Annotated in this window: 45 protein-coding genes (1 of these 45 cut by a window edge); 14 read left to right on the top strand and 31 right to left on the bottom strand. The window is 60.8% G+C overall.

What is annotated here, in order from left to right; genetic code table 11:
• The 5 genes from BLU28_RS11905 to BLU28_RS11885 all read right to left on the bottom strand — a co-directional run.
• The coding region (locus BLU28_RS11905) for a carbohydrate ABC transporter permease (protein WP_092651307.1) at positions 1 to 818 on the bottom strand (818 nt) is incomplete at its 3' end.
• 166 nt (positions 819 to 984) lie between these two features.
• Complete coding sequence (locus BLU28_RS11900) at positions 985 to 2,298, bottom strand: ABC transporter substrate-binding protein (RefSeq protein ID WP_034496827.1); 1,314 nt, start codon at positions 2,296 to 2,298, stop codon at positions 985 to 987.
• Between the two features lie 144 nt (positions 2,299 to 2,442).
• The gene (locus BLU28_RS11895; RefSeq protein ID WP_037092320.1) at positions 2,443 to 3,396 is read right to left on the bottom strand and encodes a sugar-binding transcriptional regulator; all 954 of its coding nucleotides are present in this window, start codon (positions 3,394 to 3,396) and stop codon (positions 2,443 to 2,445) included.
• Positions 3,397 to 3,680: 284 nt separating this feature from the next.
• A complete protein-coding gene (locus BLU28_RS11890) occupies positions 3,681 to 5,531 on the bottom strand; it encodes an ABC transporter ATP-binding protein (protein WP_022562770.1) in 1,851 nt (616 codons plus the stop codon).
• A 49-nt stretch (positions 5,532 to 5,580) separates the two neighbouring features.
• The gene (locus BLU28_RS11885; protein ID WP_004445263.1) at positions 5,581 to 6,744 is read right to left on the bottom strand and encodes a M20 aminoacylase family protein; all 1,164 of its coding nucleotides are present in this window, start codon (positions 6,742 to 6,744) and stop codon (positions 5,581 to 5,583) included.
• A gap of 305 nt (positions 6,745 to 7,049) precedes the next feature.
• Between BLU28_RS11885 and BLU28_RS11880 the strand changes: the two genes are divergently transcribed.
• From BLU28_RS11880 to BLU28_RS11870, 3 genes are all read left to right on the top strand, one after another.
• On the top strand, positions 7,050 to 8,759 hold the full coding sequence (locus BLU28_RS11880; protein ID WP_004445265.1) for a peptide ABC transporter substrate-binding protein: 1,710 nt from the start codon (positions 7,050 to 7,052) through the stop codon (positions 8,757 to 8,759).
• Positions 8,760 to 8,901: 142 nt separating this feature from the next.
• Entirely contained in the window at positions 8,902 to 9,912 is a 1,011-nt protein-coding gene (locus BLU28_RS11875; RefSeq protein WP_004445267.1) for an ABC transporter permease, read from the top strand.
• A complete protein-coding gene (locus BLU28_RS11870; RefSeq protein ID WP_004445269.1) occupies positions 9,905 to 10,825 on the top strand; it encodes an ABC transporter permease in 921 nt (306 codons plus the stop codon). The genes BLU28_RS11875 and BLU28_RS11870 overlap by 8 nt, the downstream gene beginning before the upstream one ends.
• Positions 10,826 to 10,988: 163 nt before the next feature.
• Here BLU28_RS11870 and BLU28_RS11865 read toward each other — a convergent pair whose 3' ends face one another.
• From BLU28_RS11865 to BLU28_RS11800, 14 genes are all read right to left on the bottom strand, one after another.
• Positions 10,989 to 11,339, bottom strand: coding sequence for a ribbon-helix-helix domain-containing protein (locus BLU28_RS11865; RefSeq protein WP_077985621.1), 351 nt, complete (start codon positions 11,337 to 11,339; stop codon positions 10,989 to 10,991).
• Positions 11,340 to 11,408: 69 nt separating this feature from the next.
• The gene (locus BLU28_RS11860) at positions 11,409 to 11,975 is read right to left on the bottom strand and encodes a DJ-1/PfpI family protein (protein WP_175477688.1); all 567 of its coding nucleotides are present in this window, start codon (positions 11,973 to 11,975) and stop codon (positions 11,409 to 11,411) included.
• Positions 11,976 to 12,072: 97 nt separating this feature from the next.
• Positions 12,073 to 13,467 (bottom strand): amidase, encoded by a 1,395-nt coding sequence (locus BLU28_RS11855; protein ID WP_077985622.1) that lies wholly within the window; start codon positions 13,465 to 13,467, stop codon positions 12,073 to 12,075.
• A gap of 53 nt (positions 13,468 to 13,520) precedes the next feature.
• The gene (locus BLU28_RS11850) at positions 13,521 to 14,342 is read right to left on the bottom strand and encodes an ABC transporter permease (RefSeq protein WP_045531568.1); all 822 of its coding nucleotides are present in this window, start codon (positions 14,340 to 14,342) and stop codon (positions 13,521 to 13,523) included.
• Positions 14,339 to 15,289 (bottom strand): ABC transporter permease, encoded by a 951-nt coding sequence (locus BLU28_RS11845; protein ID WP_077985623.1) that lies wholly within the window; start codon positions 15,287 to 15,289, stop codon positions 14,339 to 14,341. Before BLU28_RS11845 ends, BLU28_RS11850 begins: the two co-directional genes overlap by 4 nt.
• 194 nt (positions 15,290 to 15,483) lie before the next feature.
• Positions 15,484 to 17,019, bottom strand: a complete 1,536-nt coding sequence (locus BLU28_RS11840) for an ABC transporter substrate-binding protein (protein WP_004445281.1) — start codon at positions 17,017 to 17,019, stop codon at positions 15,484 to 15,486.
• A gap of 211 nt (positions 17,020 to 17,230) precedes the next feature.
• Complete coding sequence (locus BLU28_RS11835; protein WP_004445283.1) at positions 17,231 to 18,133, bottom strand: LysR family transcriptional regulator; 903 nt, start codon at positions 18,131 to 18,133, stop codon at positions 17,231 to 17,233.
• A gap of 255 nt (positions 18,134 to 18,388) precedes the next feature.
• On the bottom strand, positions 18,389 to 19,138 hold the full coding sequence (locus BLU28_RS11830) for an ABC transporter ATP-binding protein (protein WP_037091442.1): 750 nt from the start codon (positions 19,136 to 19,138) through the stop codon (positions 18,389 to 18,391).
• Positions 19,135 to 19,971 (bottom strand): ABC transporter ATP-binding protein, encoded by an 837-nt coding sequence (locus BLU28_RS11825; protein WP_034496847.1) that lies wholly within the window; start codon positions 19,969 to 19,971, stop codon positions 19,135 to 19,137. The genes BLU28_RS11830 and BLU28_RS11825 overlap by 4 nt, the downstream gene beginning before the upstream one ends.
• On the bottom strand, positions 19,968 to 20,900 hold the full coding sequence (locus BLU28_RS11820) for an ABC transporter permease (RefSeq protein ID WP_004445289.1): 933 nt from the start codon (positions 20,898 to 20,900) through the stop codon (positions 19,968 to 19,970). Before BLU28_RS11820 ends, BLU28_RS11825 begins: the two co-directional genes overlap by 4 nt.
• Positions 20,897 to 21,964: an ABC transporter permease gene (locus BLU28_RS11815; protein WP_077985624.1), complete on the bottom strand. Its 1,068-nt coding sequence runs from the start codon at positions 21,962 to 21,964 to the stop codon at positions 20,897 to 20,899. Before BLU28_RS11815 ends, BLU28_RS11820 begins: the two co-directional genes overlap by 4 nt.
• An 18-nt stretch (positions 21,965 to 21,982) precedes the next feature.
• Positions 21,983 to 23,623: an ABC transporter substrate-binding protein gene (locus BLU28_RS11810; protein WP_004445293.1), complete on the bottom strand. Its 1,641-nt coding sequence runs from the start codon at positions 23,621 to 23,623 to the stop codon at positions 21,983 to 21,985.
• A 50-nt stretch (positions 23,624 to 23,673) separates the two neighbouring features.
• Positions 23,674 to 24,729, bottom strand: coding sequence for a dipeptidase (locus tag BLU28_RS11805; protein ID WP_004445294.1), 1,056 nt, complete (start codon positions 24,727 to 24,729; stop codon positions 23,674 to 23,676).
• 204 nt (positions 24,730 to 24,933) lie between these two features.
• Positions 24,934 to 25,641: a phosphoribosyltransferase gene (locus BLU28_RS11800; RefSeq protein WP_077985625.1), complete on the bottom strand. Its 708-nt coding sequence runs from the start codon at positions 25,639 to 25,641 to the stop codon at positions 24,934 to 24,936.
• Between the two features lie 211 nt (positions 25,642 to 25,852).
• On the opposite strand from BLU28_RS11800, the gene BLU28_RS11795 reads away from it, so the two are divergent.
• Both BLU28_RS11795 and BLU28_RS11790 read left to right on the top strand, forming a co-directional pair.
• Positions 25,853 to 27,025, top strand: a complete 1,173-nt coding sequence (locus BLU28_RS11795) for a M20 aminoacylase family protein (protein ID WP_162699364.1) — start codon at positions 25,853 to 25,855, stop codon at positions 27,023 to 27,025.
• Positions 27,026 to 27,241: 216 nt separating this feature from the next.
• The gene (locus BLU28_RS11790; protein ID WP_077985627.1) at positions 27,242 to 27,943 is read left to right on the top strand and encodes a DNA helicase; all 702 of its coding nucleotides are present in this window, start codon (positions 27,242 to 27,244) and stop codon (positions 27,941 to 27,943) included.
• 45 nt (positions 27,944 to 27,988) lie between these two features.
• On the opposite strand, the gene BLU28_RS11785 is transcribed toward BLU28_RS11790, so the two are convergent.
• The 8 genes from BLU28_RS11785 to BLU28_RS11750 form a co-directional block, all read right to left on the bottom strand.
• A complete protein-coding gene (locus BLU28_RS11785; protein WP_077985628.1) occupies positions 27,989 to 29,785 on the bottom strand; it encodes an adenine deaminase in 1,797 nt (598 codons plus the stop codon).
• Positions 29,782 to 30,714, bottom strand: a complete 933-nt coding sequence (locus tag BLU28_RS11780) for a nucleoside hydrolase (RefSeq protein ID WP_077985629.1) — start codon at positions 30,712 to 30,714, stop codon at positions 29,782 to 29,784. Before BLU28_RS11780 ends, BLU28_RS11785 begins: the two co-directional genes overlap by 4 nt.
• A gap of 2 nt (positions 30,715 to 30,716) precedes the next feature.
• Entirely contained in the window at positions 30,717 to 31,742 is a 1,026-nt protein-coding gene (locus tag BLU28_RS11775) for an ABC transporter ATP-binding protein (protein WP_004445301.1), read from the bottom strand.
• Entirely contained in the window at positions 31,735 to 32,514 is a 780-nt protein-coding gene (locus BLU28_RS11770; RefSeq protein ID WP_004445302.1) for an ABC transporter permease, read from the bottom strand. Before BLU28_RS11770 ends, BLU28_RS11775 begins: the two co-directional genes overlap by 8 nt.
• Entirely contained in the window at positions 32,511 to 33,338 is an 828-nt protein-coding gene (locus tag BLU28_RS11765) for an ABC transporter permease (RefSeq protein WP_004445303.1), read from the bottom strand. Before BLU28_RS11765 ends, BLU28_RS11770 begins: the two co-directional genes overlap by 4 nt.
• Positions 33,339 to 33,510: 172 nt before the next feature.
• The gene (locus BLU28_RS11760; protein ID WP_004445305.1) at positions 33,511 to 34,533 is read right to left on the bottom strand and encodes an ABC transporter substrate-binding protein; all 1,023 of its coding nucleotides are present in this window, start codon (positions 34,531 to 34,533) and stop codon (positions 33,511 to 33,513) included.
• On the bottom strand, positions 34,530 to 35,591 hold the full coding sequence (locus BLU28_RS11755; protein WP_077985630.1) for a LacI family DNA-binding transcriptional regulator: 1,062 nt from the start codon (positions 35,589 to 35,591) through the stop codon (positions 34,530 to 34,532). Before BLU28_RS11755 ends, BLU28_RS11760 begins: the two co-directional genes overlap by 4 nt.
• A gap of 133 nt (positions 35,592 to 35,724) precedes the next feature.
• Complete coding sequence (locus tag BLU28_RS11750; protein ID WP_004445308.1) at positions 35,725 to 36,645, bottom strand: LysR family transcriptional regulator; 921 nt, start codon at positions 36,643 to 36,645, stop codon at positions 35,725 to 35,727.
• Between the two features lie 96 nt (positions 36,646 to 36,741).
• Here BLU28_RS11750 and BLU28_RS11745 point away from each other — a divergent pair, with 96 nt between their 5' ends.
• A complete protein-coding gene (locus tag BLU28_RS11745) occupies positions 36,742 to 37,929 on the top strand; it encodes an acyl-CoA dehydrogenase (protein WP_077985631.1) in 1,188 nt (395 codons plus the stop codon).
• 87 nt (positions 37,930 to 38,016) lie between these two features.
• Here BLU28_RS11745 and BLU28_RS11740 read toward each other — a convergent pair whose 3' ends face one another.
• Positions 38,017 to 40,083, bottom strand: coding sequence for a TonB-dependent receptor (locus tag BLU28_RS11740; RefSeq protein WP_077985632.1), 2,067 nt, complete (start codon positions 40,081 to 40,083; stop codon positions 38,017 to 38,019).
• Positions 40,084 to 40,377: 294 nt separating this feature from the next.
• On the opposite strand from BLU28_RS11740, the gene BLU28_RS11735 reads away from it, so the two are divergent.
• The gene (locus tag BLU28_RS11735; protein ID WP_034496869.1) at positions 40,378 to 41,154 is read left to right on the top strand and encodes an IclR family transcriptional regulator; all 777 of its coding nucleotides are present in this window, start codon (positions 40,378 to 40,380) and stop codon (positions 41,152 to 41,154) included.
• On the opposite strand, the gene BLU28_RS11730 is transcribed toward BLU28_RS11735, so the two are convergent.
• Entirely contained in the window at positions 41,151 to 42,458 is a 1,308-nt protein-coding gene (locus tag BLU28_RS11730; RefSeq protein ID WP_077985633.1) for an NtaA/DmoA family FMN-dependent monooxygenase, read from the bottom strand. The two genes, BLU28_RS11735 and BLU28_RS11730, sit on opposite strands and share 4 nt — an antisense overlap.
• Positions 42,459 to 42,672: 214 nt before the next feature.
• Here BLU28_RS11730 and BLU28_RS11725 point away from each other — a divergent pair, with 214 nt between their 5' ends.
• The 7 genes from BLU28_RS11725 (at position 42,673) to BLU28_RS11695 (ending at position 50,760) form a co-directional block, all read left to right on the top strand.
• Complete coding sequence (locus BLU28_RS11725; RefSeq protein ID WP_077985634.1) at positions 42,673 to 43,473, top strand: ABC transporter ATP-binding protein; 801 nt, start codon at positions 42,673 to 42,675, stop codon at positions 43,471 to 43,473.
• Positions 43,470 to 44,483: a FecCD family ABC transporter permease gene (locus BLU28_RS11720; protein ID WP_077985635.1), complete on the top strand. Its 1,014-nt coding sequence runs from the start codon at positions 43,470 to 43,472 to the stop codon at positions 44,481 to 44,483. Before BLU28_RS11725 ends, BLU28_RS11720 begins: the two co-directional genes overlap by 4 nt.
• Positions 44,480 to 45,544 carry a FecCD family ABC transporter permease gene (locus tag BLU28_RS11715; protein ID WP_077985636.1) on the top strand — a complete coding sequence of 355 codons (1,065 nt, stop codon included), beginning with the start codon at positions 44,480 to 44,482 and terminating at the stop codon, positions 45,542 to 45,544. The genes BLU28_RS11720 and BLU28_RS11715 overlap by 4 nt, the downstream gene beginning before the upstream one ends.
• A gap of 22 nt (positions 45,545 to 45,566) precedes the next feature.
• Positions 45,567 to 46,520, top strand: coding sequence for an ABC transporter substrate-binding protein (locus BLU28_RS11710; protein ID WP_072493075.1), 954 nt, complete (start codon positions 45,567 to 45,569; stop codon positions 46,518 to 46,520).
• A gap of 233 nt (positions 46,521 to 46,753) precedes the next feature.
• Positions 46,754 to 47,593, top strand: coding sequence for a siderophore-interacting protein (locus BLU28_RS11705; protein WP_077985637.1), 840 nt, complete (start codon positions 46,754 to 46,756; stop codon positions 47,591 to 47,593).
• Positions 47,586 to 47,864 (top strand): phosphopantetheine-binding protein, encoded by a 279-nt coding sequence (locus BLU28_RS11700; RefSeq protein ID WP_034496885.1) that lies wholly within the window; start codon positions 47,586 to 47,588, stop codon positions 47,862 to 47,864. Before BLU28_RS11705 ends, BLU28_RS11700 begins: the two co-directional genes overlap by 8 nt.
• A 61-nt stretch (positions 47,865 to 47,925) precedes the next feature.
• Positions 47,926 to 50,760: a condensation domain-containing protein gene (locus BLU28_RS11695; RefSeq protein WP_077985638.1), complete on the top strand. Its 2,835-nt coding sequence runs from the start codon at positions 47,926 to 47,928 to the stop codon at positions 50,758 to 50,760.
• Positions 50,761 to 50,871: 111 nt separating this feature from the next.
• On the opposite strand, the gene BLU28_RS11690 is transcribed toward BLU28_RS11695, so the two are convergent.
• Together BLU28_RS11690 and BLU28_RS11685 are read right to left on the bottom strand one after the other, a co-directional pair.
• Complete coding sequence (locus BLU28_RS11690; protein ID WP_077985639.1) at positions 50,872 to 52,218, bottom strand: condensation domain-containing protein; 1,347 nt, start codon at positions 52,216 to 52,218, stop codon at positions 50,872 to 50,874.
• A 60-nt stretch (positions 52,219 to 52,278) separates the two neighbouring features.
• A protein-coding gene (locus BLU28_RS11685; protein WP_077985640.1) for an amino acid adenylation domain-containing protein crosses the window boundary here: on the bottom strand, positions 52,279 to 54,758 show its 3' portion. The gene runs 1,972 nt beyond the window's last position; the window shows 2,480 of its 4,452 coding nt (coding positions 1,973–4,452); its start codon lies off the right edge, out of view — the gene reads right to left on this strand; it ends in the stop codon at positions 52,279 to 52,281.

Raw genomic sequence — 54,758 nt, 5'->3', positions numbered from 1 at the left:
GCGAGGATAACGGCGATGATACCGCCGGCCGAAGCGCCACCGACGTCGTAACCCAGAAGTGCGGTGCGATAGATCAGGAAGGCAAGGTTGGTGGAAGCGTAACCTGGGCCCCCATTGGTGGTGACGAGGATTTCCGCGTAGACGCCGAGCAGGAAGATTGTCTGGATCAGAATAACGACGGTGATGGCGCGGGAAAGATGCGGCAGCGTCAGATAGATGAAGCGGTTGACGAAGTTTGCGCCATCCATCTCGGCCGCCTCCTTTTGCTCACCATCGAGCGATTGCAGCGCGGTGAGCAGGATCAGCGTCGCAAAGGGCAACCATTGCCAGGCGACGATGATGATGATGGACAGCAGCGGAAACTGTGCAAACCAGTCCACCGGCTGGAAACCGAAAAAGCGCGAGAGATCGGCAAGCACGCCGTAGCCGGGATGCATGATCATGTTCTTCCAGACCAGCGCGGCAACCGGCGGCATGACGAAGAAGGGCGAGATGATCATGATGCGCACGATGCCCTGGCCGAAAATGTCGTTGTCAAGCAACAGCGCAATGGCAATGCCGCCGATGACGGTGATCAAAAGCACCCCGCCGACGATCAGAAGCGTGTTCCAGATCGACTGGAAGAAGGCCGGATCGGTGTAGAAATACTGATAATTAAAGAGACCCGCAAAGCTGACATTTGCCGGGTTGAGCAGATTGTAGTTCTGGAACGAGAACCACAGGGTCATTGCCAGAGGCACGATCATCCAGACCAGAAGCAGCAGAACCGAAGGCGCAAGCATCACCCGCGCAAGACCGCTTGTGTTTCGTGTTGCCATTTGCACTCACCTCCCCTTGGGCTCGGGCATCAAGAGATGCGCCCGGCATATCCGGAAGAACCGGCTCATTCTTGTTTTGATTTGAAAGCTATCGAAGCCGCATGGCGGTCTTCAGCCCGCAGTCTCGCTGCCCGGCATTGGCGCCGGACAGCGATCTTCGGGAGGATTACTTGATGTAACCGGCGCGGGTCATTTCACGCGTCGCCGTCGACTGGGCGCTGGCAAGCGCATCATCGACGCTGGACTGGCCGGCAACGACCGCCGAGAACAGCTGACCAACCGTGGTGCCGAGCGCCTGGAATTCAGGGATCGCCACGAACTGGCCACCGGTGTAAGGCACGGGCTTTACAGTCGGCTTGGTGATGTCGGCGGCATCCATGGCGGCAAGCGTCGGCTTGGCGAAGGCGGCAGCCTTTTCATAGTCGGCGTTCTTGTAAAGCGAGGTGCGGGTGCCCGGAGGCACGTTTGCCCAGCCTTCCTTGGAAGCGACGAGTGCGGTGTAGTCCTTGCTGGTTGCCCAGGAGATGAACTTCTCAGCGGCTTCGGCCTTCTGCGAGCTCTTCGGGATAGCAAGGTTCCAGGACCACAGCCAGTTGCCGTGGTTCTTCAGCTCGCCATGGGTCGGGAAGAGCGCGTAACCCACCTTGTCGGCAACGGTGGAATCCTTCGGATTGGAAACGAAGGAGGCAGCCACAGTGGCGTCAATCCACATGCCGCATTTGCCCTGCTGGAACAGCGTCAGGTTTTCATTAAAACCGTTGGAGGAGGCACCGGACGGGCCGGCATCCTTCATCAGATCAACGTAGAACTGCAGCGAGCTCTTCCATTCCGGCTGATCGAACTGCGGCTTCCAGTTTTCATCGAACCAGCGGCCACCGAAGGAGTTGGTGAGCGCGCTGATGAAGGCCATGTTCTCGCCCCAGCCGGCCTTGCCGCGCAGGCAGATGCCGTTGATATCGGCCTTGCGGTCGGTGATCTTGCGGGCCGCATCGCCGATGAATTCCCATGTGGGGTTATCAGGCATCTTCAGGCCGGCTTTTTCAAACAGGTCCTTGCGATACATGATCATGGCGGATTCGCCGTAGAAGGGGGCTGCGTAAAGCTTGCCGTCGGCGGAAAGGCCGCCACGGATCGCCGGCAGAATGTCGTCGACGTCATATTTGTCGCCGAGCTTTTCGAGCGGCAGCAACCAGCCCTGCTTGGCCCAGATCGGCACTTCGTAGTTGCCGATGGTCATGATGTCATATTGACCGCCATTGGTGGCGATATCGGTCGTCACGCGCTCGCGCAGGACGTTTTCTTCAAGCGTGACCCATTCGACCTTGATATCCGGGTTCTTGGCGGTGAAGTCCGAGGTGAGACCCTGCATGCGGATCATGTCGCCGTTGTTCACGGTGGCAATGGTCAGCGTCTCGGCGGAAGCAAGGGTCGAAAAGGCGAGTGCCGAGCATGCGCCCAGCAAAATGGTCTTCAATGTCATATCTTCCTCCCAGAAGAAAAATGATGAGCATTCGCTTTGCTCTGGGGCATTTACTCACCCGGAGACCAAAAATGTCAAGCGACATCCTGTGCTGCGACGCACATGAAAGAATTAATTAATTGATTTTATTGGAATAATTTTTGCTCAGTGTCTGAGCAAATATTCGCCTGTCGCTTCGTCCGTAATCAGCCCATTCAAAAGCCCGCCTCTCAAGGCAGCCAGAATCGAGGCGTTCTTGCGAATGCCCTGCGCCATACCGATGACCCGGCAGGTTTCTCGCGAAGGAATGGGAACGGAGGCGACGCGCTCGTTGACAGCGTGATCGAGGATGTGGCCGTTGGCATCATAAATCCACCCACAAATCTCTCCCACCGCCCCGCTCGCCATCAGTGCCTTCATCTCGTCGACATCAAGAAACCCATCGACGCAGAGCGGTGCATTTTCGCCGAGCTCACCGATACCGACGAAGGTAACATTGGCAGCGGCCCCCAGCGCCAGCGTGGAGCGCACCATGGATTGATCGTGCAGCAACTCGCGTTCTTCCGCCGATGAGCAGAGCACCGGCAGCGGCATCGGGAAATGCCTGGCCTTGATCGCGTCGGCCATGCTGAAGATGACGTTGTAATAGGCGGCCGATCCGTCTGGGCCGATATTGCCGGTCAGCGACACGATGCGGTGCTGCGGGCACTCCATCGGCGGCAGCTGATCCACGGCGGCCTTCAATGTACGGCCGGTGCCGATGGCGAGCACGATGGGATCGACATTTCTCAGCCAGCGCTCGATTTCCGCCGCTCCGGCCTCGGCGATACCCACCGTGGAAGAAATCCCGGCAGGATCGCTCGGCACGACTTCGATATATCCAAGGCCGAATTTTTCCTTGAGACGTTCGGCTTTTTCGAGACAGGCGGCGATGGGGTGGTCGAGCCGAACCTTGATCAGCCGCTCGGCAACGGCCAGCGACACCAGCCGCTGCGCCGACTGCCGGGAAATGCCCATGGCGGCGGCAATCTCGTCCTGCGTGCGACCGGCGACATAATAAAGCCAGCCGGCACGGGCCGCATCATCCAGCCGTCCATGTGCGTCGTTTCGTCTGGCCATGCCGCTGCCCTCTGAGAATTTCGTCTGCGCATTTGCTGGCATTTTTTTGCAGCGGCTGTCAAACGGGGGATGCGGAAGAGAACGCTGGGCGGTGCGGCGTAATTCTTCTCCCCGCCGGGGAGAAGGTGGCCCGAAGGGTCGGATGAGGAGGCAACGCCAGCCATATGCGGGGAGCTTGCCCACTCATCCCGCTGCCGCGGACTTCTCCCCCCCCCGGGGAGAAGAAACAAGTGGCCGCCGCCCGATTCCCTACCGGCGCTCAGCCCGAATCCAGCACTACTCAATCAAGCCGCTTCCTGCACCAGATGCCCCGCCGAAACCTCACGATAAAGCCGCTGCGGCGGCACATAGTCCACCGGCCGGATCGGGCTTCTGATCTCGTCGGTCGCCATGTTGCGCTTGATCTGCCGTCGCGCGGGATCAGGCACCGGAACGGCGGACATCAGCTTCTTCGTATAGGGGTGCTGGGGATTATCGAAAACGGCCGCGCGCGGGCCGATCTCGACGATCTCGCCAAGATACATCACCGCCACCCTGTGACTGACGCGTTCCACCACCGCCATGTCGTGGCTGATGAACAGAAAGGCGAGGTTGAGGTTCTGCTGCAGGTCGAGCAGCAGGTTGCAGACCTGCGCCTTGATCGAGACATCGAGCGCCGATACCGCCTCATCGGCGACGATGACCTTGGGATCGAGCATCAGCGAGCGGGCAATGGCGATGCGCTGGCGCTGGCCGCCGGAAAATTCATGCGGGAAGCGCCGCATCATATCCGGGCTCAGGCCCACTTTTTCCAGAAGATCGGCAGCCTTTTCCCGGGCCTGCTGTTTGGTTCCGAGGCGATGTTCGATAAAGGGCTCCATGATCGCCGTGCCGACGCTCATGCGCGGGTCGAGCGAGGCGAAGGGGTCCTGGAAGATCATCTGCACGCTGCGGCGCATGGTTCGCAGCGTCGTCTTGTCGAGCTTCAGCACCTCGTAGCCATCGAGCATGACATCGCCTGACGTCGGCTCGATCAGCCGGGTGATGGAGCGGCCCGTGGTGGACTTGCCGCAGCCCGATTCACCCACCAGCGAGAGGGTTTCGCCCTCGGCGAGATCGAAGGAAACCTTTTCCACCGCATGCACGGCGCCGGATTTGCGGCCGAATAGGCCGGAGCGGATGTCGAAACGGGTGGTCAGATCTTTGACCGAAAGGATGGGCGTGCGGCCGCCGGAGACAGTATCCTTCACGTCCGCCACAGGCTGACTTTCGCCGGTCTTGATATCGATGATCGGGAAACGGGCCGGCAGCAGCCTTTCCTTCATCGAACCCAGCTTCGGCACCGCGGAAAGCAGGGCACGCGTATATGGGTGGCGGCCACGATGGAAAATGTCGTCGGTGGTGCCGGTTTCCACCACATCGCCACGGAACATGACGATGGTGCGGTCAGAGACTTCCGCCACCACGCCCATATCGTGGGTGATGAAGAGAACCGACATGCCCTCCTCTTCCTGCAATGTCTTGATGAGGTCGAGAATCTGGCCCTGGATGGTCACGTCGAGCGCTGTCGTCGGCTCGTCGGCGATCAGCAGCTTCGGTTTGGAGGCAAGCGCCATGGCGATCATCACGCGCTGGCGCATGCCGCCGGAAAACTGGTGTGGATAATCGTCGAAACGGTTCTTCGCATTGGGAATGCGGACTTTTTCCAGAAGCCGGATGACCTCGGCCTTTGCGGCAGAGGAGGAAATATCCTGATGTACGGTCAGCGCTTCGGCGATCTGCTTGCCGATCGGAAAGATCGGGTTGAGGCTGGTCATCGGCTCCTGGAAGATCATCGAAATGTCCTTGCCGCGGACCTTGCGCATCTCTTCTTCCGGCAGTGCCAGCAGATCGCGCCCGCCGAGCATGACCTTGCCTTCGATGCGGCTCGTCTTTTTATCGAGCAGCCGCATGATGGAGAGCGAGGTGACGCTCTTGCCCGAGCCGCTCTCGCCGACGATCGCCACCGTCTCACGCGGCGCGATCTCGAAACTCATATTGCGCACCACGGATTTCCAGCCGCCATCGACGCGGAAGGAGGTGGTGAGATTTTGAACCGATAAAACCGGGCTGACCGAACCGCCGGTCTGTTCCATTGATGTCGCTGCCAAAAGCATGCCGATCTCCTGAAAAGCAGAAGGCGGCCACGAGGGGCCGCCGGATGTCTCATGCAGCAAGTGCGGTTTCGGCCATCGAAACCCAGTAGCTGATGCCGTAAGGCAGCGCGTCGTCGTTGAAATCATAGGCGGCATTGTGCAGCCCGGCGGTGTCGCCATTGCCGATGAAGATGAAGGCGCCGGGGCGCGCTTCCAGCATGTAGGAGAAATCCTCGGCGCCCATATGCGGATTGGGATTGGTGTTGACGGCGTTGGCGCCGGCCACACCCATCGCCACGCCGGTCGCGAATTCTGTCTCGTCACTGTGGTTGAACGTGACGGGATAACCGCGATCGTACTTCACCTCCACCGTCGCGCCATGAGCCATGGCGGTGGCGGCGGCCACTTCCTTGAGGCGCTTTTCGGCGAAATCGCGGGTCTCCGGCAGCAGCGTGCGCACGGTGCCGGTCAGCGTCACCGCACCGGGAATGACGTTGGACGCCGTGCCGCCATGGGTGGTGGCCACGGTGACGACGAGTGATTTCAACGGATCCGTCTCGCGCGAGACAATGGATTGCAGGGCGATGATGATATGCGCCGAAGTCAGCACCGGATCGATGGAAAGATGCGGTGCCGCCGCATGGCTGCCCTTGCCGGTGATGGTGATTTCGAAACTGTCCGCAGCCGCCATGGTGGAACCCTTGCGGATGGCGAACTGCCCGACGGGGATGCCCGGCTCGTTATGCATGCCATAGACCTGCGAGATGCCGAATTTCTCCATCATGCCATCATTCAACATGGCAAGCGCTCCCGCGCCACCTTCTTCCGCCGGCTGGAAGATCACCGCCACCGACCCCTTGAAATTGCGCGTCTCGGCCAGATATTGCGCCGCACCCAAAAGCATGGCGGTATGCCCGTCATGACCGCAGGAATGGGCCTTGCCCGGCGTCTTCGAGGCCCATGGCTTGCCGCTCGTCTCAAGGATCGGCAGCGCATCCATGTCGGATCGGAAACCGATGGTCGGACCATCCCCGTGCCGGCCCTTGATGATGCCGACCACGCCTGTTTTGCCAATGCCCGTTTCGACCACGTCGCAGCCGAAGGATTTCAGTTTTTCGGCAACGAATTTCGATGTTTCGTAGACATCGTAGAGCAGTTCCGGGTGTTCATGCAGATGGCGCCTCCAGCCGGCAACTTCTTCCTGCATTTCAGCCACACGGTTCAATATCGGCATTCTCTTTTTCCCTTTTTTTGTTCCCCGCCGGGTTGTCGGACGCCATATTGAGTTTGGAATTTCCTCTTTTGCAAGCATGAAATTTGCTGCATGAGCGAAAAATAGGCCCAAAACTAAATGGCTCAAAATTTGTTCATCAATGAAACATTGGGACTTGCTTTTCAAAAAAACTGACAATAGCATCATCTGGAATGGAGGAATATTCATTAGCAAAGTCAAATAGTTAGAACAACAGACCTTGCACATGACGACGGGAAAAGCGTCAAACATTCAAACAGATAAAATCCAAAAAGGGGAAAACCACAATGAAGAAGCGCAGCGTTCTCTTTGCCGGCACGGTGGCGGCCATGGCTCTCGCGGGCTCTGCCGCCCACGCCGAGCGCGGCAGTGACGGCGAACTGAAAATCCTGTTCTGGCAGGCCGTATCGACGCTTAATCCCTATCTTTCGGGTGGCACGAAGGAAGTCTACAGCTCGTCCATGGTTATCGAGCCGCTGGCGCGGTATGACGAAAAGGGCGAGCTGGTGCCGATGCTGGTGACCGAAATTCCGACGATCGACAATGGCGGCGTCGCGAAGGATCTGCTCAGCATGACGTGGAAGCTGAAGACCGACGTGAAGTGGTCTGACGGCACGCCCTTCACCGCAGAGGATGTGATCTTCACCTGGAAATATTGCACCGCACCCGATGGCGGCTGCGCGCAGGCGGCACAATATGAGGGCGTGAAGAACGTCGAGGCCATCGACGCCCACACCGTCAAGGTCAGCTTCACGGAGCCGAAACCCTACCCCTATTCGGCATTCGTGGGCGCACAGTCGCCGGTCATCCAGAAGAAGCAGTTTGAAAAATGCGTCGGCGCGGCAGCTCCCGGCTGCACCTCCGCCAATTTCGGCCCCATCGGCACCGGCCCCTTCGTGGTCAAGGATTTCAAGCCGAACGACGTCATCAGCTTCGTTGCCAACCCCAATTACCGTGACCCCGCCAAGCCCGCCTTCGCCACGGCGACCCTGAAGGGCGGCGGCGATGCCGCTTCCGCCGCGCGCGCCGTGCTGGAAACCGGGGAATTCGACTATGCCTGGAACATGCAGGTGGAGCCGGAAATCCTCGCCACCATGGTGGCGGCCGGCAAGGGCAAGCTGGAAACCGCCTTCGGCACGCAGGTCGAGCGTATCAATCTCAACTGGTACAATGCCGATCCTTCGCTGGGCGACAAGCGCTCCACCAAACAGGCCGGTCCCCATCCGGCCATTTCCGATCCCGCCGTGCGTCGCGCGCTTTCGCTCGCCATCGACCGTGAGGTCATCGATGAAGCAGGTTACGGAGAAGCGGGCAAGCCGACCTGCAACATCGTACCGGCTCCGGAAGCCGTTGCTTCCACCAAGAATGACAGCTGGTGCCTGAAGCAGGATGTGGAAGGCGCAAACAAGCTATTGGACGATGCCGGCTGGGTGAAGGGTGCCGATGGCATTCGCGCCAAGAATGGCGTGAAACTTTCCTTCCTTTACCAGACGTCCACAAACTCGGTTCGCCAAGCCACGCAGGAACTGGTGAAGGACATGTGGTCGCAGATCGGCGTCGCTTCCGAACTGCGCAATGTCAGCGCCTCGGTCTTCTTCGGCGGTGACCCGGCGAGCCCGGATACCTTCCAGAAATTTTATGCCGACGTCGAAATGTACACCAACAATTTCGACGGTACGGACCCGGAAAAATATCTGGCGGAATGGCTGTGCGACAAGATTCCGGCCCCTGAAAACGGCTGGCAGGGGCAGAATATTCCGCGTTACTGCAACCCGGAATTCGACAAGCTTGTGGGTGAACTCTCCAAGACCGCCGACCTTGCCAAGCGTGCGGAGATTTCCAAGCAGCTCAACGACATGCTGACGGAGGAAGGCGCGCATATTCCGCTCATCCACCGCGGCAGCGTTTCCTCGCATTCGCTGACGCTGGAAGGCGTGCGCATGAATGCCTGGGACTCGGAACTCTGGAACGTCGCGGACTGGTCCCGCAAGAAGTAACACGCAGATGCGCCGGCTTCTCCCCCGGAGAGGCCGGCCTTCTGCATGCCCCTGGACCATGTTCTGAAGACACATTTGCCGCGTTAAGGCGAAATAGCTCCCAATTTTCGCTCTGCCGCGCTCTGGGTCTGGAGAGTTTCAGATGTTTACCTTTACGCTCCGGCGGCTAGCCTTTGCCGTTCCGACGTTGCTCGTCATCAGCTTCGTCATCTTCGCGCTGCTTGATCTCGCGCCCAACGATCCGACCGGCGACCTTCCCCTCACCATCCCGCCTGAAGTGCGTGAGCAAATCCGTGCCTCGCTTGGCCTCGACCAGCCCTTCTTCATCCGTTACCTGATGTGGCTGCAGCAATTCTTCATCAACGAGCCGCTGAACCTCTTCGAAAAGCTGACCGGCTGGCAGATCGGCGATGGCAGCCGTATGCGGGTGCTTTCCTGGGCGACACGCAGCCCGGTGGTCGATCTCGTCATCCAGCGCATGCCGCAGACACTGTGGGTGGTGGGCCTTGCCTATCTCTTCGGTGCGCTGCTGGCGATCCCGATCGGGGTGATCTCCGCCTACAAGCAATATTCGATCTTCGACCAGATCGGCACTTTCGTCTCCATGGTCGGTTATTCGGTGCCGACCTTCTTCACCGGCGTGTTGCTGGTCGTCATCTTCAGCTCTTACCTGCAATGGTTCCCTTCAGTCTACGACACCAATCTGAGGGTCACGGACTGGGCGAGCTTCGTGGCGCAGGTGAAGCAGATGTTCCTGCCGGTGCTGGTCCTGACGCTCTATAACGTCTCGCAGATCAGCCGCTTCGTGCGCGCCTCCATGCTCGACAATCTGCATCAGGATTACGTGCGCACCGCACGCGCCAAGGGCGTGAAGGAAAAATCCGTGCTGCTCATCCACGTGCTGCGCAACAGCCTCATCCCGGTCGTAACGGTTATTGCGCTTGGGGTGCCGACCATCTTCTCCGGCGCCATCATCACCGAGCAGATTTTCCGCGTGAACGGGCTTGGCCAATTGCTGATAACAGCCGTTCAGGGGGCGGATATTCCGCTGGTTCAGACGCTGACCTTCATCTTTGCGGTGCTGATCGTGCTCTTCAACCTGATTGCCGACGTGCTTTACGGCATTCTCGACCCGAGGATCCGCTATGACTGACGCCACCATTACAGCGCCGACGGTTGCGGCCACCCCCACGCAATCCGCCCTTGCCGATATCTGGAAACAGTTTCGCGTTCACAAGGGCGGCGTGGCGGGGCTCTTCGTCTTCATCTTCATCCTGCTCGCGGTCTATGTCGGGCCTTATATTCACACCGTTGCTCCGAACGCCATCAATGTGAAGGCGCGCAATCAGTGGCCGTCGCTGGCGCATCCCTTCGGCACCGATAATCTTGGCAAGGACATGCTGGCGCAGGTCCTGGCCGGCGGGCGCATTTCACTTGCCGTCGGCATCACCGCGATGCTGCTGGCTCTGTTCCTCGGCACGCTGGTGGGTGTTCTATCAGGTTATTTCCGCAGGCTGGACGGACCCTTGATGCGCCTCACCGACCTGTTCCTGGCGCTACCGCTTTTGCCGCTGCTGCTCGTCATCCTTATGCTGTTTCGCGACACGCTGCGTGCGGCCTTTGGACCGGAGACTGGCATCTTCATCCTGATCGTCTTCGTGATCGGGATAACCAGCTGGATGCATACAGCCCGCATCGTGCGCGGTGATGTGCTGACGATCAAAAGCCAGGAATTCATCATGGCTGCGAAATCGAGCGGCATGCGCGAATACCGCATCATCCTCAGGCATATTCTGCCGAATGTGCTGAGCTCGATCATGGTCTCCGCCACGCTCGGCATCGCTGCCGCCATCATCACGGAATCCGCCCTCTCCTTCCTCGGTCTCGGCTTCCCCTCCGACTTTCCGACCTGGGGACGGCTGCTGTTCGACGGCGCGAACTTCCTGCAACTGACGCCCTCGCGCGTGTTGTGGCCGGGGCTGGCGATTTCGCTGACGGTTCTGAGCGTGAATTACATCGGCGATGCCGTGCGCGATGCGCTTGATCCGCGGGCGCTGAAGAGCTGAACGCTTCCCTTCCCTTATCCCTGTGCTTGTCACAGGGATTCAGCCAGCCCAAGTGCTTGGGCTGAAAGGATTCTACCCGTCGCGCAGGCGCGCGTCGGCTGGATTCCTGTGACAAGCACAGGAACGAGGTTGAGGGTATCGCGGCACAGAAGCGGGACGCGTCCTAGTGATAATTCACCTTTTCTGCATCCAGAATGCTGTCCGCATCCAGCGCGGCAATCGGGATATCGTTCCGCGCCGGAATATCGCCAGAAAGCTGAAGCGCGAGATAACGCCCGCAGCAGACCCGCAGGAACGAGGTGAAATTGCCGAGATCGTGCCCGGCATCGATCGATTCATTATAAAGCTTGGCGATGAGCTGCACGCTGTTCATGCCGTCGCGCCGCGCGATCTCGTCCAGCGTCGTCCAGAAAAAGTTCTCAAGCCGGACACTGGTGACCATGCCATCGATGCGGAGCGACCGCGTATGGCTTTCCCAGAGCGCTGGGGCTGCCTTGATGAAGAGCTTGCACATGGTTTCCTCCCTCACCACGCCTGAGATATAGGCGGAAAAAGGGGCCGGAAAAAGCCCCGTTCGCCGGTCTTATTTACCGAGCACCGCCATGAACTGCGAAAGCCAGGCGGGATGGGCGGGCCATGCGGGCGCCGTCACCAGCTTGCCGTCGGTCACCGCCGCATCGATGGCGATATCGGCATAGGTGCCACCTGCCAGCTCCACCTCCGGGCCGCAGGCGGGATAGGCCGAGCAGGTGCGGCCCTTGAGCACACCCGCAGCCGCCAGCAATTGCGCGCCATGGCAGACGGCCGCGACAGGCTTGTCTGCCTCGAAGAAATGTTTCACCGCCGCCAGCACGTCCGCATTGAGCCGCAGATATTCCGGCGCACGGCCACCCGGAATGACCAGCGCATCGTAATCCGCCGGTTTGATATCGGCGAAGGTGGCGTTGAGCGCGAAATTATGGCCGCGTTTTTCCGAGTAGGTCTGGTCGCCCTCGAAATCGTGGATGGCCGTGGCGATGGTCTGGCCCGCCTTCTTGCCGGGGCAGACGGCGTGCACCGTGTGGCCGACAGCGAGCAGCGTCTGGAACGGCACCATGGTCTCGTAATCCTCGGCGAAATCACCGGTGATCATCAAAATCTTCTTCGGCATGTCTGCTCCTCCCGTTTTCGAATGCATTTGGGCACCCTAACAGGAGGGATCGAGATGCGGGTATTATGGCAATACTACATGCCCTATAAAGGTGATATCAGCCGGCCGGCGGCTCCGGCCAGCGCCGGACGCCACCACCCCAATCCTCGAAAGACTTGGACAATTTGAGCACGAATAGATCCTGGTAACGCGGACCGACGATCTGCAGGCCGATGGGCATGCCGGATGTGGAGAAGCCGCAATTGATCGAGGATGCGGGCTGCTCCGACATGTTCCACGGCACGGTAAAGGCGATATGCTCGAAGGGCCGTGCAGGATCGTTGGTGGGAGAAGCCCAGTCGGCAGGATAGGAGACGATGGGGTTAACGGGTGAAATCACCACATCAACGGACTGCATCAACCTCCCGCAAACTTTACGCATTTCCATGGTCTGATTAAAACCGAAAACGGCACGCGCGCCGGAAACATCAGCGCCCTTTTCCGCCCATTCGTGAATATAGGGAAGGATCGCGGCACGACGATCCGCGCTCAACGCCACCATGTCGCCCCAGAACTTCGCCCGCCAGAAATCATCCAGCCCGTCGAGCATCTCACGCGTCAGCACAGGCTCGACCGGGATGACAATGGCGCCGGCCGCCTCGAACAGTTTTGCAGCCCCGGCAACGGCGTCGCGCACCTCTTCGTCCAGCGGCAGGCCGCAGCCCGCATCCAGCATCAGTCCGATTTTCAGGCCTTTCACATCAATATCGAGGTCCATCCAGTCGATGCTGTTCGGCGGCAGCGATGTGCCGTCTCGCCAGTCCGGCCGCGAAAGCGTTGCCATGGCATAAGCCGCATCAACGACCGTGCGCGTCATCGGCCCGGCACAGCGGCCGGTATAATAGGGATCAACCGGGATACGACCCTGGCTCGGCTTGAAGCCGAAGAGGCCCGTCCATCCCGCCGGCAATCTTACCGAGCCGCCAATATCCGTGCCGATATGCAAGGTGCCGTAACCCGCAGCACCGGCCGAAGCAGCACCGGCGCTGGAGCCGCCGGGATTCTGGGTGGGGTCCCACGGGTTGCGGCTGAGCTTATGGAAGCTGGAAAGGCCGGAAGAGAGCATGCCGTAATCCGGGCACGTCGTCTTGGCATAGATAATCGCACCATCCTCACGGCAACGGGCGGCCACCGGCGCGTCTTCAACCGCGGGCACAAGCTCCACCGCCCTGGTGCCGAGCGGCACAGGATGGCCTTTCGTGGCGATGAGTTCCTTCAGCGAGACCGGAATTCCATCGAGGGCTCCCAGCGTTTCACCCTTTTGCCAGCGCTCCGTCGAGGCCAGCGCCTGCCTGCGCGCATCCTCCGGATCATAAGCGTAAAGGGCGTTCACAACCGGCTCGAATGCCTCGATACGCGCCTCCACCGCCTGCCAATATTCCGATGGCGAGAGTTTCTTTTCCCGGTAAAGCGCCAGAATTTCGAGCGTGTTGAGGTGTATGAGATCGGTCATGGCATCGTCTCGTCAGAAAAACAGGAAATAGGGGCGATATCGGCTTGAAGCGGTCAGCTTGTATCGCGCGGGTCCAGCAGGTCGCGCAGGCCGTCGCCGAGAAGATTGAGGCCGAAGACGGCGAGCGCAATGGCAAGGCCGGGCATGATGGCAAGCCAGGGCGCCGCACCGAGATAGGTCTGGGCGTCAGCCAGCATCCGCCCCCAGGTGGCGGCGGGCGGCGGCATGCCGAGACCGAGGAAGGAAAGGCCTGCCTCCGTCAGTATTGCAAGACCCAGCTGGATCGTCACCTGCACGATGATCTGGTTGGAGATATTCGGCACGACGTGCAACATCGTGATCTTGGCGCGGTTCTGGCCGATGCTGGTGGCGGCGGTGATGTATTCCCGCGCCCAGATTTGTAAGGCCGCCCCCAGCGTCAGCCGCGCAAAGACCGGCACCATGAAGGTGGCGATGGCGATGATGGCAGTAAAGCGTCCCGTGCCGATGAAAGCACCGAGCATCATGGCCGACAGGATGGGCGGCACGGCGAAGATGATATCGCAGATGCGCATGACGACGGTTTCTGTGAAACCGCGCAGCGCCGCGACCGTGACGCCGATCGCCGTGCCGATAAAGGCGCCGATGGCGACGGCGGCAATGGCGGTGGAAAGTGAGTTCCACGCACCGGCCATCAGCATGGAGAGCACATCGCGGCCAAAATGATCCGTACCCAGACCGCCATAAACGAAAGGCGATTTCAGCTTTTGCACGATCTGCATCTTGGTCGGCGAAACCGGCGTCCAGACCAGCGACAAAAGGGCGACGGCCACGAGAAAGGCCGTGACGACAATGCCGATAACGAAGGCCGGGCGACGGCGGATAAATCGCATCATCGCGCACCTGCCCGCAGTCTCGGGTCGATGAAGAGATAGGCTATATCGACCACGAAATTCATGATGATGACCAGCGCCGAGAAGAACAGCACGACGGACTGCATGACGACGATATCCCGCTGGGTCAGCGCCTGATACGCGAGGCGTCCAAGGCCCGGCAGGTTGAAGACGTTTTCCACCAGCACCGCACCCGCAATGAGGAAGGTGAACTGCAGGCCGATCATGGTGACGACGGGGATCATCGCGTTCGGCACCGCATGCCGCCACAGCGCCACCCGCTCGCTCAGGCCCTTGGCCCGGGCGGTGCGGACGAAATCCTCGTTCATCACTTCAAGCACGGCGGAACGGCAGACGCGGGTGAGAACGCCGGCCTGCGACAGCGCAAGAGCGACCGCCGGCAGGATAAGCGCCGTGAGACCCGCTGCAAAGCTTGGCGACCAGCCGGGAAAACCGCCAGCCGGCATCCAGCCGAGCGTGGTGGAAAAGACGATGATGAGCAGCAACCCGACCCAGAAGCCCGGCACGGCAATACCCACATGGGAAAACAGCCCGGCCGCGAAATCCAGCGCCCCGTTGCGGTTCCTCGCCGCCGCTACGCCGAGCGGAATGGCGATAGTGACGGACAGGCAAACGGCCAGCAGCGCAAGCGGCAGCGTCACGGCCAACCGCTCGACGATCAGGCCCGCCACCGGCACTCCATAGGTATAGGATTGTCCGAGATCGCCGTGGAAGACGCCAGCAAGCCAGTGGATGTAGCGCAGCAGCAGCGGCTGATCGAGACCCATCTGCTTTTGCAGTGCGGCCAGCGTATCCGGACTGGCCGAGGTTCCCAGCATGATGGCGGCCGGATCACCCGGCAGCAGGCCCATGACAAGATAGATGATGAGCGAGACGGCAAACAGCGTGATGACGAGGCTTACGAGACGCCGGATGAGGACGGCTAACATCTGGCATCTGCTCCTTGCGATACTTTACGCGCGACGGCTGGAAAGCTCCACACTCTCCCGTCATGCCGGACTTGATCCGGCATCCAGCCGACGCGCGTCTGCGCGGCGGAGGGCGCCTTTTCAGCCCAAGCACTTGGGCTGGCTGGATGCCGGATCAAGTCCGGCGTGACGGAAGACATGAGTATCGTCAAACGTCACTCTTCCCAATGCACATCCGTCAGCACATTCGAGGGAATGGGCTCGTTTTCCCACAGCCCTTTCACCTTCTTGTCCCAGACCCCGAGCTTCGGCATCACGAACAGGAACAGCGCCGGCACATCTTCGGCGAGGATTTTCTGGGCGTCGCCATAAAGCTTTTCCTGCTCAACCGCATCCGCCGTCTTTTCGACGCTGGCGATGACCTCGTTGAAGGCCGGGTTCTTGTAGTTGAAATAATAGGGATCACGGGAGTAGATATCGATATCCATCGGCTCGGCATGGGCGACAATGGTCATGTCGTAATCCGCACCCTTCAGGACGTCCGCCACCCATTTGGCCGGAAATTCCGTGGTCTCGATGGTCATGGTCACGCCGATTTCAGCCAGCATCGCCTGCAGGATTTGCGAGGTGCGCTGGGCATAGGCCATCTGCGGGGCCTTGATGGTGAAGCTGAAACCGTCCGCATACCCCGCTTCGGCAAGCAGCGCCTTGGCCTTATCGATATCATAGGGATGAACGCCCGTTGTATCGATGTATCCGCGATCATTCGGCGTATAGTGACTGCCGATGGCCGTTCCGAAACCGGACCATGCACCCTCGATGACGGTGCCACGATCCACCGCCATCATCAGCGCCTGGCGCACGCGCTTGTCGCTGAAGGGCTTGCGGGCACTGTTCATGCCCGCCACGACCTTCAACTCGGTATTGCCGACGAAGGTGCCGAGGCGCGCATCGCCGTCAAACGAGCTCATCAATTCCGGCGCACCGAATTCCGGGAAGGCGTCGATATCGCCGGATTTCAGCGCCGCCGCCTGCGCCTGCGGATCGGAAACGAAACGGAACGTCGCCTTGTCGAGCTTTACCGACACGGCCTTGTCCCAATAGGCGGCGTTCTTCTGCAACTCCACCTTGTCGCCCTTGGCCCAGTTCACGAATTTGAACGGGCCGGTGCCTACGGGCGTGGTGCGGTTGGTCTCCGCGCTCTTGGGCGCGACCATGACGGAGGCCGGCCAGCCGAGCCAGTAGATGAGACTGCCGGCGGGCTGCTTCAGCTTCAGCACCAGCGTCTCGGCATCCGGGGTCTCGATGCTGTCGATCGCCGCAAAGAAGCGTTTCTGCGGATTGACGGAAGCTTCACCACGCGCCCGGTCCAGCGAGAACTTCGCGACGGAGGAATCGAACGCCTCGCCGTCATGGAAGGTGACACCCTTGCGCAGCTTGAAGGTATAGGTCTTGCCATCAGGGGAAATCTCCCAGCTTTCGGCGAGCTGCGGCTTCACCTTGCCCTTGCTGTCGATGGTGACGAGACCTTCGAAAATATTCTGCCAGGTGACCTGACCGATGGCGACGGGAGCGGCAATGGTCGGATCGAGACCGGTCGGCTCCACCGTCATGCCAAGCGTCAAAGCGGTTTTCGCCGCAGCTTCGGCCTCAGCAATCGAGAGCGGCAGAAAGAGCGCCGTGCCGAGAGCAAGCGCCAGCGCGGTACGGCGCGAGAGCTTCGCCGCCTGCGAAAGATAGGTACGTGGCATCCTTTAGTCCCCTGTCTGGCGGCCGGGGCATTTTTGCCCTTCAAAAGACCACCCGTTGCAAAAAGAGTGTCATGTTGCAGGCGCACACACAATCATGATTTTTGTGTGCTCCGTGTAGCTGAAATGGCTACACGGGAATGCGGGTGAAAATCAACCTTGGTGGGCAATTCCGGGAACGTCTCCGGTTCCTCGCCCCGCCGAGGAGAAGAAACTACCCTGCCGTCGCCTCACGCATGAAACGCTCGATGAAATCGGCAAGCTTGGAAGCTGCGAAGGACAATTGCCTGTCGGGCGCTACACAGAGGTCAATCTGGGTGTGGATACCCTTCTTGCCCGAGAGCGGAACGGCGACCATCTGGCCGCTACGGATTTCGCGCGCCACCGAAAGCGCCGGCAGCAGCGTGGCCGCGGCGTGGCCCAGCACCAGCTCTTTCAGCATTTCCAGCGAACTGGTGATGAAAACGGGGTCAAGTTCGATATCCGCCTCGGCAAAAAGCATATCGAAGGCCTGACGCGCGGCAAAACTCTTGTCCGGCAAGGCAAGTGGCAACCCGGCCAGTTCCTTCAGCGACACCTCCGGCTGACCGGCAAGGGCATGACCGGCGGGAAAGATCGCATCGTAATTGATGCGCGTGCGCGAGCGCACCTTGACCCCGGAAACCTTTGGCGCAAACAGGCTGACAACGAGGTCTGCTTCCGCAGCCCCCAGCGCTTCCATGGCTTGGCGCGCACTGGTGATATGGACCTCGAAACGCAGCTTCGGATACTTGAGGCTGAACTGCGCCAGCACCGGCGCCAGAAGGTTGGCCACTGTCGCGCCATTGGCGTAAATCGTCACCCGGCCGCGCTGCAGACCTTTGAGATCGTCGATCAACTGGTGCACATGGTCGAGTTCGCGCAGCGTCTTGCCGGCGCGGGCGGCCAGCAGCTCGCCCGCCGCCGTCAGCTTCACGCCACGGCTGGAACGCTCCACCAGGGGCGAGCCGAAATAATATTCGAGATTTTCGATCTGTCGGCTCACCGCCGTCGGCGCCACATTCAGGTTTTCCGCTGCGGCGCGCATGGAATTGGTGCGGACGAGTTCATCGAAATACATCAAGGCGCGCAATTGCATGGGTGGTACCTTGTTCGGATATGCGGGTTTGGCGGGCCAGCATATCACCGTGGCGCGATGAGAGAATACGTCACCGGAGAAGATCGCGTGTGTAACGAAAGATCGCCGCTTGTTTCTCCCGCCGGGGAGAAGGTGGCGCGCAGCGCCGGATGAGGGGGCCACGTCGGAGATTTACGGAGAGCTTGCCCCCTCATCTGCCCCGTTCGGGGCATCTTCTCCCCCTCGGGGAGAAGAAAAGGAGGCACCCCTACCCCATTACGTCCGCTTGAAACCCTCGCTCGCCACCAGCAGCTGCCTCGTGTAATCCGCGCTGAACTCGCGGCTTTCCAGCGCCTCGGCCTCCAGCATTTCCACCACCTTGCCGCTTTTCATCACCGCCAGACGGTCGCACATGTGGCTGATGACGCCGAGATCGTGGCTGACCATGACGAAGGTGAGGTTACGGTCCTTGCGGGCCTGTTCCAGGAGGTTCAGGATTTCAGCCTGAATAGACGCATCAAGCGCCGAGGTCGGCTCATCGAGCAGCAGGATTTTCGGCTCGACGATCAGTGCGCGGGCAATGGCGATGCGCTGGCGCTGGCCGCCGGACAGCTGGTGTGAATAACGGAAGCGGAAACCGGAACCGAGACCCACCTCGTCCAAAGCGCGGGCAATGCGCTGTTCGCGATTGTCGAGACCATGGATGACCAGCGGCTCGAGCAGCAGCGCATCCACCGTCTGGCGCGGGTGCAGTGAACCGTACGGGTCCTGAAACACCATCTGCACATCGCGATAAAAGCTCTTGTCGCGGTGCTTGCCCGAATAGGAGCGCCCGGCCACCATCAACGAACCTTCATCGAAATGGTTGAGGCCGGCGATGGCGCGCAGCAGGGTCGATTTACCGGAACCGGATTCACCGACGATACCGAAGGATTCACCCTCGGCCACATCCACGCTGACGCTGTCGAGCGCGATGTAACCGTCGAAATCCACCACCATGTCTCTGATGGAAAGAACTGTGCTCATGCGCGCCACTCCGGCTTGCGTTCCAGAACGGGCAGCGGATGCCGGTGGCCGCCAATTTGCGGCAGACAGTTCAACAGGCCCTGCGTGTAGGGATGTTTCGCTTCCTTGAGGTTAGCGGAAGCAAGCTCTTCCACCACCTTGCCGGCATACATGACGAGAACCCGGTCGCAGAAGGAGGAAACGAGCCTGAGATCATGGCTGACGAAGATCAGCCCCATGCCGCGATCGCGCACCAGCTTGTCGAGAATGTCGAGCACTTCCAGCTGCACGGTCACATCGAGCGCCGAGGTCGGCTCGTCGGCGATCAGCAATTCCGGACCGCAGACGAGCATCATGGCGATCATGACGCGCTGGCCCATGCCGCCGGAAACTTCGTGTGGAAAGAGATCGAAGACGCGCTCGGGATCACGGATCTGCACTGCCTCCAGCATGGCAAGCGTGCGCTGGCGCGCTTCGCTGGAGCCAATCTTTTCGTGGGTACGCAGCGTTTCCATGATCTGGCGGCCAATGGTCATGACCGGGTTCAGCGAATATTTCGGATCCTGCAGGATCATGGCCATACGCTTGCCGCGCATGAGCCGCCGCTCTTTTGCCGATGCCTTGAGCAGGTCAATATCGCCAAAACGCAGCGTATCGGCCTCGATCCGGGCATTTTTCGGCGTCAGACCCATGATGGCGCGGCCAGTCTGCGACTTTCCGGAGCCGGATTCGCCGACAATGCCGAGGCGCTCGCGCCCCAGCGTGAAGGACACGCCGCGCACCGCCTCCACCAGCCCGGTGCGGGTCGGGAAGGAAACGCGCAGGTTCTCAACCGTCAGAAGAGACGCACTCATTGGCCCGCCTCCTTGGGATCAAGCGCATCGCGCAGACCGTCGCCCAAAAGGTTGAAACCGAGGCTGACGATCAGGATCGCAATACCCGGCATGGCGGCGACCCACCATTGATCGAGAATGAAACGGCGGCCCGACGCGATCATCGCACCCCACTCCGGCAGCGGCGGCTGCGCGCCGAGACCGAGGAAACCGAGGCCTGCGGCGGTGAGGATGATGCCCGCCATATCGAGCGTGACACGCACGATCAGCGACGACATGCAAAGCGGCATGACGTGTTTCAAGACGATGCGGAAGGGCGACGCGCCCATGAGCTTCACTGCGGCGATAAAATCGGAATTGCGGAAGGTCATGGTTTCAGCGCGAGCGATGCGCGCATAGGGCGGCCACGAGGTGACCGCGATGGCGAGCACCGCATTTTCAATGCCAGGCCCCAGGGCCGCTACCAGCGCCAGCGCCAGAACGAGCTTCGGAAAAGCGAGGAAAATATCGGTGATGCGCATCAGAACCGCATCCACCCAGCCGCCGGCATAACCCGAGACTGTGCCGACGATGAGCCCGATGGGTGCGGCGATGATGGCCACCAAAAGCACGACGAACAGGGTCAGGCGCGAACCGTGGATGAGGCGCGAGAGAATATCACGTCCCTGATCATCGGTGCCGAGCAGATAACCGGCAGTGCCGGGCGGCAGAAGCCGGGCATTGCGCAGATCGCCCTGCACCGGATTATGTGGCGCCAGCACATTGGCAAAAATCGCCACGAACAGCAGCGCGATGATGATGCCAAGGCCGAGCAGCGCCAGCCGGTTTTCCGAAAAGCGCCGCCAGATCACATAGGCGCGGCCAAGCCGCGCCTGCCTGCGCGAGGCCGGCCGGTCGGAGAGCAGCCATTCGCGGCTATAGGGTTTGAGTGTATCGGTCGAAATCGTCATCGGCTGCGCGTCCTTGGATCGAGCGTCCGGTAAAGCAGATCGGAGAAGAGATTGATGCCGACGAAGATGGCGCCGATCACGATCGTGCCGCCGAGAACGGCGTTCATATCCGCATTCTGCAGGGAATTGGTGATGTAGAGGCCAAGCCCCGGCCAGGCGAAGATGGTTTCGGTCAGCACCGAACCTTCCAGCAGACCGGCATAGGAGAGCGCAATCACGGTTACCAGCGGCACGGCGGCGTTTCGCAGCGCGTGGAACCAGATGATGCGCGTTTCCGAAAGCCCCTTGGCGCGGGCCGCGACGACATATTCCTGGGCGAGCTCATTCAGCATGAAGGAGCGCGTCATGCGACTGATATAGGCCAGCGAGAAATAACCGAGCAGCGAGGCCGGCAGGATGATGTGGCGGAAAAGATCCCACAACACGTCCCATTGCCGCTGCCAAATGGCGTCGATCAGGAAGAAGCCAGTGACCGGCGTGAAGGTGAATTCATAGACGATGTCCATGCGCCCGGGATAAGCCACCCATTGCAGCCGGGCGTAAAACACCAGCAGCGCCAGCAGGCCGAGCCAGAAGATCGGCACGGAATAGCCGATAAGGCCGATGACACGCACCACCTGATCGGCAAAGCTGCCGCGCTTGACGGCGGCCAGAACGCCGAGCGGAATGCCGAAGACGGCGCCGATGATCGTGCCGATCGTGGCAAGTTCGATCGTCGCCGGGAACACCCGCTTGATGTCCTCCATCACAGGATTGGTGGTGAGGACGGAGGTGCCGAAATCGCCCGAAAGCGCCTGCTTCAGATAGATAAAGAACTGCTGCCAGAGCGGCAGGTTGAGGCCGAGCTGCTCACGGACGCGCTCGACCACATGCGCAGGCGCGCGGTCGCCAACGATCGCCAGTGCGGGATCGATCGGCACCACACGGCCAATGAAAAATGTGACCGCCATCAGCCCCAGAAAGGTGGTGATGACGGTGACGGCGAAGCCGAGAATGGCCTTCGCGCGGGCGTTGGCACGGCGTTTGCCCCGCCTCGCCCGGCTGTTTGCTTCAACGATGCTCAAGAGACCGATCCTTCCGGATCATTCCTTGGAGATCGGATAGACATAGTTGGTGTCAAAGCTCGGTCCGAGCTTCAGGCCCTTGAGCTTGGCGGAATAACCGGCCACTTCCGTCTGCTGGAAGATGATGACGAAGGGACCCTTCGCCAGAACTTCCTTCTGCAGGTTTTCATAGATGGCGGCGCGCTTGGCGCTGTCCTTTTCCAAGAGAGCAGACTGGGTTTCCTTGGTCAGATCAGGAACATCCCAAGCATTGCGCCAGGCCAGCGTCTTGTTCTTGCCTTCATCCGAATTGTCGTAGTTGATGGTAAAGGTTTCCGCATTCGAGTTCGGGTCGAAATAGTCCGAACCCCACTGGCCGATGTAGATATCATGCGTGCGGGCGCGATATTTGGTCAGCGTCTGCTTACCGTCGCCGGGGATGATTTCTAGCTTGATGCCGGCCTGTGCCAGCGTCTGCTGCACGCTTTCGGCAATGCCCGTCACCGGCTGGGTGTTGCGCACATCCATGGTGACGGTGAAGCCGTCCTTCAGACCGGCCTTGGCGAGAAGTTCCTTGGCCTTGGCGACGTCAAGCTTGTAGGGGTTCTCATCAAGCGCACCAAGCTGGCCCTTCGGCAGGAAGGTCTGATGGACTTCGCCAATGCCCTTGATGATCGTCGCGCCGATCGCGTCATAATCGACGAGATATTTGAACGCTTCGATGACCTCAGGCTTCTTCAGGTTCTCGTTCTTCTGGTTGAGGCTGAAATAATAAACGGTGCCCTTGGGCGCGGAGGTAACGGCAAGGCCTTCCTTCTTGGAAACGGCTTCCATATCACCGGGCTCAAGGTTACGGGCAACATCGATATCGCCGTTTTCAAGCGCCAGACGCTGGCCGGAGCTTTCCTTCATGTGACGATAGACGACCCGCTTCAGCTTCGGCTTCTCACCGTAATAGTTCGGGTTGGCCTCCAGAATGACGGCTTCGTTGGCCTTCCAGCCAAGGATCTTGTAAGGGCCGGAACCGGCATAACCGGTCTTCAGGAACTCGTTGCCGAAATCCGTGTCGTATTTGTAATCGGCGCTCGGCGTGACCGACTTCGCCTTTTCGGTGATGAGCTTCTTGTCCACCACCGAAGCGACGGTTGCGGTGAGCACGTTCAGCACGAAGCTCGGCGCATAGGGCTTGTCGACGGTCAGAACGAAGGTGTTCGCGTCCGTTGCCTTCGCCTTTTCGGTAACGTTGTCGCCCTTCAGGCCGAACTGCGTCAGCAGGAATGCCGGCGACTTGTCGAGCTTGACGGCGCGTTCGAAGGAGAAGGCAACGTCATCAGCGGTGACCGGATTGCCGGAGGCGAATTTCAGGCCGGATTTCAGCTTGAACGTATAGGTCAAGCCATCCTCGGAGGTCGTCCAGCTTTCGGCGAGATCACCGACAACCTTGGACGTGTCGTTGAGATCGATGGAAACGAGCTTGCTATAGGTGTTGCCGGTGACTTCGGCGGCAGACAGTTCGAAAGCCTCACCCGGATCGAGCGTGATGATGTCGTCGATGGCGAAACCTTCCACCAACGTATCGGCCGGCGTGGCGGCAAAAGCATGCGGGGCAGACAGCATCATCAGCGACAGGGCAGCGCTGGTGCTGAGGATACGCATGGATTTGTTGAGCGATTTGATCATAGGATCTCCCCTTTTGTTATGAGATTGATTTGGTTCGCTTAAACTGTTTATTAGGCCGCTTCGTGCCAAGCCTGGGACAAGACGCGCAGCCAGTTTTCCCGGCATATTTTAGCAAGTTCTCCATCACCGTAGCCCGCCGATTTCAGCGCCGCAACCAGATTGTGGTTGCCGCTGGCATCAGCAATTCCGACAGGTACCGTCGCGCCGTCGAAATCCGATCCGAGCGCCACACAGTCGATGCCCATACGCTCGACCATATAGTCGATATGGCGCACCATATCGGAGAGCGGCGTATCCGCGATATCACGCGCATCGGCACGCAGCATGGTCACGGCGTAGTTGAGGCCAACCAGCCCGCCGCTTTCCTTGATGGCATCCATCTGCCTGTCAGTGAGATTGCGGGCGACCGGAGTGAGCGCATGCGCATTGGAATGGCTGGCGATCAGCGGCTGGTTGGTGGTCTTCGCCACATCCCAGAAGCCTTTTTCGGTGATATGCGCGAGATCGATGAGAATGCCGAGGCGGTTGCATTCCTTCACCAGCGCAAAACCGGCATCGGTGAGACCGGGCGCGGTATCGGGCGACATGGGATAGGAGAAAGGAACGCCATGGCCGAAAATATTGTGCCGGCTCCACACCGGGCCGAGCGAACGCAGACCCGCGGCATAAAATACTTCCAGCGCATCGAGATCGGCGCCGATCGCCTCGCAGCCTTCCATATGCAGCACGGCGGCGAAGATATCCTCGGCAAAGGCCTTGCGGATATCCGCCGTGGAGCGGCAGAGCCGCCACGCTCCAGCGCGATCGAGCCTCAGCGCAATCGCCGCCTTTTCCATCGCGATATCGAGCGAAGGCAGTCGCTCGAGCGGCGTGGCGAGCGGCGTATCGTAATGGCCGTTCTCGTCCGGTTCCTGCAGAATCAGATCGCCGGACGGGATATAGATGGCGCAGATACCGCCGCCGAGCCCGCCTGCCCGTGCGCGCGGACCATCGATATGACCTTCCCGAGTGCCGTTCTTGAATTCGGCCACGGGATCAGCACCGGCCTTGCTGTTGCGCCACAACCGAAGCAGCACATCATTATGACCGTCAAACACTGCATGCATGGGAAGAAATTCCAGTCATCGAAACAATAAACGGGGCAGGCAGACGCCGGGATGACACCGCGCGAAAGCAAGCCGGCGCGTTATCAGCCGACCGCTATTGTCTGTCAGCCGCGATCTTAGGACGATCTATTCGAGCTTCGCAAGATACAAATTAGGCAGCGGTGAATTTATCACCACTTGCCTTTTGACGGAATTTGCGCTTCGTCAGGCGCGCCAGCCATCTTCCGCTTTGGTCAGCAGCGGCGTCGCAAAAACACCCCTCACCCGCTCCGGCCATTCCGGCCCGAAAGCGGCGATTTTTTCCCGCCAGCGATCCGATTGCAGCATGGCTGCGCCGATCACCACCGGCCGGATGCCAGAGGCGGCGAGAAGCGAAAGGCCTGATATGATGGAACTACCGCTGGAGATGACATCATCCACCAGCGCCACCCGCCGGCCCTCGATCAAGGGCAGCATACGCGGATCGATATAAAGCCGTTTTTCCTGCCTTGTGGTGATGGAGGACATCGGCACCGACAGCTCATCCAGATACCAGAACTTGCGCGAAGTACCGAGCGGCACGTAACGGGAGTGACCGAGATGGCGGGCAACGGCGGCGGCGAGCGTCAGGCCCAGCGTCGGCAGGCCGATCACGACATCCGGGCTGAAGGGCGCGAGCCGGGCGGCGAGATCAGCCGCCAGCGCCTCCAGCACCTCGAAGGAAGCCTGATTGACGATAAGCGATGCCAGCGCATGCTCACCATCCGCAAGCGGCCGGATGGGCAGGCAGATCTGCCTTCCATCATCCAGTTCCGCCGGAAAGAAGGTAGAATGTGGACCTGCCGTGCCAAAGGTGCCGGGCGGAAGCATGTCCTGCCAGAACTCGTGCGGCGCGGCGGGGGACTGGGTGGCGGGCGATGCGGATGACGGCATCGGTTCTCCTTTCAGGACCGGGATGGCGCAGCAAGGCGAACATTGTTTCCGCCACGCCAATCCCGTTCGGCAGATTTATCATTTTAGCAACCACAGAGACGCTGCGGGTTCATTTCATTGGCTTTTTCCGTTAGAAGAGAAAAAAGCAACAGGCATTTGGACAAACCCACCTATGACGCGGGTTTTTCCCACATTCAAGGACAAGCTTCCCATGAGACTGCTGGACCGGATCGGCGAGGACCTGCCATTCCTGACGGAACTCCGTCATGATCTGCACGCGCATCCGGAACTGGGTTTCGAAGAGGAAAGAACGAGCGCCATCGTCGCCGATCTGCTTGAGCGCGCCGGGCTGAAGGTGCACCGCGGTCTCGGCGGCACCGGCGTCGTCGGCACGCTGCAGGTGGGCAACGGCACGCGCAGCATTGGTCTTCGCGCAGACATGGATGCCCTTGCCATGCCTGAGGTCCCAGACCGCCCCTACAAATCGAAATTCCCCGGCAAGATGCATGCCTGCGGCCATGACGGCCACACCGCCATGCTGCTGGGTGCGGCGCGTTACCTCGCAAAGACCCGCGATTTTTCCGGCACCGTGCATTTCATCTTCCAGCCGGCCGAAGAAGGCCGTGGCGGCGCAAAAAAAATGGTCGAGGACGGGCTTTTCGAGCTGTTCCCCTGCGATGCGGTCTATGGCCTGCACAATATGCCGGGGCTGGGCATCGACGAAATGGCGGTGGTGGAAGGACCGCAGCTTGCCTCGTCGGACAGCTGGCGCGTTACCTTCAAGGGCGTCGGCACCCACGGCGCGAAGCCGCATCTTGGTCGCGATCCGGTAACGGCGGCCGGCACCTTCCTCGCCTCGCTGCAAACTATCGTCGGCCGCGTGGTCGACCCATTGCAGCCGGCCGTGGTCAGTGCCTGTTCGGTGCAGGCAGGCGACCCCAAGGCACTCAATGTGATCCCAGATCTCGTCGAAATCGGCGGTACCGCGCGCGCCTATGCGCCTCAAGTGCGAGACCAGCTGGAGGCGGAAATCGGCAGGCTGGCCAAGGGAACGGCGGCAATGTTCGGCATCGAGGCAAATTACGAATTCATCCGCCGCATTCCGCCCGTCATCAACGACACGGACGCGACGAAACGGGCGCTCCGGGCAGCCAAAACCGTCTTCGGCAACAAAGCGCGCACCGCCTTTTCGCCCTCGACCGCCGGCGACGATTTCGCCTTTTTCGCGGGCGAAGCCCCAGGCTGCTATGTCTGGCTTGGCAACGGCCCGGCGGTGGACGGCGCACTGCACCACAACACCTCCTACGACTTCAACGATGCGGCCATCGTGCCGGGCGTAGCTTTCTGGGCGACGCTGGTGGAGCAGGAACTGGCGGCGGAGTAAATCCATCTTGTTCCCTGCTGTTTTTCGACCGGCAACATCTCAGACACTTGTGGCGAATCATCGGGCGCGGTAGCTTTCAGACATAGGCTGGACCCACGCCTCCCCCCTCCTTTCGGGGAAGCATTCGACATGCTGGGTAATCTTATCATCGAACCATCTGTTCGGGCATTCGCATAAGGAGGGATTGCGTTTTGAACCCGCAATAGAGGTTTTGTGATGAAGCTTTCCACTCCGATTTTCCAATTGAAGCGACGGGCCAAACTTATGGTCCGGAATAATGCCATCCCCCTTCACGAAGCGCTGGACCAGATCGCGTGCGAGGAAGGATTTGCAGCCTGGAGCCTGCTTTCCGCTCACGTTGCGGCTGGCTCTTTGTCCAAAGACCTGTTCTCGCGCATCGTGAATGGCGACATGCTCCTGCTCGCCGGCCGGCCGGGCCAGGGCAAGACAGCGCTTGCTTTTGAGCTTCTGCGGGCGGCAGCCGGAGACGGACGGCAGTCCATTTTATTCACGCTCGAAATGACCGAGCAACAGGTAGGAAAACGCACCGGGCAACACGCAGGCGCTCAGAGAGAAATCGAGATCGTGACATCGGACGAGATATGCGCGGACTACATGATCCGTTACCTCTCGCCAGCCAAATCCGGCACCTTCGCCGTAATCGATTATCTGCAGTTACTCGACCAGCAGCGCCATAAGCCGGACCTGTCGCAACAAGTCACCGTTCTTGCAGAATTCGCAAAAAAGACTGGCGTTATTTTCGCTTTCATCTCGCAGATTGACCGCTCATTTGATCCACAAATCAAACGATTTCCCGATATGCGCGATATCCGCCTTCCCAACCTGCTTGATCTGGGCCTGTTCACCAAAGCCTGCTTTCTGCATAACGGCGAAGCGCAACTTCACAATGTGAACTGAGACGCACGGGCTGCTGCGACGGTGCCGTCGCGGCAGCCCGTGGCGTTAGTACTTTAAAACCGCCACCACCGGGCTCTCCATCACCTGTCCCGTCAGCACGTCGGCAATGCCCATATCCGTCTGGTGCGGGCCGATATTGCAGGCGAGCGTGGCCCCGAAGCAGGCCTTGAAGACGAGATAGGGCGGCTGCCATTCCACCACCCTGCCAACGGCTTCGCGCAGTTCCTCGAAAGCCTTTGCAACATCTTCAAGTGCCGCATCGGAAACGAGGCCGGAGAGCGGCAGCGGCAGAAGTGCAGTTACCTTACCTTCGGAGGCGACGGCCATACCACCGCCTGCCGCTATCACCGCATTGGCGGCGAGCGCCATGTCTTCTTCATTGCCGCCGAAAACGGTGAGGTTATGGCTGTCATGCGAGACCGTTGTGGCGAAGGCGCCGTTCCAGTCTCCCCAGCCGGTGAGGAAGCCAGTGCGGGTGACCGGTTCGGACTTGCCGTGGCGGTGGGTGACGGAGATCATCGTCGCACCTTCGGGCGGAACGACGAAACCATCTCTCACCTCGGCCTCCACCTCGCCCCATTGCGTGAAGCGCGGGCGGTCGATGGTGGCAAGGCGCACCCTCGCGCCTTCGGCAGCAACCCGAAAATCTTCGGTCACGCGCAGCGGGAGCTTCATCGAGCCTTCGAGCGCCGAAGTATCACAGGCGGGCACATCCACAAGCATATGTCCGCCTTCCGCAACCGTCCTGCCCCCGGCAAGGACGTAACGAGCGGCAAAACCGCTCAGGTCCTCGAAGATAACGATATCGGCGCGACGGCCGGAGGCGATGAGCCCGAGGTCAGGACGCCCAAGCCTTTGGGCGGCATTGAGCGTTGCGGCGCGCAGTGCCCATTCGGCTTTCAGGCCATAACGGACAAGGCGGCGCACCACATCATCCAGCCCGCCGCCATTTAACAGGTCGTCCGGGAAGACATCGTCCGTGCACAGCGTCACGGTCTGCGGCAGGTGGCCCAGCGCGTTGAGCGCTTCCACGAATTCCGGCAGCAGGTGGTCATGCGAGCCGCGCAGCTCGATGGTCATGCCGGCCCGCAGTTTCGCCATGAGGTCTTTGCCCGAGACCAGCTCGTGATCGGACGAGACGCCCGCCGCCATGAAGGCGTGGAGATCGGCGTCCTTGAGGCCGCGCGCATGGCCGCAGACCAGTTTCTCCGAGGCAAGCCCGGCCTGCACGATGCCGCTCATGCGCGGATCGCGCTCGATGACGCCGCGCATGTTCATGATTTCCGCGACACCGCCGACCTGGGGCCATGACAGGATATCGGCGAGATTGGCGGCGTCGAAATCAGCTCCGCCGCGTTCCAGCCCAGGCGCGGAAGGCACGCATGAGGGCGCCAGGAGAACGGCACGCAGCGGCAGGTTTTCGATGGCCTTCGCCGCCCAGCGCACCCCTTCGACGCCATGCACATTGCCGAACTCATGCGGATCCCAGACGATGGTGGTAACGCCGCGGGCGACAACCGCTGCCGCATAGGCGGCCGGTGTGACCATCGAGCTCTCGATATGCATATGCGTGTCGATCAGACCCGGCGAGACATACCCGCCGGCCGCATCGATGACCTGCGCGGCGTCGCTCCGGCTCGCCCGTTCGTGTACGCTGGCGATCAACGCACCGACAATTCCGATATCGGCAGGGCGCAGCTCACCCGTTACCACATCCACCAATGTTCCACCGGTGATGAGGATGTCGAAAGGCGCATCGCCGCGCGCGGCGGCAACGGCGCGGGCGCGGAGCGCATCATCGCCGAGATCGGCAGGTTCGCATGTGGTGAGGTTCGCGTTCATCGGGCGGCCTCCCGGCGCAGCGCCTCAAGAATAACCGTCCTCGCACCGTCGGCATCCAGCGTCTCAGCAAAATGCGCGTTGAATGTTTGCGCTTTCTCCGCACGCGGCTCGACCACCGTTCTGCCCCGCGTCAGCGTCGCCTGAAGCTCGACATCTATCCGTGCGTGACGCCAGCCGATTAGGCCAGAGGCGGAGCCCGAGGCGAAGGCAACGGCAGCGACGGGATCGTAAAGTGCCATGCCTGGTCTGCCGCGACGGGTGGCGATGCCGATGAAACCATCAAGCAGATCGGCGATCAGCCCGGCATTCCTGCCGCCCGCATTGCGGATCGGCAGCACGTCGGCGGGCGAAGCGGTAACCTTGCGGCAGGCGTCCAGATCGACCATACGCAACGGCAGGCCATGGGAGAGCACGATGGCCAGCGCTTCCGGATCGGCAAAGGCGTTGAATTCGGCCGAGGCCGTGTGATTGCCGCTCGTCACGCCGCCACCCATCCAGGTGAGGTCGGAAATTCTCGCGGCAAGATCAGGCCGGGCGAGGCACAGGGCGGCAATATTGGTGAGCGGACCAAGCGCGAGAATGCGCCTCTCGCCCTCCCCCTCCAGCCAGGCGCAGAGAGCGGCGAAGGCATCGCTTTTCGGCAAGGCCGCGGCATCCGGCAGGCTTTGGCCGACGGTCGGGATGCCGTTTTCGCCCAGAATGCACTGCGCCGTTTCAAGTGCACCCAACACCGGCATGGCGCGGCCCTGATGGATCGGCATCGACCAGCCAAAAGCGGCAACCGCACCCGCGGCATTGCCGCAGACGGCCTGAAGCGTCGCATTGCCGAAGACCAGCGAGATGCCGTCTATGGCGAGACCCGACGATTGCACCACCAAGATGGCGGCGATATCGTCAAAGCCCATATCGGTATCGATCCAAACACCCATGATCAGTTGAATACCTTGAGGCTCGCCGCCTTTTCGACCGGCAGGTCGAAGGCAAGCGTATCGCCGATTGCGTGGGAGGTCAGGGCCGCGTCGGTTTCAGCCTTGATGGGCCCGAGTGGTGTGTCGAGCAGATATTCGCGGCTGTTGCCGGCGAAGGATGTGCCGCGCACGGTTCCCTGGAAAGGACCTGAACCGAGGGTGACCATGCGCGGCCGCCAGGCCAGTCCGGATGCTGAAAGGACTGGTCCGGGAAGCGGTGTTGTGCCGTTGGCGGTTTTCAAAGCCCCGCCTTGAAGGGCGAAGATGTTTTCGAAGCCGACGAAGTCGGCCACGAAGGCGGAAACCGGCGCGTTGTAAATCTCTTCCGGCGTGCCGATCTGCTCAATCTTGCCGCCCTTCATGACGACAATGCGGTCGGCAAGCGCGAGCGCCTCGATCTGGTCATGGGTGACGAAGATCATCGTGACACCGGTTTCCTTCTGCACGCGCTGCAGTTCGGTCCGCATTTCAAGACGCAGGCGGGCGTCGAGATTGGAGAGCGGCTCATCGAGAAGCAGCACTTTCGGCTCCATGACCATGGAGCGTGCCAATGCTACGCGTTGCTGCTGGCCGCCCGATAGTTCCGCCGGCTTGCGTGAGGCGAAATTGGACAGGCCGACCGACTTCAGGCCGGAGGCGACCTTGTCCTCCAGCGCCTTGCCGCTCATTCCCTTGAGTTTCAGGCCGAAGGCGACGTTTTCATAGACCGTCAGATGCGGGAAGAGCGCGTAGGACTGGAACACCAGCCCGACGGCGCGTTTGTTGGCCGCCACGCGGGTAATATCGGCGCCATCGAGATTGATCCGCCCGGCAGCTACCGGCATCAGCCCGGCGATGGCGCGCATCGTCGTGGTCTTGCCGCAGCCGGAGGGCCCGAGAAGCGCGAGCAATTCGCCCTTGCGGATATCGAGATCGAGATCCTTGACGGCGACATTGCCGCCATAGGCGAGCGAGATTTTTTGCAGCGAAAGATAATTTGCGTCAGACATAACGGGAGAACCCCAGGAAACGTTCGGCCATGAAAACGATGCCGATGGAAAGGAAGGCGAGCAGCGAGGAAAGGGCGGCCACGGAAGGATCAAAGACGATTTCCATGTAGCCCAGCATGTCGATAGGCAGCGTGCGCACGCCGGGACCGGACAGGAACAGCGACACAGGCACCTGGTTGAAACTCGTCACGAAACCGAGAATGAAGGCCGACAGGATTCCGCCGCGGATATTCGGCAGCACAACGCGGAAAAATGCGCCAAGCCGCGACGAGCCGAGCAGCACCGCCGCCTCCTCGATATCGGAGCGCAGATTGTTGAGGCTGGCCGAAACCACGCGCACCGCATAGGGCAGAATGAGCGCGGTGTGGGCGAGAAACAACGCAAGCGTGATGCCGATGCCGAAGGGCACGACGAAATAACGCAGCAGCGCAAGACCCACGATAATGCCCGGCACGATGATCGGCGCGGACACGATGGTGCGCACCGTCTCGCTAAAGGGCAGCTTGTAGCGCGACATGGCGTAGGAAGCGGGAATGCCGAGGATCAGCGCCGTGAACGTGCCGCCGATGGCAAGGAACATCGACATCGCAAAGCTCTCACGGAAGCTTTCGACCGTGAAGACCTTCGCGATCCACTTCAGCGAAAAGCCCTGCGGCGGAAAGGCGAGCGTATCGCCGGCCGAAAACGAGGCCGCAACGATGATGAGGAACGGCCCGATGAGGAAGCCGACGACAAGCAGAAGCGTGAGCGGAATGAAGAGCTGCCGGGTCATTTCTTGTTCCTCGCAGTGGCGATGCGCTTCAAGAGGATATTGGCGGCAAAGCTCATGACAATCAGGATGAAGGCGATGACGCTGGCGGCGACGAAATTATTGGAAACCGTGACCTGCTGGTAAAGCAGGGTTTCCAGCATCAGCACCTTGGACCCGCCGAGAATGGCGGGCGTGATATAGGCGGTCAGCGAACCGGTGAAGACCAGCGTGCCGCCGACGACGAGCCCTTCCCGGGTGAGCGGCAGTATGACCTTCCAGAATACCTGAAACCAGTTGGCGCCGAGAACGCGGGCAGCAGCGATCGTATCCTTCGGCATGTTCTCCAGCGCGCTGATGAGCGAGATGATCATCAATGGCAGGAACAGTTGCAGAAGGCCGATGAAGACGGCCGTTTCGGAAAACAGGATGCGGATTGGCCCGTCGCTGAGGCCCACCGCCTGCAGCGCCTGATTGACGATGCCGGTTCTGCCGAGAATGACGATCCAGGCATAGGTGCGGGCGACCGGCGAAATCATCAGCGGCAGCACGACGAGGTTGACCACATGGCCCTTCCTGGCCGGCGACAGGTTGACGATGGCGAAAGCCGCCGCGTAGCCCACCACCGCCGAAACGACGGTGACGAGCGCGCCGAGCTTCAGCGTGCGCAGGAAAACCGTCTGGTTCAGCGGATCGGAAAAGAAAGCGCCATAGGCCGACAATGTCCAGCCGTCAGCGGTGCGAAAGCCTTCCGATAAAAGCATGAAGACCGGCACGAGAAAGACCGCCGCCGCGAAAATTGCGGCGGGCAAGGCAAGCGCCAGCGCTTCGGCCCGGTTCTGAAACATATGGCATTCTCCGGACTTGAATTTCCGCCGGCTACGTTTGGCGGAGGACTTGTTCATTTGGCGTCAGTGGGTGCCGGCATATCGATCTCCCCCTTTGTGGGGGAGATGTCCGGCAGGACAGAGGGGGGTGACGTGCGCCAGCACGTAACCCATTCCCGCCCCTTCGAGCTTGTTACTGCCCCACCTTGGCGTTCCACTCCGACAGCCACTTGTCGCGGTTATCGAGCGTTACGTCGGAAGGAATGAGCTGCAGGCTGCGGGCGGTTTCATCGCCATAGGTGATGTTGTTCGCCACCTCGTCGGAAACCTTGACTTCCCTGTTGGTCGGGCTGTCCACCAGCTTTTCCGCCAGCGCCTTCTGGACGTCGGTCGAGAGCCAGAAATCCATGAATTGCAGCGCAAGATCCTCGTTCTTCGTGCCCTTCGGTACGACGAGCACGTTCATGCCGCCGGTTTGGCCTTCCTTGGGCGTTGCCCAGGCGAGCGGCAGGTCGAGCTTGGTGAAAGGCGCCCAGGAGAAGCGGCCGATCGGCGCTGCCCAGATTTCCTCCTGCTGCATGAGCTGCACCAGCTGCGAGGACTTGACGTAGAAGGTGACGATATCGTCCTTCTTTTCGCCCACGGCCTCGATGGCGCCGGCAAGATCGGGCGTGTCCTTGCCGATGGCCTTGCCCAGCATGTAAAGCGCCGGCGGCCCCTGGTTGGTGGTGACATTCGGGAAGGCGACGTGGTCGACGATACCGTCCTTCAAAAGATCGGCCCAGCTGTCGATCTTCATCTTGTCGGTGCGGTAGACAATCGACGTGGCGTAGAAATTAACGCCGACGCTCATGCCATCGCCATTCGGGTCCTTGGCGATGTCATAGAGCTTTTCAATATTCGGAACCTTGGAAGCATCGATCTTCTGGATCAGGTCCTTGCGGGTGGCCGACAGCGCATCGGCCATGGAGACGATGGCGAGATCGACGACCGGGCTGGCCTTGTTGGCCTCCATCTTGGCCAGACGCTCGACGCTGTTGCCGGTCTCGACGACGAGCTTGCAGCCGCATTTCTGCTCGAAGGGCGTATAGACCAGTTCCTTGAATTCATCCTGCGCGAAGGCGTAGACCGAGATCGTCAACGTCTTGTCCTGGGCCTCAGCGGCTCCCATCGTCAGCATCAGGGCGGCGCCCGATGCGAGAATGATCTTTTTCATGGTGTGAGTTCTCCTGCTGTCGTGTTCTTGGCTTCAATCGCATCATGCTTTGTCTTGCCGGTGGAGCCGCGCATGATCAGCGCCATCGGTACTTTCGAAACATCCGCCGTGACGTCGACGGCGGCCCCGTTTTCTCCGGCGCCATCGATCGCGCGCAAAAGCGCGCCAACGGCGAGATCGGCGATGCGGCCCATATCCATGCGCATGGTCGTCAAGGGCGGGGTGACCACGGCAGAAAAGATAAGATCGTCGAAGCCGGTGACACTCGCCTCTTCCGGCACCTCGATTCCCGCGCGCTGCAATTCGGTCAGCACGCGCAGCGCGTGCAGATCGGATACGGCAGCAAAGGCCGTAAAACCTTCGGCAACTTTCTCCGCAAGGCCCAGCCGGCAGCCCGCGCCACCGGCCTTTTCAATGCCATCGATCCAGAGCGTCTGGGCCAGGCATGTTTTGCCGAGACCATCGCGAATGCCGCCGAGACGGTCATTCTGAACATTGGAATCCCTGTTCTTGCCGACCAGCACCACCTTGCGATGGCCGAGGCCCGCAAGATATTCACCCACCTGCCGGCCGCCATCCCAATGGTCGGCAGCAACGGTATTTCCCGGTGTCGACGGGCTGTCGATGACGGCCACCGGACAATCAACGCCGGAAATGCGTGTGCCACGTCGGGGAACGACCACCATGCCGTCCACCCCGCGCTCGATCAGCCGGTCGATCGCATCCGTCTGCATGGCGATCTCACCGCGCGCATCGGCGATCAGCACGCCATAACCCGCGTTGACAGCCGCCTTCTCGATGGCCTGCGCAATCTGTGGAAAGAGAGGATTGGCAATATCGGGCAGGACGAGCCCGAGAACGCCCGATCTGCCGGTGCGAAGCGCCCTGCCTGCCGAACTCGGCACATAGCCCAGCTCGCTCGCCGTCTTGCGGATACGTTCCACCAGTTCGGGCGAAACGCGGCCCTTGCCGGACAGCGCATTGGACACGGTTGCCACCGACACGCCGAGTGCCGCTGCTATCGCGCTCAGATTGGTGGCAGGCCGTGACGACGCCATAATGGTCCGGAAGGGCTGATTAAACGTTTAATCACGATAATCGAGGCGCGAACCGCTGTCGAGTCCTGCGCTGGCAAAATAGGGCGAAAAGCTGGGCACAAAGGTTAAATGCCCGAAAAAAGAGCGATTATTTTTACGCGCTCTGGGTACTGGCTGCGCGATAAGCCTCCACCTGACGCACCAGCCAATCCCGAAACAGGACGACCGGGACGTGGTTGGCGCGTGAAAGCGGGGCCACCGCGTAATACGAGCTCGGGCTTCTGGCCTGATGATCGAAGGCTTTGACCAGCTGCTTCGATTTCAACTCGTTATCGATGAGAAAGAGCGGCATCAGCGCGACGCCGAGGCCGGCGATGCAGGCCTGCGCAACGCTGGAAAACTGTTCGAAGCGCATGCCCTGCGGCAAGACGAGTGACAGGCCGAGGCTTTCGAACCAGTGGCCCCATGCGCCCGGCCGCGAGGCCATGTGCAGCAATGGCAGGGCAGCGATGTCTTCTCCCTTTTCCACCGGATGGGCGCTGAGGAACTGCGGGCTGCACACCGGCGCCACCATTTCATGCATCAGAAAGGTGCTTTCCGCGCCTGGCCAATCGGCCTGGCCGATATGGATTGCCATATCCAGCTGCTCACGCTCGAAATCGAACTGGCCGATGCGGGTCGCAAAATTGATGGTGATCTCCGGGTGGTTCGCCACGAAATCCGGTATACGCGGCAGAAGCCAGCGGGTGCCGAAGGTGGGCAGCATGGCGAGGTTCAGCGTATTGCCATGCGTTTTGGTCATGATCTGCAGCGAAGCTGAGCGTATCTCGCCGAGCGCTGCCGCGATCGATTTTGCGTAGATCTGCCCCTCCGCCGTCAGCGCCACGCCGCGTGCGCCGCGGTCGAAGAGCCGCACGCCAAGCTGTTCTTCCAGTGACATAACCTGCCGGCTGATTGCCCCCTGCGTCAGCGCCAGCTCATCTGCGGCGGCGGAAAAGCTGCCGAGACGGGCAACGGAATCGAAAGCGGCAAGCGCACTTGTGGATGGCAGGAGTTTGCGGCTGAGAGATGTCATGAGCCATTACTATATGTAATGCAAAAATGAGTAAACATGGCTTGTGCCATCCGGGCTGAATACGAATAATCCGGCCAGCAAATCCGGAGGCATAAAGTGAGCGAACGCGTAGCATTCAATTGGCAGGATCCTTTCCTGCTCGAAGACCAACTGACTGACGACGAGCGGATGATACGCGACGCCGCGGCCGCCTTCGGCAAATCGGAGCTTCTGCCGCGTATCTCCGAAGCCTATCTTTCTGAAACCACCGAGCCGGAACTGTTCCGCCTGATGGGCCGGCAAGGCCTTCTCGGCGTTACCCTGCCGGAAGAATATGGCGCGGCGAATGCGAGCTATGTGGCCTATGGTCTCGTCGCCCGCGAGGTGGAGCGGATCGACAGCGGTTACCGCTCGATGATGAGCGTGCAGTCCTCGCTCGTCATCCACCCGATCTTCGCTTACGGTTCGGATGAGCAGAAGAAGAAATACCTGCCCGGCCTCGTCTCGGGCGAACTGATCGGCTGTTTCGGCCTCACCGAGCCGGATGCCGGCTCCGATCCGGGCGGCATGAAGACCCGTGCTGAAAAGATTGAGGGCGGTTATCGTCTGCGCGGTTCGAAAATGTGGATTTCCAACGCACCGATCGCCGATGTCTTCGTGGTCTGGGCCAAATCCGAAGCCCATGACAACCAGATCCGCGGTTTCGTGCTCGAAAAGGGCATGAAAGGCCTCTCAGCACCGAAAATCGGCGGCAAGCTTTCGCTGCGCGCTTCCATTACAGGCGAAATCGTCATGGATGGCGTCGAAGTCGGCGAAAACGCACTGCTGCCCAACGTGTCCGGCCTGAAGGGCCCCTTCGGCTGCCTCAACCGCGCCCGCTACGGCATTTCCTGGGGCGTCATGGGCGCTGCCGAAGATTGCTGGTTCCGTGCCCTGCAATATGGTCTCGACCGCAAGCAGTTCGGCAAGCCGCTTGCCGGCATGCAGCTTTACCAGAAGAAGCTCGCCGACATGCAGACCGAGATCGCGCTCGGCCTTCAGGCATCGCTGCGCGTCGGCCAGCTGATGGACGAGCACAGGATGGCGCCGGAAATGATTTCCATCGTCAAGCGCAACAATTGCGGCAAGGCGCTGGATATCGCCCGCCAGGCCCGCGACATGCATGGCGGCAACGGCATCCAGATCGAATATCACGTCATGCGCCACGCGCAGAACCTCGAAACGGTCAACACGTATGAAGGTACGCATGACGTGCACGCGCTGATCCTCGGCCGGGCCCAGACGGGCATTCAGGCGTTTTTCTGAGGGTTATGGACCGTAGCGGTTCCGTCAAGAAAGAGGCCTCCGAAGATCGCTTCGAAGGCCTTTTTCTTTTCGAGCTCAGGTGACGGCTCAGAATGTGCCGCGCACCCCGATGCCGAACATGCGCGGTTCGGTCATGCTCGCCTCGATGCCGCCGATGCCGCGGTTTTCCTTCATAAGGGTCGGCGCGCGCTCGTCGAAGACGTTCTTGACGTAAGCGTAGAACTCGAGTTCGTCCTGGAACTTGTAGCTCGCCCGCACATCCGCGATCGTGTAGGGATCGATCGCATAGACGGCCTTGTTGTCCGTATCGGAATAATAGCCGTCGAGATGGCGGACCTGCCCGGACACGGTGAACTTGTCCGTCACGTCCCAGCTTGCGCCGACGGTGAAGCTGTATCCCGGCGACTTGGCGAACTCCTTGCCGACATAGGCGGCATTGCTGGAAATCTCGTCGATCTTCGTCTTCAGCAGACCGGCGCTGGCTTTCAGCGTGAGATTGTCGAGCACCCGATAATCCGCGCCAATTTCAAGACCATAGGCATGGGCTTCTTCTGCGTTAACGGTGTAGGATTCGCTGATGCCGGTGGAGACGACGACCGGTACGTTAAACTGGGCGTTCTTCATGTCCATGTAGAACAGATTGCCGTTTACCGTCAGTGTGTCATCGAGCAGGCTGGCGCGGGTGAACACTTCGTAGTTCCAGATGGTTTCCTTGTCGAAGCTCCGCCATTTGCTGGTGGTCAGGTCAAATGCGACGCCGCCGGGATTGTACCCGCGGCTGACAAGACCGCCGACAGTCCAATCATCATTGATGGCATAGGCGAGAGACGCCTTGGGAAGGATTTCAGAGAAGGTTTCGTCATAATTGACCGAACTTCTGCTGGTGGCGCTGAGCGTCCGGTAACCGGCGCGCTGAATCTGGTCCTGCTGGTAGCGCAGGCCACCCGTCAGGGTCCACTGGTCGGTCAGCCGATAGCTCAGCTCGCTGAAGAGGCCGAGATTGTCCTTGGTGTCGCTGAAGCGAGAGGTGCCGCGCAGATAAAGCACCTCGTCGGCTTTCGTGTGCGCATAAAAAATGCCGGCGACACCGCTCAGAACATCCTCCTGATCGCCGAAGGTGACGCGCGTTTCATGCGACGTGTTCCTGAGATCGACATCGGCGTCTCCGTTGTTGGCGATGCCGACCCGGCGTTTGGCGGTGGAGTCGGAAAACTGGGTCTGGTTGAACAGTTTCACGCCGTTCTCGAAATCGTAATTGATGTCGAGAATGCCCGTATTGGTATACTGGCTGAAATTCGGCATCGTCGTGGTGATGTGGTTGAGATCTTCGAAGGGACGCGACGCCGCTTCCTGGCTTGGCCGGTTGGAGGCGTTGTAGGAATAGGTCAGCTTTGTGGAAAGACCGGGAATTTCAGACGGTTCCCAAAGAAGCTTGAAGCGACCGTTGAATTCCTTGAAGTTTTGGTCCGTTCCCTCATGCGCAAAGGCGGAATTGATGTAATCGATGAAGGTATCGCGGCCGGAATAATCGATCGCCATGCGCGCCGCCAGCTCGTCTTCGATCAGCGGGCCGGAAAAGGCGAAGGAACCACGCTTCTGGTGATAGTTGCCGATTTCCGCCTGATAGCTGGCTTCCGGCGTAAAGGTCGGGTCCTTGGTGTTGACAAGGATGGCGCCGGCAATGGCGTTGGCGCCCTGCGAGGTCGTCTGGGGCCCGCGGAACACCTCGATGGTGTCGACATCCCATATGGACGTCGCCCCGTAGATGAACTCGTTATACCCGAGATAGTGACCGTCCACATTGATCGTCGCGCGCGGCACCGTACCGGTGAAGAAGGCGATGGAGCCGGTATTCGGGCCCTGCGTGTCCTGTCCGCGAATGATGGGGGCACTGACATTGTCGGTGTAGACGACGTTCGGAATATCCTTGATCGCTTCGGATACGGTCGGATCGCCGGTCTTTTCCTTTTTGATCTCCTCGGCGGTTTTGACTGACACGGACGAGGCCGTGTTCTTCATGTCGCGCGCCACTTTTTCACCGGTCACGACAATCGGCTTCAACACGGTCGTCCCTGCTGTATCAGCCTGCTGATCCTGACCGACAACCGGCGTCACGAACAATGTCGCCAACGTCAGAACACTGACCCCGCTCATCAAACGGCCGTTAGAGCTAAACCCCATCATACACCCCAAATAAACATGAGTATTAAAGTCATATTCAAGTAACGGAAGCGTTATCCGTTTCGCAATAGACAATGCGTTCCGTATTGCGGACAAGCAGGCTTCCGTAACGGGATGTGCCATATTTACAACAAAGTTTAAGGGACCGCCTTTTCCGCCATGGCAGCCCGGCCAGAGAAGCCATTGAAAAGGCTGAAGACAGCCATTCCGATTTTCGTCGCAATGCGTTAGGCATTCTCGAAAGAGTGGGGCACGACCTTGAACGCCATGGATGACGAAACCGAAGAACGGCCGGAAAACGAAGGTGAAAAGCGCTCGGCGCTTATTCAATCCGTATCGATTGCGGCGCGGTTTCTTAATCTTCTCTCCAGATCCGATACGGGGCTGGCGCTTGGCGAACTTGCTAAACGCGCCGGCACCGGTCGCTCCACCGCGCATCGTTACATGCAAAGCCTCGTGCGGGAGGGACTGGTGATACAGGACCCCGCAAGCGGCAGTTACGATCTCGGCCCCGCAGCGCTGGGCATCGGCATCAGCGCCCTCCGACGAATCAACCCGGTCGAAACCGCCGGACGTGAGATGAAGGCGCTTGCCGCGCAAATCGGCGCCAGCTGCGGCGTGGCGATCTGGACCGAGCGCGGCCCGACCGTGGTGCGGTGGGCGCGAAGCGCCAGCTTTTCCATCAGCACCGTCGCTCTTGGCGATGTTCTGCCGCTGGACAACAGCGCCTGCGGTCTGGTTTTTCAGGCTTATCTGCCACCGGACAGGGTGGCTGCCGTGCGCAGGCTGCAACCACCCGCCTTTCGCGGCTCTCCTCCTGCTGCCGGCATTCTCGAAACCATCCGCGAGACGGGCGGCGCCGAACTCAATGAACATCTGTTCTCCGCCCTGACGGGCAAGGCGGCGCCGGTTTTCGATGCCCAGGGCGAACTCTGTTGTGTCGTCACCACCGTCTCTTTCGTGGCTACCGCCGAAGCGGAACGGCATTTTTCGCGACTGATCGAGGCCGCCCGGCAGGCAACCGCCGAATCCGGTGGCGGCTAGACACCTTCGGCCAGATGCTCCGCAAAGGTGCGACCGGAATAGGCGGTGCGGAAGAGCCCGGCATCGGCGAGTTTCGGCAGCAGCCGCTCCAGCACCAGCCGCATGGATGCCACCGAGCCGCCGGGCACCGCGACAAAACCGTCGATTGCCCCTGCGGCCGCCCATTCACGGATGCCCTTAAAGGCATCTTCAACGGTGCCGACGATCTGCCAATGGCCGGATCCCATCACCTCCGGCCGCCGCAGTAATTCCGCGACACTTAGCGTCTCCCGCTCAATCAGCCTGCGCAGCAGTCCGGCATGGGTGCGGCTTCGCGGTTTTTTGGGCGGCGGCGGCAGGTCGGAAGCGGTGACCACCCGCGTGAGCGGCCAGTCGGTGAGGTCGAGGCCCGTCATGTCGAGAACCGACGCCAGGGTGCGGGCGCGGTTGGCGCGGGCATGGGTCTCAGAAAAGAGTTCAAGCGCCTCCTTGCCGCTATCCGCCAGATATAGGCTGAGGCCCGGCATCAGCTTCACCCCGTCAGGCTCACGGCCATGTCCTTCGGCGCGCCGCCGCAAGTCCGCCCTCAGTTCGATGGCTGCCCGCATGTCCGGCGTGGAAGCAAAGACTGCATCCGCCACCGAAGAGGCGAAATCGCGCCCCTCGGGAGAAGCACCGGCCTGCACCAGCGGAATGCGGCTGGCGTGGGCTGGCAGGTTGAGCGGCCCTTTCACACTGAAATGCCTGCCCTCATGCGCCACTGGGCGCACCAGCGAGGAATCGGCAAATCGCCCGCTTTCCCTGTCGAGTTTAAGGGCTTCATTTGGAAAACTCGCCCAGAGCTGCTGCACGACCTGCGTGAATTCGGCGGCGCGTCCATAACGCTCCTGCGGTGAAGGCATTTCTCTCAGGCCGAAATTTTCGTGCCCCTCCAGTGCCGTGACGATGTTCCACCCGGCCCTGCCATTGCTGAGCCAGTTCAACGACTGAAGCTGGCGGGCCACCACATAGGGCGGCAGAAATGTGGTCGATACGGTGGATAACAGGCCGACATGGCTCGTTTCCCGCGCAATGGCCGAAAGAAGCATGGTCGGGTCCATGCTGGCAAATCCGCCGCCGGTTTCCAGCCCCTCGGTGCGGAGGAAAAGCGTATCCGGCCGGAACACGAAATCCACATGCGCAGCTTCCGCGCGCTGTGCCAGATCGACGAAATAATCGCTGGAAAATACCCGATTTATATCGCTGTCGGCTCGACGCCATGCTTCACCGCTGAGCCAGGTTGGGGCCAGCGACATGCCCACATGAAGTTTGGCTGCGACTGACATGATGCACCTCGACTGAAATATCCGGCAAGAAAACCGCGCGTTGAATCGGCAAATTTCGATTTGTGGAGAGTTTTACTATAGTTTAGTGTCGCTTCAAGACCAGAGTGTCGCGCCCGTCGGGAAGGAGCCCGTTTCCCGCAGGTTCGATGTTAAGATTCAAAGACTTATAATCCTCATGTGGCGTCTCGACGCATGAGCGCATGACTAACAGGAGTTGTATCCGGTGCTTGACGCCACGGACCTTCACGCCAGCTATGGCCACGTTCCCGTCCTGCGAGGGCTTTCTTGCCGCTTCCACAACGGTCGCGTCACGGCGCTGGTCGGCCCCAACGGCTGTGGCAAGTCGACGCTGTTGAAAACCATCATGGGTTTCGTGCCTTTGTCATCGGGCGCGATAAGGCTTGGCGAGCGTTCGCTGGGCGACATCAGACGCAGGGATCTCGCGCGCCGCATCGCCTATCTGCCGCAGGAATGCCATTGCCCCGACTATATGACGCTCGGCGAGTTGATCGAGCTTGCCGGTTATGCACGCTACGGCCTTGCCGGCGGCCCGAGCGAGCGTGACCGGGCGCTTTTCGCCGGGGCGCTGAAGACAGTCGGGCTGGAGGACAAGGCGAGAGCGCAGGTCAACACGCTTTCCGGCGGGCAGCGCCAGCGCGCCTTCATCGCCATGGTGCTGGCGCAGGATACGGACGTGATCCTGATGGACGAGCCGGTCAACCATCTCGACATGAAATATCAATATGCCGTTCTTGGCCTTGTGCGCGAGCTGACCGACAGGCACGGCAAGACCGTTATCGTCGTGCTGCACGATCTCAACCTCGCCGCCGCTTTCGCCGACGACGTCATCATGCTGAAAGCCGGGCAGGTTCTGGCATCAGGGCCGGTAGCAGACACGGTCACACCCGAAAATGTCGCCGAAATCTTCGACCTCGAAGCCGATATATTTTCCAGACAGGGGCGTCTCATCTGCGTGCCCCGGCTGGAACGACAGGAACAGGCCATTCCGGCATGATCGCGAAAATAACGCTGATCCTTGCCGCGGCGCTGTTGCTGGCCGCCATCCTCGCCGTCAATCTGTTCGTCATGTCCGGCGACATGCCGCCTGCCGAAGTCATGGCGACACTGTGGCGCGGGGAGGCCGACAGCTATGAACAATCGGTGCTCCTCTATCAGCAAATTCCACGGTCGCTGATCGCCATCTATGTGGGCGCCACAACCGCCGTCAGCGGCTGCGTGCTGCAGGGGCTTGCCCGCAATCCCCTCGCCTCGCCCTCGACCTTTGGGCTGAATGCCGGAGCGACGCTTTTCGTGATCGCCGGCGCGCTGCTGTTCGATCTCTCTGCTGAGGCACAGGGCCTTGCCGCGCTTGCGGGCGCCGGCTTCGGTTTTGCCGCCTGCTTCGTTGTCGCGCGTCTTGCCGGGCGGGCGAACGATCCGCGTGGTCTGTCGCTCATCCTTTCCGGAGCGCTGGTTTCCATGCTGCTGATCGGCGTGACAAACGCCCTGCTTCTTTCCAACCCCACGCGTCGGGCCGAATTCCTGAGCTGGGTTGGCGGCAATATCAACCATGTCTATATCGAACGGCTCACCGATTTCTGGTGGATCGGCGCCATTGCAATGGTGATTTTGCTCTCGGTCGCGCGGCCGCTGACGCTCGTTCTGCTGGGGGCGGAAAAAGCCGCTTCCGCCGGCGTGAATGTCACGCGTATTTCCCGGCTCGCACTGTTTGCCACCATGCTGGCGTCAGGCTCGGCGGTAGCGATCTGCGGCCCGATCGGGTTCGTCGGCCTTATCGTGCCACATATGATCCGGCCGCTGGTCGGCGTGAATTTCACGCTTGCTTTGCCGGCCTCCGCGCTTGTCGGCGCGAGCATCTGTGTGCTCGCCGATCTTGGCGCGCAAACCCTGTTTGCGCCCTACGTGGTCAATACCGGGCTGTTCATGGACCTGCTTGGCGGCCTCGTTTTCATCGTCATCGTCAAGCGCTTCTATCTGTCGCCTTCGGCAAGGGGGCTATCGTGAAACGGGATTTCGCCACAGACGGGAAAGCCGTTCTCAGGTTGCCCGGCGGGCTGCAGATCGGCATCGGCAATCTGACGGCCGGCCTGACGCTGGTTGCGCTGGCGTTGACGATCGCCGCCGTGTCCGTCAGCCTCGGCAATACCGAAACGGGCCTTATTGATCTCCTGCACGGGTTTGCCGGCGGGCATCTCGGCGATGATCAGGCCTATGCGCTGTGGACGGTACGGCTGCCGCGCATCCTGCTCGGCTTCATGGCTGGCTGGAGCGTGGCGCTGGCAGGCGCGATGCTGCAATCCGTCGCGCGCAATCCGCTCGCCGATCCCGGCCTGTTCGGGCTGAGCCAGGGGTCGATGACCACCATCATGCTGCTTCTGGTGCTGGTGCCGACGGCCCCCAAGACGCTGGTGGCTCTTGCGGCTGTCGGCGGAGGCCTGGCCGTGGCCTTCCTTTTAATCGCACTTGTCGGGCGCGAACGCTCGAGCGGCCTTGCCATATTGCTGATGGGCATCGCAATTGAGTCGGCGCTTTCCTCTGTCTCATCGGTGCTTCTGCTCTATACGCCAGCCGAAACCTCGCTTTCGCTGGCGGACTGGATGGCCGGTTCGCTGTTTCAGGCAAGCTGGCCGACCATCATCGTTTTTACTCCCCTCTTTGCAGCAAGCCTTGCCGGCATTTTCCTCATTGGCCGGGCGCTTGCCGTCTTCGATCTTGGCAGCGAGATGGCCATGGCACTCGGAGAGACCGTCAGGCATTCGCGACCGCTCGTCATTGTGTTTGCGGTAATTCTAAGCGCCTCCTCCGTTACCGCCGTCGGCCCGCTGACATTTCTCGGCGTCATCGCCCCGCATCTCGCCACCTTCGTTTCGCCCGCCGTCGGCCGCGCCAGGCTTTTCCTGTCGGGGCTTACCGGCGGCATTCTGGTGGTCGCAGCCGATACGCTCTCGCGCGGGCTGGTGGCCGATATGCCGATGCCGATTGGCCTTGCTCTGACGCTGATCGGCGTGCCGCTCTTCATCCTGACGCTGCGCCTGCAGGCGTTGCGCAGAACCACCGCTCACTAATATATCGAATAAAGGGAATACCATGCGAATTGCCATCCTCGTCGCCGCACTTCTGGCCGCCGGAACGAGTCTCGCCGCCGAGCGCAGCGTGACCGATGCCGCCGGCCGCACCGTCTCCGTTCCGGAAAAGCCGCAGCGCATTGTCGTCATGCACGAGCCGCTTCTGGGCGTGCCGCTGATGGATCTTGGCGCTGATGTGGTCGGCGCCTATGGCCGCAACAGCGACGGCAAATTCGCAACCGCCGTCGATTTCGTTGATACCGTTCTTGGCGAAGGCCACGCGAAACCGAAGGGTTTCGGCGCTGTCGGCCAAATCGACCTCGAAAAGCTGCGGGCGCTGCAACCGGACCTCATCGTCGCCACGGAAATGGACAGCGGCAAGGCCGAACAGCTCTCCACAGTCGCACCTGTCTATCTGCAAAAGGCAAGCGCTGGCAAAGCCTATGGCTTCAGCGTGGAGGAAGACCTTGCAGGTCTGGTTGGGCGAAGCGATGTCTTCGCTGAGCGTCGGAAGATCTATGACACCAAGCTCGCCGCCGTCAAAAAGACGCTGGGTGAGGATATCAACGGCAAGACTTATCTCGCGATCCTGCTGACGGACCAGATCAACGCCGTGGGGAACATGTCCGGCGCGGTGCAGGCAATAGAGGATCTCGGTTATGTCAGGTTGAAGATCGACAGTACCGCCTCTTCGGGCGGAATGGGCTCGACCCTGATGATGCCGCTGAGCGCCGAAGCATTCGGCAAGCTCAATCCCGATCTGCTTGTGGTGATGAACAGCTATACCAGCCCAGCCCGCGGCGAGGCGGGAACCCGCGCCGCGCTTGAAAAGATCATTCCCGGCTGGGAGCGTTTCGTAAAACCGGCACGCGAGAAAAGGATTGTTTTCCTCGATTCCACCAGGGTGACGACGCCTTCCATTCCGAGCGCGCTCCATACATTGGATGAAGTGGAAAGCTGGGCAGGCCGCCGCTGACCACCTTTCTGCCCGACAAATCCAGGCACGATCACGTGCCGGGCATAAACTTGAGTTTTCGAAGAAACTTATATTGCCGAGGCGGAAACCGCCTGTTATGGTCCGCGCATCTTGACGCAACGACGCCGGAATATCGCGCCGGATGAGAACCCCAACGCGCGATCATCCGGCACGCCGACCCGGGACAGCGAGACCGCCGAACCCGTCGGCGTCATCCCAGGAAAGACAGCAGCATGAGCATGCCAGAAACCATGGATTCCGCCCTTCCGGACCGCACTCCCAAACGCCACCGCCACGCCGTGAAGCTGCGCGCGCTGGACGTGGCGCGGACCGAAAAACTCAGCCGGTCCATGGTACGCATCGTGCTGACCGGGCCGGAACTGGAGGGCTTTACGAGCCTCGGTTTTGACGACCACGTCAAAATGTTCTTCCCCCAGCCCGGCCAAACCGAACCGACCCTGCCGGTGATCGGCCCGAACGGCATTGAATTCCCGGAAGGCGCGCCGCGGCCGCTGGCGCGTGACTACACGCCGCGCAGCTTCGATGCCGAAAAAGGCGAACTCGCCATCGATTTCGCCACCCATCACGATGGCCCGGCCAGCAACTGGGCGAAGAGCGCGAAAGTTGGTGACAAGGCGTGGATCGCCGGCCCACGCGGTTCCTTCACCGTTCCCTTCACCTATGACTGGCACCTGCTGATCGCCGACGATACCGGCCTTCCCGCGCTGGCACGGCGACTGGAGGAGATGCCTGCCGGCACACCCGTCGTGGCGCTGATCGAAGTCGAGACGGAGGCGGACCGGCTGGAGCTCGTAACCAGGGCGGACGCATCGATCGTCTGGATAACGCAGAGGCCGGACAACGGAACCGACCACGACGCATTAACGAGCGCCCTGCGCCAGCTCGAACTGCCAAAGGGCGATTTCTTCAGCTGGGTCGCCTGCGAATCGAAGACCGCAAAGGCGGTTCGCGCCCTTCTGGTCGAGGAATTTGGCGCCAACCCCAAATGGACCCGTGCTTCCGGCTACTGGCGGCGCGGCGCGAGCGGCGTTCACGATCATTTCGATGAGTAACCCGGCAATCACGACGGCTGCCATGCGGGATGCGGAAGCGATTATGACGCAACTCAGAGCCCTTCTCGCAAGGGTTCTGGAAGATGAAGTGCGCGATATCGAACCGGGGGACAACCTGTTCGGCTATGGACTTCATTCGCTTGCCCTCATGCGCCTGATGCAGCCGCTTTCACAGCTTGCGGGAGCGCGGCTCGCTTATGACGATCTGGCCCGGCGGCCAACGCTTGCCGCGTGGCAGGCACTCATCGAACGGTCGCGCGCGGGACATTGATCCCGCGAACCGGCACGTTTCGCGCCGGAGCGCGATTTCCGACTATACCAAGGAGAGGACCATGGCAGCAGACAACACACGTATGCTCGCACGTCGCATCGAAGAAGGCTTCGACAACGAAGGGGAGGCCCCGCCGAGCCAATATGAGGAACGGGTCTGGTTCGAACAGTTTCAGGATCCCGATCAGGTTTTTCGGCAGCTTCTCGCCTATCGGATCGGTGAAGAATGCGATCTGCTGCGTCTAACCTCGGCACTGAAGACGGTTTGTGAGGTCTGGCCCGAGCTTCGTGCGCGCTTTGCCTTTGGCGAGGACGGTACGCTTGCCAAGAGTATTGAGGCTCCATCCGCATCCATCGTGCAGCTGCTGCATGTCCCCTCGGCAGAGGAGGCACTGACTTTGCTGCACGACCTTCAGGGGAGGCCCTTTGATGCCGAGACCGACCCGCCTTTCCAGGCCGTCGTGCTTTTGAGCGAAGGTGAAATCCTGCTGGCATTTCTGGTCCATGCCCTGCTGGGCGAGGTCCTCTCGCCGCAGATCCTGCTGGACGGTATTACGGCGGCCTATGCCGGTGGAACGCCGAAACCGCTTTCGCCGCGTGCGGTCGAAAGTGACAGCGTCGACCCGCTTCCGCTTGGCTGGCTGCAACGTCCGGCCACCGGCTCGACCGTCGTGGCGCTGCGGCAGAACACAATTGACAGGCCTGCGAGCCATAGCCATGGCGTCGACCTTGCGGCTTCCCTGCTCGGCCTCCACAGCTCCACGGCTGCAAACGCGATCCTCGCGCGTGCCGGATCGCGTTTTGCACTTTTCCTGGCAAGAAACGGTGGCCCCGAAACAGTAACCCTTCGCCTGCGGCCCGGCCTCGGCACAGCCACACCGATTTCAGCCGAGGCCGTGGCGCGGATAGCGATCACCCGCGACCAATCGCCCGAACAGGCTGAAAATGCCGTGCTGTCAGGGCTGGAGCAACGAACCGACAATGGAGGCGCAAAGGTCACCTTAACGCTGCAGGCGCTTGCAACACCTGTTCAGGCCATATCGGAACATGGTCTTCACTTCGAGCACCTGCCCCTGCCCTCCCTGCAATCCGGCCTCGGCCTGACACTTGCCGTCGGGCCGACGGCCGCGGGCGAGATCCGCCTCGAATTGACGGGCGGCAGGGAAACATCGCCGCATGCGACGGCCTTCCTCCTGGAGCGCTTCGTCAGCCATCTTGAAGGCGGCACGGATTTTTCCGAGGTCGTCCCTCAAGACGCCGCGGCAGCACCGCAGCAGGCAGCCCTTTCGCCCAGTGCGTCCGCTCAGAAGGACGACACCGTCGAAACGATCCTCGCCGAGTTCCGTGAAGCGCTCGTCTCACCCGACATGGGGCCGGATGACGATTTCTTCGATTTCGGCGGCCATTCGCTGATCGCGACCCGCATCATCGGCCGCCTTCTCGCCAATCACGGCATCGAGCTTCGTTTCAACGATCTGTTCAGCTACCCGACCGCCGCCACGCTCGCAAAACAGGCGACGCGGCTCGCAACCGCTGCGCCTGCGCAGGCGGACGCGACGGCGAGCGGCTCGCTGACCGCGCCGCTTTCGCTGGCGCAGATGTCGCTCTGGAAAGCCTATGCCGCTTTCGGTTTCGGCGAAATCTTCAACATTCCCTTCGCGCTCGATTTCCTCGATCCGGTCGATGAGAACGCCTTCGAATGCGCCTTCCTCGATATAATCGAGCGCCATCCTGGCCTGCGGACCCATTTCTACGTCGAAAACGATATGGTTCTGCAGAGGATCGTGCCAATGCATGATCTGCCCGGTTACAAATGGTTCTGGACCAGCGAAGAAAGCGAAGGGGTGGACCGCCACGCCGAGGCTGGCTGGCGCTTCGATCTGGCGCGCGAACTGCCGATGCGGCTGCGCTTCCTGCGCGACCCCCACACCGGCCGTCAGGTGCTTTCCTTCCTCTTCCATCACATCGTGCTGGACGAATGGTCGGTGAACCTGATGATGGACGAGCTGACCGAGGCTTACCGGGCAAGGGCGACGGGCGTTGCCCCGGTCTTTGCGACCAGACCAGCCCCGTTCCACGAATTTGCAAGACAACAGGTCGCGTCAGGCGTCAATTCCAGCCACCTTGCCTACTGGACCGATATGTTGCGGGATGCGCCGAGAGGCCTTACTCTCAACGGACAGGAAAGCACACCGCACGAGGCATCGCAGGACGAAGCACCGGCAGGCGGCTGGATCGAGTTCAAGCTGGAAAAACATGTCAGCGACGGGCTTTACGCCATTGCCAGGCAGAACAGCGCCTCGCTGTTCAACGTGGTCTATGCCGCGATTGCCGCATCGCTGCGCCATCTCGGCGGGCTGAGCGATCTCGTGGTCGGCACCTCGGCTTCGGGCCGCACCGACAGCAATTATTTCGATACGATCGGTTATTTCACCACGGTCGTCGCCCATCGCGTTCGTTTCACGGAAACGATGACCGTCGGCGAACTGATTTCCTCGGTGAAGAACACCATCAATGGCTCGCTGGAACACAGCGAAATCCCGATCGATCTCGTGGAGGAAGCACTGGGCATGACGCCGGGTCGCGACCATCTGTTCGAGGTCTTCATCCAGATCCACGCCAAGAACAAGCTGAACGGCGCCCTTGCGGGGCCGGATGGCAGGACGGTGGAATTCCGCCAGATCGATCCTGACAAACACGAATCCATGCTGGGGCTGCAGTTCGAGGTAATGGAAGAGACGATCGGCGGCGATCGCTCCATTCGCGTGTTGATGAGCTACCGTTCGGACCGTTACGGACCTGAGGATGTCGAGCGGCTGCGCAGCACCACCAGCGGCATCTTCAGCCGTTTTGCGGAAACCGGCGCTTCGGACCGCGTGCTGACGACGCTCGCCTGAGCCGGACCTGCCAAGGAAAACCCGGCTTCGCCTGACGGAGCCGGGTTATTTGTCTTTGAACGCTGATGAGAATGTCCTGGCGCGGCCCCTGCATCCGCACGCCGTCACACCTCAGACCGCCAGGCGGAACGCCGTGGACGCCTCCACCGCCGCAAGCGCCAAGGCCTCCTCGCGCAGCATGGCATCGAGGAACAATGGCAGCTCTTTACGGTAGCGAGCGAAGTCTCCCGCTTGTGTCAGCGCCGAGTCCGCATCGATGTGCAGGTTCAGTTCGCTGCCGTCATCTTCACCGCGGAAGGTAAGGTTGAACCCGTCGCCGGGACCATTCGCCAGAATGTGCCTGGCAACGGTGAGCCCGGCAAACACCGGCGCGCTGAACGGCAGGACATTGATGAGCGGCGAGAAGAAGAAGCGCCGGCCTTTCGGTATTTCCCGGTCGGCGGCGATCTGTTCAATACGGTAGCGGCCGTGCAGGCGCTGCTTCCGCAGATTGGCGGCGTTGCGTGTCAGAAATGCGGCGACGTCCTCGCCCGGCTCGATGGTGAGGTGGAACGGCAGGATGTTGACGAGCATGGCCGGCATATGCGCGCCGACACTGCCCCAGCGGCTCATGAAAGGCAGCCACAGTGTCAGGACATCACGATCCGGACGGGGCAGCACCCGGTGGAGATAAAGACCGGAAAGCAGCACCAGAAGATCGGGCCAGCCAATCTCCAGTGCGCCGGCCAGTCGTTGCAACCGCTTGCTGAAACCGGGCGGCAAGGCCGCATCCGCATGCAGGCCGCCGCCGCCATAATCCTCGCAATCCTTGTCCAGCACCGGCAGATCGGCGGGTGCGGCGAGATAGGCTGTCCAGAAATCGCGATCCTTTTCGAAACGCCGGCTCCGCTTGTAGGCTTCCTCTTCCGCCAGGAAATCGCCGAAGGGGTGAAAATCCGGACCCGCTTCACCCTTGCCGCAATAGTGCCCGTAAAGCTGGCCGCAGCGCTGCTCCACCAGCGTCAGCCCATAACCATCAACGACGATATGATGGGCGCGGATATACCAAAGGTAACGATCATCGGCGATACGGTAGAGGAGCTGCGCCGAGAGCCTGTCGGCCGTGAGATCGAGCCGCGCTTCCACATCCGCGTTCATGCGCCGCAAAGCCTCCTCCAGCGGAGCGGGATTGCCGCGGAGATCGACAAGTTCCACAACCGGGGCATGGCTTGGGTCGCAGCATTGCTGCGGCGTCTCGCCATCATCGCCGACGCGGAAGCGGATAGACAGGACTTCGGATTCGCGCACGGTGCGTGTGATCGCCTGAAGGAGCGCGCTTTCATTCACCGCACCGGAAAGATCGATGTAATGGGCGACGGTTGAAACCGGTTCGTCGGGATGGAAGGAAAACTCCTCCCAGAAATCGAGTTGCGGCTGCGTCAGTGGAAGCCAGCCGCCGGCGGGATCGATATGCGCCATCTGTTTTTCCTTGCACTATTTTCGTTGCCGGGCGCGGAGTGCCACCCGAAATGATGGGATTCACGCCGCCCGTACGGCCATGAGCGACGTCACCTGCCTGGCGTTGCGGCACCGCAAAAGCTGCTGCGGTGTCAGGTCAACACCGAAGACGGCGCGAATTTCGGCCGAGACGGTTTTCAGGTGCGATGGCAAAAGTCCGAGCGCCAGCAGGTCGCTGTCTGCATCCACATTTGCCGGCTTTTTACCCAATACGCTGAGATAGATATCCAGCACCCGGCGGTCGCCGTGATCGACGTCGGGAACCGCAGAGGCGGAGAATTTTGCCGGTTCCGCGTCAGCCTTTCCACCGGTCAAGAGTTCACGGGCGCGACGGCGGTCGGGCTTGCCATTGGTCGAAAGCGGCAGATCGTCAACCTTGAGAAACCGGCCGGGCACATGCGATTCCGGCAGATGCCGGCGGGCAAAGTCGCGCAGTTCGGCAGTGGTGAGTTCGAGGCCGGGTGCCGTGACATAAAGCACGCCGATGGCCGCCTCGCCCCTTTGCTCGACACCGTAATCCACCACCAGAACCCTCTGGAGAAAAGGGTGGCGGATCAGCTCGTTTTCCACATCCGGCAGCGAGACGCGCACGCCCCGCACCTTGACGTAACCGTTGACACGGCTCGCGAACATGATCTTGCCATCCGGCCGGTAGCGGCCGCGGTCCCCGGTTCGGAAGGCGCGCACGCTGTTTCCCTGCGGATCGGTAATCGTCACGAAATCCGTCTGGGTAATCGCGCCGTCCTCGAGATAGCCGATCGCGACATTCACGCCGGCCGTATGGATGCGGCCAACGACGCCCGCCGGGCAATGGCCGCCGTGATCGTTGAGGACGAAATAACGATTGGCGGGCAGCGGGTGGCCATAGGGCACGGCCGCCACATCTTCCGCAACAATCTCGTGCCAGATGCTCCAGATCGTCGTTTCCGTTGGCCCGCCTAGCGATATCAGCCGCAGGTCAGGATTCAGCCGGCGAAGCTCTTCTATGATAACAGGCTTGATATAGTCCCCGCCCTGCGCGACAAGTCGGAGCGACGATAGCTGGTTACCACGGCGGCAGGCGAGAAGCATTTCGAGGATGGCAGGCACGGAGCACCACAGCGTGACACCATGTTCTGCGACCAGCTCGTTCCAGCGCACCGCATCCTTTTCCTCTCCGGGTTCCGGCAGCACCAGCGTCGCCCCTGCAACGAGCGCGCCGAAAACATCAAAGACCGACATGTCGTGATGCAGCGGGGTGACCGAGACGAATACGTCGCGTTCCGTCACCGCCCATTCCGCCAGCGTGCCGCCAATGACATTGGCCGTGGCGCGGTTGGAAAGCACGACGCATTTCGGTTTGCCTGTCGTGCCAGACGTGTAAAGAAAATAGGCAGGCCCCTCGCTTCGGGAAAGCGCCGCTAACTCCGCCATGGAGACCGGTGCGCCAGCCGGAGCGGGCGTGGACAGAAGCACCGCCGGATCGACAGCATCAAAACCCTGCGGAACGCGACGGGCGACGATGAGCGCCGGGCGGCAGTTGGTCAGCAGATACTGCAGGCGATCGTCGGGTGAACCGGCGTCGACCGGCACCCAGACCGCCCCCATCAGGGCCGCGGCGAGCGTGATCGCCGTGTGTTCGGGGCTACGCTGCAGGCAGATGGCCACGACATCGCCCCGACCGATGCCGCGCGCCCTTAGGCTCGTGATCACGCGCGCCACCATCTCGCCAAGCTCGCTATAGGCGATGCGCCGCTTGCCGCTGACAAGCGCGGTGCGTGACGGCTCTCCTGCGAAAAGACGGCCGGCGATCCGTTCCAGAAATGGCGGGCAGACGAAGTTTCCTTCATCGCCATTCAGCCGGTAATGGGACAAGTCGACAATATCGCGTCCGTTGAGGACGAAAGCGCCGCTATCCGCGATCCCCGCAATCGCGCGCTCGACGGCTGCGAGAATATCCGCCACCATCGCCGCATCGATCGCCTGCTCCGCATAGTCGATATCGAGGGCGAGATCGCCCTTCGGATTCTGCGAAAAGCGAAAATCCAGCGCGACCTGCGGCGTCTGCGTCAGACCGTCCGTCCAGCGCATGGCCGAATCCGGCGAAAGCGTCGGCCATGTGAGACCATTGGTAATCACCACAGGCAGGGCGAGCCCGCCCGCATTCGCATTGAGAAGCACGCGATTGAGATCGATGCCGGAAAAAGCCAGATGGTTCAGCCCTTCCAGCACATCCCTCTGCAGGCCTGCCGCCCGCACGGCAAAATCGTCTTTTGCCGCATTCCACTGGACGGCGATGAAGCTGGAGCGGTTGGCGAAGGCCCCATCCACCTGCGGCGCAACGGGAATGCCGACCACCAGCGCACCCTCGTTCAGCCAGAGCGACAGCACCTCGAGAATGACCGCCGTAAGCGCCGAATTCTTGAACAGGCGCTCTTTCGCACCGGCCCGCGCAAAGGCGGAGAAGCGCTGCTTTTCGACAATCAGACTCTGGCGGCTATATCGCGACGTCGGAATGGTTT

The sequence above is a fragment of the Agrobacterium pusense genome, from assembly GCF_900102105.1.
Lineage (GTDB): Bacteria > Pseudomonadota > Alphaproteobacteria > Rhizobiales > Rhizobiaceae > Agrobacterium > Agrobacterium pusense.
This window is presented reverse-complemented; position numbering and strand designations above follow the sequence as displayed.

Excerpts from the sequence above, each read along its gene's own strand:
- BLU28_RS11845 (WP_077985623.1), bottom strand. The coding sequence starts at position 15,289 with ATGTTAGCCGTCCTCATCCGGCGTCTCGTAAGCCTCGTCATCACGCTG.
- BLU28_RS11810 (WP_004445293.1), bottom strand. The coding sequence starts at position 23,623 with ATGATCAAATCGCTCAACAAATCCATGCGTATCCTCAGCACCAGCGCT.
- BLU28_RS11890 (WP_022562770.1), bottom strand. The coding sequence starts at position 5,531 with ATGCTTTTGGCAGCGACATCAATGGAACAGACCGGCGGTTCGGTCAGC.
- BLU28_RS11805 (WP_004445294.1), bottom strand. The coding sequence starts at position 24,729 with ATGCATGCAGTGTTTGACGGTCATAATGATGTGCTGCTTCGGTTGTGG.
- BLU28_RS11830 (WP_037091442.1), bottom strand. The coding sequence starts at position 19,138 with ATGAGCACAGTTCTTTCCATCAGAGACATGGTGGTGGATTTCGACGGT.
- BLU28_RS11900 (WP_034496827.1), bottom strand. The coding sequence starts at position 2,298 with ATGACATTGAAGACCATTTTGCTGGGCGCATGCTCGGCACTCGCCTTT.
- BLU28_RS11885 (WP_004445263.1), bottom strand. The coding sequence starts at position 6,744 with ATGCCGATATTGAACCGTGTGGCTGAAATGCAGGAAGAAGTTGCCGGC.
- BLU28_RS11790 (WP_077985627.1), top strand. The coding sequence starts at position 27,242 with ATGAAGCTTTCCACTCCGATTTTCCAATTGAAGCGACGGGCCAAACTT.
- BLU28_RS11820 (WP_004445289.1), bottom strand. The coding sequence starts at position 20,900 with ATGACGATTTCGACCGATACACTCAAACCCTATAGCCGCGAATGGCTG.
- BLU28_RS11865 (WP_077985621.1), bottom strand. The coding sequence starts at position 11,339 with ATGTGCAAGCTCTTCATCAAGGCAGCCCCAGCGCTCTGGGAAAGCCAT.
- BLU28_RS11800 (WP_077985625.1), bottom strand. The coding sequence starts at position 25,641 with ATGCCGTCATCCGCATCGCCCGCCACCCAGTCCCCCGCCGCGCCGCAC.
- BLU28_RS11755 (WP_077985630.1), bottom strand. The coding sequence starts at position 35,591 with ATGGCGTCGTCACGGCCTGCCACCAATCTGAGCGCGATAGCAGCGGCA.
- BLU28_RS11765 (WP_004445303.1), bottom strand. The coding sequence starts at position 33,338 with ATGTTTCAGAACCGGGCCGAAGCGCTGGCGCTTGCCTTGCCCGCCGCA.
- BLU28_RS11760 (WP_004445305.1), bottom strand. The coding sequence starts at position 34,533 with ATGAAAAAGATCATTCTCGCATCGGGCGCCGCCCTGATGCTGACGATG.
- BLU28_RS11770 (WP_004445302.1), bottom strand. The coding sequence starts at position 32,514 with ATGACCCGGCAGCTCTTCATTCCGCTCACGCTTCTGCTTGTCGTCGGC.
- BLU28_RS11735 (WP_034496869.1), top strand. The coding sequence starts at position 40,378 with ATGGATGACGAAACCGAAGAACGGCCGGAAAACGAAGGTGAAAAGCGC.
- BLU28_RS11750 (WP_004445308.1), bottom strand. The coding sequence starts at position 36,645 with ATGACATCTCTCAGCCGCAAACTCCTGCCATCCACAAGTGCGCTTGCC.
- BLU28_RS11785 (WP_077985628.1), bottom strand. The coding sequence starts at position 29,785 with ATGAACGCGAACCTCACCACATGCGAACCTGCCGATCTCGGCGATGAT.
- BLU28_RS11705 (WP_077985637.1), top strand. The coding sequence starts at position 46,754 with ATGAGCATGCCAGAAACCATGGATTCCGCCCTTCCGGACCGCACTCCC.
- BLU28_RS11700 (WP_034496885.1), top strand. The coding sequence starts at position 47,586 with ATGAGTAACCCGGCAATCACGACGGCTGCCATGCGGGATGCGGAAGCG.
- BLU28_RS11710 (WP_072493075.1), top strand. The coding sequence starts at position 45,567 with ATGCGAATTGCCATCCTCGTCGCCGCACTTCTGGCCGCCGGAACGAGT.
- BLU28_RS11730 (WP_077985633.1), bottom strand. The coding sequence starts at position 42,458 with ATGTCAGTCGCAGCCAAACTTCATGTGGGCATGTCGCTGGCCCCAACC.
- BLU28_RS11720 (WP_077985635.1), top strand. The coding sequence starts at position 43,470 with ATGATCGCGAAAATAACGCTGATCCTTGCCGCGGCGCTGTTGCTGGCC.
- BLU28_RS11855 (WP_077985622.1), bottom strand. The coding sequence starts at position 13,467 with ATGACCGATCTCATACACCTCAACACGCTCGAAATTCTGGCGCTTTAC.
- BLU28_RS11825 (WP_034496847.1), bottom strand. The coding sequence starts at position 19,971 with ATGAGTGCGTCTCTTCTGACGGTTGAGAACCTGCGCGTTTCCTTCCCG.
- BLU28_RS11870 (WP_004445269.1), top strand. The coding sequence starts at position 9,905 with ATGACTGACGCCACCATTACAGCGCCGACGGTTGCGGCCACCCCCACG.
- BLU28_RS11795 (WP_162699364.1), top strand. The coding sequence starts at position 25,853 with ATGAGACTGCTGGACCGGATCGGCGAGGACCTGCCATTCCTGACGGAA.
- BLU28_RS11740 (WP_077985632.1), bottom strand. The coding sequence starts at position 40,083 with ATGAGCGGGGTCAGTGTTCTGACGTTGGCGACATTGTTCGTGACGCCG.
- BLU28_RS11780 (WP_077985629.1), bottom strand. The coding sequence starts at position 30,714 with ATGGGTGTTTGGATCGATACCGATATGGGCTTTGACGATATCGCCGCC.
- BLU28_RS11850 (WP_045531568.1), bottom strand. The coding sequence starts at position 14,342 with ATGATGCGATTTATCCGCCGTCGCCCGGCCTTCGTTATCGGCATTGTC.
- BLU28_RS11695 (WP_077985638.1), top strand. The coding sequence starts at position 47,926 with ATGGCAGCAGACAACACACGTATGCTCGCACGTCGCATCGAAGAAGGC.
- BLU28_RS11775 (WP_004445301.1), bottom strand. The coding sequence starts at position 31,742 with ATGTCTGACGCAAATTATCTTTCGCTGCAAAAAATCTCGCTCGCCTAT.
- BLU28_RS11840 (WP_004445281.1), bottom strand. The coding sequence starts at position 17,019 with ATGCCACGTACCTATCTTTCGCAGGCGGCGAAGCTCTCGCGCCGTACC.
- BLU28_RS11860 (WP_175477688.1), bottom strand. The coding sequence starts at position 11,975 with ATGCCGAAGAAGATTTTGATGATCACCGGTGATTTCGCCGAGGATTAC.
- BLU28_RS11875 (WP_004445267.1), top strand. The coding sequence starts at position 8,902 with ATGTTTACCTTTACGCTCCGGCGGCTAGCCTTTGCCGTTCCGACGTTG.
- BLU28_RS11690 (WP_077985639.1), bottom strand. The coding sequence starts at position 52,218 with ATGGCGCATATCGATCCCGCCGGCGGCTGGCTTCCACTGACGCAGCCG.
- BLU28_RS11895 (WP_037092320.1), bottom strand. The coding sequence starts at position 3,396 with ATGGCCAGACGAAACGACGCACATGGACGGCTGGATGATGCGGCCCGT.
- BLU28_RS11835 (WP_004445283.1), bottom strand. The coding sequence starts at position 18,133 with ATGCAATTGCGCGCCTTGATGTATTTCGATGAACTCGTCCGCACCAAT.
- BLU28_RS11880 (WP_004445265.1), top strand. The coding sequence starts at position 7,050 with ATGAAGAAGCGCAGCGTTCTCTTTGCCGGCACGGTGGCGGCCATGGCT.